Annotated in this window: 49 protein-coding genes, 2 tRNA genes and 1 pseudogene (1 of these 52 running past the window's edge); 31 read left to right on the top strand and 21 right to left on the bottom strand. The window is 59.9% G+C overall.

From position 1 onward, the window contains the following. The 7 genes and pseudogenes from BV034_RS08325 to BV034_RS08355 form a co-directional block, all read left to right on the top strand. A pseudogene (locus tag BV034_RS08325) lies at positions 1-480 on the top strand (hypothetical protein); the annotation flags it as partial. A 152-nt stretch (positions 481-632) separates the two neighbouring features. Next, positions 633-3,188: a DEAD/DEAH box helicase gene (locus BV034_RS08330; RefSeq protein WP_050025961.1), complete on the top strand. Its 2,556-nt coding sequence runs from the start codon at positions 633-635 to the stop codon at positions 3,186-3,188. Between the two features lie 66 nt (positions 3,189-3,254). Continuing rightward, the gene (argH, locus tag BV034_RS08335) at positions 3,255-4,619 is read left to right on the top strand and encodes an argininosuccinate lyase (protein ID WP_050025968.1); all 1,365 of its coding nucleotides are present in this window, start codon (positions 3,255-3,257) and stop codon (positions 4,617-4,619) included. A 335-nt stretch (positions 4,620-4,954) separates the two neighbouring features. Beyond that, positions 4,955-6,001, top strand: a complete 1,047-nt coding sequence (locus BV034_RS08340) for an NUDIX domain-containing protein (RefSeq protein WP_265592778.1) — start codon at positions 4,955-4,957, stop codon at positions 5,999-6,001. Positions 6,002-6,061: 60 nt separating this feature from the next. After that, complete coding sequence (gene tatC / locus BV034_RS08345; RefSeq protein ID WP_050025973.1) at positions 6,062-7,234, top strand: twin-arginine translocase subunit TatC; 1,173 nt, start codon at positions 6,062-6,064, stop codon at positions 7,232-7,234. A gap of 45 nt (positions 7,235-7,279) precedes the next feature. After that, positions 7,280-8,236, top strand: coding sequence for an N-formylglutamate amidohydrolase (locus BV034_RS08350; protein ID WP_050025975.1), 957 nt, complete (start codon positions 7,280-7,282; stop codon positions 8,234-8,236). Positions 8,237-8,302: 66 nt separating this feature from the next. Beyond that, positions 8,303-9,013 (top strand): glycosyltransferase family A protein, encoded by a 711-nt coding sequence (locus BV034_RS08355; protein WP_050025977.1) that lies wholly within the window; start codon positions 8,303-8,305, stop codon positions 9,011-9,013. A 25-nt stretch (positions 9,014-9,038) separates the two neighbouring features. On the opposite strand, the gene BV034_RS34580 is transcribed toward BV034_RS08355, so the two are convergent. From BV034_RS34580 to BV034_RS08380, 4 genes are read right to left on the bottom strand one after another with little or no spacing between them, the layout of a single operon-like run. Next, positions 9,039-10,148 carry a glycosyltransferase family 4 protein gene (locus BV034_RS34580; RefSeq protein ID WP_081887673.1) on the bottom strand — a complete coding sequence of 370 codons (1,110 nt, stop codon included), beginning with the start codon at positions 10,146-10,148 and terminating at the stop codon, positions 9,039-9,041. Next, entirely contained in the window at positions 10,145-11,236 is a 1,092-nt protein-coding gene (locus BV034_RS08370) for a glycosyltransferase family 4 protein (RefSeq protein WP_050025982.1), read from the bottom strand. The genes BV034_RS34580 and BV034_RS08370 overlap by 4 nt, the downstream gene beginning before the upstream one ends. Positions 11,237-11,241: 5 nt before the next feature. Further along, entirely contained in the window at positions 11,242-12,330 is a 1,089-nt protein-coding gene (locus BV034_RS08375; RefSeq protein ID WP_050025985.1) for a hypothetical protein, read from the bottom strand. 8 nt (positions 12,331-12,338) lie between these two features. Further along, positions 12,339-12,770, bottom strand: a complete 432-nt coding sequence (locus BV034_RS08380; RefSeq protein WP_050025986.1) for a PqqD family protein — start codon at positions 12,768-12,770, stop codon at positions 12,339-12,341. Between the two features lie 143 nt (positions 12,771-12,913). Here BV034_RS08380 and BV034_RS08385 point away from each other — a divergent pair, with 143 nt between their 5' ends. The 5 genes from BV034_RS08385 (at position 12,914) to BV034_RS08405 (ending at position 18,620) form a co-directional block, all read left to right on the top strand. Next, on the top strand, positions 12,914-14,566 hold the full coding sequence (locus BV034_RS08385; RefSeq protein ID WP_050025987.1) for a nucleotidyltransferase family protein: 1,653 nt from the start codon (positions 12,914-12,916) through the stop codon (positions 14,564-14,566). A gap of 57 nt (positions 14,567-14,623) precedes the next feature. Then, positions 14,624-15,034, top strand: a complete 411-nt coding sequence (locus tag BV034_RS08390; protein ID WP_050025989.1) for an OsmC family protein — start codon at positions 14,624-14,626, stop codon at positions 15,032-15,034. Between the two features lie 75 nt (positions 15,035-15,109). Beyond that, on the top strand, positions 15,110-16,363 hold the full coding sequence (locus tag BV034_RS08395; RefSeq protein ID WP_050025991.1) for a Gfo/Idh/MocA family oxidoreductase: 1,254 nt from the start codon (positions 15,110-15,112) through the stop codon (positions 16,361-16,363). Positions 16,364-16,428: 65 nt separating this feature from the next. Next, the gene (locus tag BV034_RS08400; protein WP_050025993.1) at positions 16,429-17,757 is read left to right on the top strand and encodes a leucine-rich repeat-containing protein kinase family protein; all 1,329 of its coding nucleotides are present in this window, start codon (positions 16,429-16,431) and stop codon (positions 17,755-17,757) included. A gap of 14 nt (positions 17,758-17,771) precedes the next feature. Next, positions 17,772-18,620, top strand: coding sequence for a class I SAM-dependent methyltransferase (locus tag BV034_RS08405; RefSeq protein ID WP_050025994.1), 849 nt, complete (start codon positions 17,772-17,774; stop codon positions 18,618-18,620). 66 nt (positions 18,621-18,686) lie between these two features. Here the strand turns inward: BV034_RS08405 and BV034_RS08410 are convergent, their stop codons facing one another. From BV034_RS08410 to BV034_RS08450, 9 genes are all read right to left on the bottom strand, one after another. Further along, complete coding sequence (locus BV034_RS08410; RefSeq protein ID WP_050025996.1) at positions 18,687-19,493, bottom strand: thioredoxin family protein; 807 nt, start codon at positions 19,491-19,493, stop codon at positions 18,687-18,689. Positions 19,494-19,624: 131 nt separating this feature from the next. Then, a complete protein-coding gene (locus BV034_RS08415; protein ID WP_050025997.1) occupies positions 19,625-20,395 on the bottom strand; it encodes a LytTR family DNA-binding domain-containing protein in 771 nt (256 codons plus the stop codon). A 29-nt stretch (positions 20,396-20,424) separates the two neighbouring features. Then, entirely contained in the window at positions 20,425-23,466 is a 3,042-nt protein-coding gene (locus BV034_RS08420) for a hypothetical protein (RefSeq protein ID WP_050025999.1), read from the bottom strand. A gap of 12 nt (positions 23,467-23,478) precedes the next feature. Further along, a complete protein-coding gene (locus tag BV034_RS08425; RefSeq protein ID WP_050026001.1) occupies positions 23,479-24,354 on the bottom strand; it encodes a prepilin-type N-terminal cleavage/methylation domain-containing protein in 876 nt (291 codons plus the stop codon). Next, positions 24,351-24,887 carry a hypothetical protein gene (locus tag BV034_RS08430; RefSeq protein WP_050026003.1) on the bottom strand — a complete coding sequence of 179 codons (537 nt, stop codon included), beginning with the start codon at positions 24,885-24,887 and terminating at the stop codon, positions 24,351-24,353. Before BV034_RS08430 ends, BV034_RS08425 begins: the two co-directional genes overlap by 4 nt. Before the next feature lies 1 nt (position 24,888). Next, complete coding sequence (locus BV034_RS08435; RefSeq protein ID WP_050026005.1) at positions 24,889-25,617, bottom strand: prepilin-type N-terminal cleavage/methylation domain-containing protein; 729 nt, start codon at positions 25,615-25,617, stop codon at positions 24,889-24,891. Then, positions 25,614-26,357, bottom strand: coding sequence for a PEP-CTERM sorting domain-containing protein (locus tag BV034_RS08440; RefSeq protein ID WP_050026007.1), 744 nt, complete (start codon positions 26,355-26,357; stop codon positions 25,614-25,616). Before BV034_RS08440 ends, BV034_RS08435 begins: the two co-directional genes overlap by 4 nt. Before the next feature lie 35 nt (positions 26,358-26,392). Beyond that, positions 26,393-28,330 (bottom strand): PEP-CTERM sorting domain-containing protein, encoded by a 1,938-nt coding sequence (locus tag BV034_RS08445; protein WP_050026009.1) that lies wholly within the window; start codon positions 28,328-28,330, stop codon positions 26,393-26,395. Positions 28,331-28,340: 10 nt separating this feature from the next. After that, the gene (locus BV034_RS08450; protein WP_265592779.1) at positions 28,341-29,222 is read right to left on the bottom strand and encodes a hypothetical protein; all 882 of its coding nucleotides are present in this window, start codon (positions 29,220-29,222) and stop codon (positions 28,341-28,343) included. Positions 29,223-29,837: 615 nt separating this feature from the next. Between BV034_RS08450 and BV034_RS08455 the strand changes: the two genes are divergently transcribed. Next, positions 29,838-30,248, top strand: coding sequence for a hypothetical protein (locus tag BV034_RS08455; protein WP_050026012.1), 411 nt, complete (start codon positions 29,838-29,840; stop codon positions 30,246-30,248). 470 nt (positions 30,249-30,718) lie between these two features. Here BV034_RS08455 and BV034_RS08465 read toward each other — a convergent pair. The 3 genes from BV034_RS08465 to BV034_RS08475 all read right to left on the bottom strand — a co-directional run bounded on the left by BV034_RS08465 (position 30,719) and on the right by BV034_RS08475 (position 32,902). Further along, positions 30,719-30,793, bottom strand: a tRNA-Val gene (locus BV034_RS08465). Positions 30,794-30,892: 99 nt separating this feature from the next. Further along, on the bottom strand, positions 30,893-32,185 hold the full coding sequence (locus BV034_RS08470; protein WP_050026016.1) for a 4-hydroxy-3-methylbut-2-enyl diphosphate reductase: 1,293 nt from the start codon (positions 32,183-32,185) through the stop codon (positions 30,893-30,895). A gap of 33 nt (positions 32,186-32,218) precedes the next feature. Continuing rightward, entirely contained in the window at positions 32,219-32,902 is a 684-nt protein-coding gene (locus BV034_RS08475) for a L,D-transpeptidase (protein WP_063768717.1), read from the bottom strand. 54 nt (positions 32,903-32,956) lie between these two features. On the opposite strand from BV034_RS08475, the gene BV034_RS08480 reads away from it, so the two are divergent. After that, on the top strand, positions 32,957-33,631 hold the full coding sequence (locus BV034_RS08480; protein WP_050026018.1) for a DUF1080 domain-containing protein: 675 nt from the start codon (positions 32,957-32,959) through the stop codon (positions 33,629-33,631). Positions 33,632-33,751: 120 nt separating this feature from the next. On the opposite strand, the gene BV034_RS08485 is transcribed toward BV034_RS08480, so the two are convergent. Together BV034_RS08485 and BV034_RS08490 are read right to left on the bottom strand one after the other, a co-directional pair. After that, complete coding sequence (locus BV034_RS08485) at positions 33,752-34,696, bottom strand: endonuclease/exonuclease/phosphatase family protein (protein ID WP_081887675.1); 945 nt, start codon at positions 34,694-34,696, stop codon at positions 33,752-33,754. Positions 34,697-34,715: 19 nt separating this feature from the next. Then, entirely contained in the window at positions 34,716-35,597 is an 882-nt protein-coding gene (locus tag BV034_RS08490) for a LysR family transcriptional regulator (protein WP_050026022.1), read from the bottom strand. Between the two features lie 52 nt (positions 35,598-35,649). Between BV034_RS08490 and BV034_RS08495 the strand changes: the two genes are divergently transcribed. Continuing rightward, positions 35,650-36,327, top strand: a complete 678-nt coding sequence (locus tag BV034_RS08495) for a YggS family pyridoxal phosphate-dependent enzyme (RefSeq protein ID WP_081887676.1) — start codon at positions 35,650-35,652, stop codon at positions 36,325-36,327. Between the two features lie 68 nt (positions 36,328-36,395). Here the strand turns inward: BV034_RS08495 and BV034_RS08500 are convergent, their stop codons facing one another. Beyond that, positions 36,396-37,457 (bottom strand): D-alanyl-D-alanine carboxypeptidase family protein, encoded by a 1,062-nt coding sequence (locus BV034_RS08500; protein WP_050026024.1) that lies wholly within the window; start codon positions 37,455-37,457, stop codon positions 36,396-36,398. Positions 37,458-37,548: 91 nt separating this feature from the next. Here BV034_RS08500 and BV034_RS08505 point away from each other — a divergent pair, with 91 nt between their 5' ends. Then, positions 37,549-38,448 (top strand): peptidylprolyl isomerase, encoded by a 900-nt coding sequence (locus BV034_RS08505; protein WP_050026026.1) that lies wholly within the window; start codon positions 37,549-37,551, stop codon positions 38,446-38,448. Positions 38,449-38,535: 87 nt separating this feature from the next. On the opposite strand, the gene BV034_RS08510 is transcribed toward BV034_RS08505, so the two are convergent. Then, a complete protein-coding gene (locus BV034_RS08510; protein ID WP_063768715.1) occupies positions 38,536-39,591 on the bottom strand; it encodes a DUF3500 domain-containing protein in 1,056 nt (351 codons plus the stop codon). Positions 39,592-39,768: 177 nt separating this feature from the next. Between BV034_RS08510 and BV034_RS08515 the strand changes: the two genes are divergently transcribed. The 10 genes from BV034_RS08515 to BV034_RS08560 all read left to right on the top strand — a co-directional run bounded on the left by BV034_RS08515 (position 39,769) and on the right by BV034_RS08560 (position 50,615). Continuing rightward, positions 39,769-41,424: a GspE/PulE family protein gene (locus tag BV034_RS08515; protein WP_050026027.1), complete on the top strand. Its 1,656-nt coding sequence runs from the start codon at positions 39,769-39,771 to the stop codon at positions 41,422-41,424. Positions 41,425-41,529: 105 nt separating this feature from the next. Then, a complete protein-coding gene (locus BV034_RS08520) occupies positions 41,530-43,200 on the top strand; it encodes a GspE/PulE family protein (protein WP_050026029.1) in 1,671 nt (556 codons plus the stop codon). Positions 43,201-43,324: 124 nt separating this feature from the next. Then, positions 43,325-44,605 carry a type II secretion system F family protein gene (locus BV034_RS08525; protein WP_050026031.1) on the top strand — a complete coding sequence of 427 codons (1,281 nt, stop codon included), beginning with the start codon at positions 43,325-43,327 and terminating at the stop codon, positions 44,603-44,605. 99 nt (positions 44,606-44,704) lie between these two features. Continuing rightward, complete coding sequence (locus BV034_RS08530; RefSeq protein WP_050026033.1) at positions 44,705-45,358, top strand: prepilin-type N-terminal cleavage/methylation domain-containing protein; 654 nt, start codon at positions 44,705-44,707, stop codon at positions 45,356-45,358. 108 nt (positions 45,359-45,466) lie between these two features. After that, positions 45,467-46,114 (top strand): hypothetical protein, encoded by a 648-nt coding sequence (locus BV034_RS08535; RefSeq protein ID WP_265592780.1) that lies wholly within the window; start codon positions 45,467-45,469, stop codon positions 46,112-46,114. A gap of 31 nt (positions 46,115-46,145) precedes the next feature. After that, a complete protein-coding gene (locus tag BV034_RS08540; RefSeq protein ID WP_063768716.1) occupies positions 46,146-46,517 on the top strand; it encodes a hypothetical protein in 372 nt (123 codons plus the stop codon). Between the two features lie 183 nt (positions 46,518-46,700). Further along, entirely contained in the window at positions 46,701-47,783 is a 1,083-nt protein-coding gene (locus tag BV034_RS08545) for an L-dopachrome tautomerase-related protein (RefSeq protein ID WP_265592781.1), read from the top strand. 72 nt (positions 47,784-47,855) lie between these two features. After that, entirely contained in the window at positions 47,856-49,685 is a 1,830-nt protein-coding gene (locus BV034_RS08550; RefSeq protein WP_050026041.1) for an SLC13 family permease, read from the top strand. A gap of 94 nt (positions 49,686-49,779) precedes the next feature. After that, a tRNA-Leu gene (locus BV034_RS08555) sits at positions 49,780-49,864 on the top strand. A 34-nt stretch (positions 49,865-49,898) separates the two neighbouring features. Further along, entirely contained in the window at positions 49,899-50,615 is a 717-nt protein-coding gene (locus BV034_RS08560; protein ID WP_050026043.1) for a ubiquinone/menaquinone biosynthesis methyltransferase, read from the top strand. On the opposite strand, the gene BV034_RS08565 is transcribed toward BV034_RS08560, so the two are convergent. Next, positions 50,612-51,763, bottom strand: coding sequence for an esterase (locus tag BV034_RS08565; protein ID WP_050026045.1), 1,152 nt, complete (start codon positions 51,761-51,763; stop codon positions 50,612-50,614). The genes BV034_RS08560 and BV034_RS08565 overlap by 4 nt on opposite strands. Positions 51,764-51,997: 234 nt before the next feature. On the opposite strand from BV034_RS08565, the gene BV034_RS08570 reads away from it, so the two are divergent. The 5 genes from BV034_RS08570 to BV034_RS08590 form a co-directional block, all read left to right on the top strand. Further along, positions 51,998-52,321 carry a hypothetical protein gene (locus tag BV034_RS08570; protein ID WP_050026047.1) on the top strand — a complete coding sequence of 108 codons (324 nt, stop codon included), beginning with the start codon at positions 51,998-52,000 and terminating at the stop codon, positions 52,319-52,321. 92 nt (positions 52,322-52,413) lie between these two features. Further along, a complete protein-coding gene (locus BV034_RS08575; RefSeq protein WP_038171826.1) occupies positions 52,414-52,875 on the top strand; it encodes a hypothetical protein in 462 nt (153 codons plus the stop codon). Positions 52,876-53,058: 183 nt separating this feature from the next. After that, positions 53,059-54,357 carry a Gfo/Idh/MocA family oxidoreductase gene (locus tag BV034_RS08580; protein WP_050026050.1) on the top strand — a complete coding sequence of 433 codons (1,299 nt, stop codon included), beginning with the start codon at positions 53,059-53,061 and terminating at the stop codon, positions 54,355-54,357. Positions 54,358-54,564: 207 nt separating this feature from the next. After that, the gene (locus BV034_RS08585) at positions 54,565-56,325 is read left to right on the top strand and encodes an SUMF1/EgtB/PvdO family nonheme iron enzyme (RefSeq protein ID WP_265592782.1); all 1,761 of its coding nucleotides are present in this window, start codon (positions 54,565-54,567) and stop codon (positions 56,323-56,325) included. Positions 56,326-56,433: 108 nt separating this feature from the next. Beyond that, positions 56,434-56,915: the beginning of an FAD:protein FMN transferase gene (locus BV034_RS08590; protein WP_265592783.1), read on the top strand. Its footprint extends 577 nt past the window's final position; only the first 482 of its 1,059 coding nucleotides appear in the window; its start codon is at positions 56,434-56,436; its stop codon lies off the right edge, out of view.

Here is a 56,915-nt window from a genome sequence, read left to right on the forward strand (position 1 = left end):
CGTACCGTCTCAAGCAACAGTGGCAGCACGCCGCCCGACAGCGTGGTGAAGCAGGCTCTGGAGACCCACAAAGTGGCCATCACCGCCATCACAGACTTCATGGGAGAGAAAAGTGTGAAGGGCATTTCCCAGGCCTCCTTCCTGGCCGCAGCCGTGCTCTACCACGAGATCAATGCGGAGAAGTGCATGGAGTTCATGGCTGCCATCCGCACCGGTGCTGGCCTCGCCCTGGATCATCCTGCATTGAGGTTGCGCAAACTCCTGATGGGCGAGTCGGTCCTGCATTCCATGCCGCGTGGTGGGGCAAACCAAGCGTACATTTTCCGCCGCTCAGTTTATGCCATGCAGGCGCATCTGGACGGAAGGATGATTGGCGGCCTCCGGGAGGCGGACGACTTTGACCAGGCAACTGCTCCCATCAGGCAGCGCCGGAGACCTGTGGTGAAGAGCACTACAGGGCGCAGCGTGGAGTTGGTTTGAGAAAAGCATTTGGTTTGCTTCGTCACGCCAGGCCATCGTGCAGGTGGATGTGACCGGGTGCTCGTTCCCGTCAGCAATGTGAGAACGCCTCCGCCGGAGATGCACTCTTCCGTTGCCCGCAGGCCGCTTCTGGCGACACTGCGGGCCGTCTCATGTCCGACCACCCTCTGCTGCGCCGCCTCCCTACCACGCCTGACTGCTCCAACGACGAACTGCTGGACCGGTTCCTGGACTATGTGGCAGAAAAGAAGCTGGAATTGTACCCGGCACAGGAGGAGGCGGTTTTGGCACTCTTTGAGGGACAGAATGTCATCCTCAACACGCCGACGGGCTCCGGTAAGTCCTTGGTGGCGACCGCTTTGCACTTCCTGTCCCTGGCTCGCGGTCGCAGGTCGGTTTACACCTGTCCGATCAAGGCGCTGGTGAACGAGAAGTTCCTCGCGCTCTGTCGTGACTTCGGGCCGGACAATGTCGGCATGGCCACCGGAGATGCGACGGTGAACCGCCATGCGCCCATCCTGTGCTGCACGGCGGAGATTCTCTCCAACTATGCGCTGCGGGATGGCGAGGGGGCTCCGTTCCGCGAGGTGATCATGGACGAGTTCCACTACTACGCAGATCGCGAGCGTGGGGTGGCCTGGCAGGTGCCGCTGCTCACCATGGCCAAGTCGCGCTTTCTGCTGATGTCCGCCACCATGGGGGCGACGGATTTCTTCCAAAAGGAACTCATCCGGCTGACTGGGGCGGAGACTTCCATCGTCTCCTCCCAGACGCGCCCGGTGCCGCTGGAGTTCAGCTATGCGGAGACTTCGGTGGATGTGACCCTGCAGGAACTGGTGGGGGCCTGCCGGGCCCCGGTCTATCTGGTGCACTTCACGCAAAACGATGCGGCCCAGGCCGCGCAGGATTTGATGAGCCTGAACTTCTGCACCCAGGCGGAAAAGGCCTCGATCAAGGAGCATCTGGTGGGGGTGAAATTCGCAAGCCCGTATGGCAAGGAGGTCAAAAAGTACCTCAGTCATGGCGTCGGCATCCACCACGCGGGGCTCCTGCCCAAGTATCGGGTGCTGGTGGAGCAGTTGGCGCAGAAGGGGCTGCTCAAGGTGATCTGCGGTACGGACACGCTGGGGGTGGGGGTGAACGTACCGATCCGCACCGTGGTGCTCACCCGGCTCAGCAAGTACGGCGGGCAGAAGGTGGCCACGCTTTCGGCACGGGACTTTCACCAGATCACCGGGCGTGCTGGCCGGCGTGGGTTCGATGACATTGGCTATGTGGTGGCCCAGGCCCCGGAGCACGTGATCGAGAACGCCAAGATGGATGCCAAGGCGGGTGGGGACGCCAAGAAGCTGCGCAAGATGGTGAAGAAAAAGCCGCCCGAGGGCTTTGTGGGCTGGAGTGAAGACACCTTCAAGAAGCTCCAGTCCGCCGCTCCGGAGCCCTTGCAGTCGCGGTTTCAGGTATCACACGGCATGTTGCTGCAGGTGCTGAGCCGCGAAAGCGACGGCTGCCGGGCCATGCAGAAGCTGATACGTGATTCGCATGAAACGGCGGCGGCAAAGAAGCAGCATCGCGACCGGGCCTGGCAGCTCTTTCGCGCTCTGGTGACGCGGAAGATCATCGAAATTCTGCCCAAGGATCAACGGCAGCCCGGCGGACAGAAGCTCCGGGTGAATGTGGCGCTTCAGGATGATTTTTCCTTGAACTACACGCTGTCTCTCTACCTCATAGACACGCTGGCCCTCATTGATCCCAACTCGCCCAACTATGCGGCGGACGTGATGACTCTCTGTGAGTCCATCCTGGAGAATCCCGACACCATTCTGCGGAGACAGCTCAGCAAGGTGAAGGACGAGGCCATGGCGGCGATGAAGGAGGAGGGGGTGCCCTACGAAGAGCGCATCGAGCGTCTGGAGGCACTCGAGTATCCGAAACCCTGCAGGGAGTTTGTGTATAGCACCTTCAACGAGTTTTCCGCCACCCACCCTTGGGTAGGGCAGGAGAACATCCGCCCCAAGAGCATTGCTCGGGAGATGTACGAGAACTTCCGCTCCTTCACGGACTACATCAACGACTATGAACTCCACCGGGCGGAGGGCGTGCTGTTGCGCCATCTGTCCTCTGTGCACAAGGTGCTGGCCCAGACGGTGCCGGACCAGTTCAAGACCGAGCCCGTGCAGGAAATGGAAGCATGGTTGGCCGGGGTGCTGCGTGGGACGGACTCCAGCCTTCTGGATGAATGGGAGCGTCTGCGGGATCCGAACTGGAAACCGGGCGAAGAGGCTGAGGAGGGGAAAGAACCGGAGCAGGCACCAGACATCACCCGCAACAGGCGAGAGTTCACCGCGCTCATTCGCACGGAGATCTTCAAATTTCTGCGACCTCTGGCAACCGAGAGCTACGGCGCAGCGATCAGTGCCCTTGGAGCCCCGGGATCAGAATGGAATGCGGAGAAGCTCGCGGCTGCCATGGACCCCTATTACGACGAGCACGACCGGATTCTCCTGGATGCAGAGGCTCGCAATGGGCGCCACACCTATGTGGAGGCGATCGAGGACGGGCGCACCTGGAGGGTCTGCCAGGTACTGGTGGATGCGGAGGCAATCAACGACTGGCAGGCAGAGTTCCGGGTGGACCTGGCCCTGGCCCGGGAAGAGGGCAAGCCCACGCTCATTCTCGTCTCGGTGGGCCCGGTGGTGGCGGACTGATTCGGCACAAAGTCCCCATTGCCCTCCCTCAACCTTGCATTTAGACATTTCACCCCCTTAAAAGCCATGTGGAAAGGACGCTTCCAACAACCCACCAGTGCGCTCGTGCAGCGCTACGGCGAGTCCGTGTCATTTGACTGGAGACTCTACGCTCACGACATCCGCGGATCCATCGCCCACGCCAAAGGGCTGGAGAAGGCGGGCATCCTGACCACCGCAGAGCGGGAGGCCATCGAGCGCGGACTGTTGCAGATCCGCGACGAGATCGCAGGCGGCGACTTTGCCTGGAGCCAGGAGCTGGAAGACGTGCACATGAACATCGAGTCCACGCTGACGAAGCGGATCGGACCCGCTGGGGCAAAGCTGCACACCGCGCGAAGCCGGAATGACCAGGTGGCTACAGACGTGCGCCTCTATTCCCGGGATGCGATCGATTCCCTGATCGCCCTGACCAGGGAACTCCAACGTGCTCTGGTGGAGTGCGCCGAGCGGGGCGCGGATGCCGTGATGCCGGGGTACACCCACTTGCAACGTGGGCAGCCGGTGCTTTTTGCCCATCACTTGCTGGCCTATGTGGAGATGTTCGCCCGGGATGCCGAGCGTCTGGCTGATGCTCGGAAGCGTGTGAATATCATGCCGCTCGGCTCTGGCGCGCTGGCAGGGTCCACGATCATCCTGGATCGCGAATTCGTGGCCAAGGAACTGGGTTTCGACGGCGTGACGCAGAACTCGATGGACGCCGTGAGTGACCGTGACTTCGTGGCGGAGCTGCTTTTTTCGATTGCCCTCCAGGGGGTGCATTTGTCCCGCTTGAGTGAGGACGTCATCCTCTGGGCCAGTGCGGAGTTTGGCTTCATCAGCCTGAGTGATGCCCACACCACGGGCTCCAGCCTCATGCCGCAGAAGAAAAATCCGGACGTGGCAGAGCTGACGCGTGGCAAGTCCGGTCGTCTGGTGGGGAACCTCATGGCCCTGCTGACCCTCCTCAAGGGCCTGCCCATGACCTACAACCGGGACATGCAGGAGGACAAAGAGCCTCTGTTTGACTCCCTGGAAACGATCACCCTGGCGCTGGAAGTCTTCACCGAGATGGTCCGCGGCATGGATGTGAATCGTGATCGGGCTGCCGCGGCGGCGAGCGATCCGCTCCTGCTAGCCACCGACCTGGCTGACTACTTGGTGCTGAAGGGCGTGCCTTTCCGCCAGGCGCACGAGGTCATTGGCAAGCTGGTGGCCCACTGCCTGAGCACCGGTCGTCCCTTCCCCGAGCTGTCGCTGGAGGACTACCGCCAGTTCAGCGATGCGTTTGGAGACGACGTCTTTGCCGTGCTCAAGATGGATACCGCCCTCGCCGCCCGCAAGGGTATCGGTGCCCCTTCGCCTGCCAATGTGGCCGGGAGGTTGCAGCACTGGCGGGAGAGTTTGGCGTGAGTGACGGTAGGACAGGTTTCCAACCTGTTGGTGAGGCAGGATTTCATCCTGCCTCTGCTACTGCTGTGGATCTATTTGTCCCTCTAGAATGGAACAAAGTCATCACGGTTAAACAGCGCCATCTGCCCCACTGGCGGCAGGAAGGGGCAACGTACTTCGTGACGTTTCGGCTAGGGGATTCGCTCCCAACTCACATCCTGGCCCAATGGCGTGAAGAGTTGGAGATCTGGCTCCATCAGCACCCCGAGCCTTGGAAGGGAAAGACGTTTGCGGAATATCAAGCGAGGTTCGTGGACGGAAGAGAGGAGTGGTTTGACAGGGGGTACGGCGAATGTTTGCTCGCTCAAACCCGACTCCGAAAGGTGGTGGTGGATTCCCTCCTGCACTTTCATGGGGAGCGCTACCTCTTGGATGGCTTCGTGGTCATGCCCAATCACACCCACGTCTTGGTGAAGCCGTTGCCTGGAATGGCTCTCTCCGACATTGTCGGCGGTTGGAAGCGGCACTCGGCCCGGGAGATTCACAAGGTTCTTGGTCGCTCTGGCGCTTTATGGATGGAGGAAAGTCACGACCGGATTGTTCGCGATGCAGTGGAACTTCGGAAATATCGCGATTACATCCTGGAGAATCCACAGAAGGCCGGTTTGCCGGTAGGCGAGTACAGTGTGGAACTTCGAAACGTGATGAAAACCGAGAGCGACGGAAGTGTGATCCAAGGGGCTTGTGCCGATGGTGGCGGCGAGGGGACAGGATGCAATCCTGTCCAGCCGACAGGTTGCAAACCTGTCCTACAGTTTCCCCTCTGCGAAATCCGCGACCATGACGACTGGAAGAAGCTCCCGGGGGAGATGGTGTACCCGGGGAAGTACGTCCAGATCGAGGAGTGTGCCTACCTCACCCCCGCCCGGCCGGAGACCCCCGTGCACTGGACGGTGGCGCACCGGAAATCCGCGATTGCGGTGGCTCCGATCACGGATGACGGAAAATTCATCCTCATCCACCAGGAGCGTCTGCCCGTGCAGCGGACCCTCTGGGAGTTCCCTGCCGGACAGCTGGATGACGGGGAAACCCACGAGGCCATCCTGGATACGGTGCACCGGGAGCTGGATGAGGAGGCGGGGTGCGTGGTCGCCCCAGAGGGCACGCTTACTCCTTTGGGCTGGTTTTTTGGCTCGCAAGGATTTACCAATGAGCACGTTTATTTGTTTGCCGCTCATCCAGTGCGAATCGTCCGGACTCCCCAGCCTGTCGGAGGGGAGCACATTGGCGAAGTGCGGCTTGTGACCGGGGCCGAATTGCGCCAGATGGTCGCCAGCCATGTGATTCAGGATGCGCTTACCCTCGCCCTGTTTGCAAGGATGGCCGCCCATGGCATGGTCTAGCCCCCTGTCACGCGAACCCTAGCGTCCTTATCGTTTTCTCATTCCCGCGAATTCCCACCCATGTTCAACTGGATCTTCAAAAAAGTCGTTACCCTGCGTGAAAAAGTCGCAGTGGATCTCGGCGGTGCCGATGAAGAAAAGCCGTTTCTGGATCACCTGGATGATCTCCGGAAGATGATCGTCAACATGGTCGTCACCTTGCTGGTGGTGACCTTGGGGACGTTTTTCTTCTATGAGTCTCTGCTGAAGATCATCGACTATCCGCTGATGATGGCGGGCATCTACGACAAGGTGGACCTGCAGAATTTCAAGGTCACGGGCGGGTTCATGACCGTGATGAACATCTCCCTGGTGGCTGGGGTCATCTTGGCATTCCCGCTGCTGCTGTACTTCCTGCTCCAGTTCATCCTCCCCGGGCTGAGAACCACCGAGAAAAAGGTGATCTTCCCGGCCATCGGTGTGGGCGGCGGACTCTTCCTGTTGGGGGTGGTGTTTGCCTACTACGTGGTCGCCCCGCGCGCGCTCCTGTTCTTCTACGAGTTCAGCGTGGGGATGAACCAGCTCAGTGCTTCCCATGGAGGGGGAACGGCTACTCCAAGCAAGCTGATCTGGGAGCGGGTGGAGTATGTTAAGTTTGTCTCCCAGTTCGTCCTCATTTTCGGAGCCTGCTTTGAACTGCCAGTGGTGGTGATGGCCTTGGTGAAAATGGACGTGCTGAACTACAAGGTGATGAAAACCTCCCGCGCGTGGGCAGCCATCATCATCTGCGTGGTCGCTGCCGTCATCACTCCCACTCAAGATGCTCTGACTCTGGGGCTGCTCGCAGTGCCCATGTACGTTCTGTACGAGGTCTGCATCTGGTTGGCCTACTACATGGAGAAGAAGGACCGCCAGCTCTATCCTGAGTACTACAAGGAACAGGATGAGGAATCCAAGGCCGTTGAAGTGGCGGACGACTGGGACAACGAGAACTACAATCCCTGGAACACCGGCGACTCCGACGAAGAGGAAGAGGAAGACGATGAAGCCAAGCGGAAGGAAAAGCAGGCGGTAGCTGCGACGGCAGCCTCGCCTGCGCCTGCCAGCAGCATCATTACCGAATCCTCAACGGCAAATGACTTTGCTCCCAAGTCTGACGACACGGTGACCTCTGCGGACCCTTCTCCAGAGGAGTCCAAGCCAGAGACAAAGTCTGAGACCGATCCAACCGCTGACAAGCGGGACACGGACTAGCCAGCGAAGCTTGCGGCTACTCCCGCTCCCTCATCTGATAGACCGATGAAATTTACCCCTGCTGGTCATCCTGCTCCAGCAGGGTTTTTTCTTGTTCTGCTGACTGTGCTGATCGTGAGCACAGCGGCGGTCTGGGCGGACAGCCCATTGCCCGAGAATCCCAAAGTCGGCACGACAGGCTATATCCAATACTGGCCGGGAGACCTGCCGGTCGTACTTGCGGCACCGCATGGGGGGCGGTTGCTTCCCAAGGACATTCCCAACCGGCCCTATGGCAAGCTGCTGCGGGACACTGGTACCCTGGAACTCGCGGTGGAGATGCGGGCTGCCATGCTCAAGCAATATGGCCGGGCTCCGCATCTGGTGGTGTGTCAGCTGGCGAGAGTGAAGCTCGACTGTAATCGTGAGGTGCGCGAGGCAGCGCAGGGTAACTCCAAGGGGCAGACCGCCTGGGAGGAATACCATGGCTTCCTGCGTGATGCGGAGTCGGCCGTGATGAGTCAGTACGGCAAGGGCATTTTCCTCGACATTCATGGGCATGCTCATCCCAAGGCGCGGATTGAGCTGGGCTACCTGCTCAAGTCCAAAGAGCTGCAACAGAGTGACCAACAACTCAACGCGCCGGACCTGGTGACGCGCAGCAGCATCCGGCTGCTCGCTGAGCGGACCGATGTGAGCTTCGCGGCATTGATCCGGGGCTCCACGAGCTTCGGTGCCCTGTTGGAGCAGCGTGGTTTCTCCTGCGTGCCATCACCCTCCAGCCAATTGGAGCCGGATGATCTGTACTTCAACGGTGGATACAGCACGGAAACGCATGGCTCCCGGGACGGAGCCGGCCTGGATGCGATCCAGATGGAGACGCCGGGTGCCTATCGGGACACCGCGGTCAAACGGGTGGAGCTGTCTCGCGCCGTGAGCGATGCGCTCGCCAGTTATTTCAACAGCCATTTTCAGTTGAAGCTCGACGGCAGCCAGACGGTTGAAAAGTCCGCAACGCGATAGTTGATTCCTTGCGCCCGAGGGAGGATGGGTGGTTGCCACTTCCCGAGGCGATCTCACTTTCTGCTCATGACCCTTGCGCAAACAGTATCCGTCATCATTCCGACCCGCAACTATGGCAGATTCCTGAAGGACGCTCTCGACAGCGTCTTTGCCCAGGACTGGCCGGAGATGACGGTGATCGTCGTGGACGATGCTTCAGAAGATGACTCCCCGCAGGTGGTTCAGGCCTACGGCAACAAGCTTCAATACGTGCGCCACGAAAACAGGGGAGGCACGGCCAAGGCGAGGAATACGGGCCTGAATATGGTGAAGGAGGGAGTGGTTTGTTTCCTCGATAGTGATGACGTCTGGCTACCGGGGGCCCTTCAGGCGCTGATGAAAACACTGGCCTTCAGTCCGGATGCAGATGGCGCATGCGCACGGATGGTGAATGTTCCGCATGACGCCATGGCCTGGGCCGGGCAGAATCCCGGTGAGCTGACCGGGAAGGCGGTGCAGGGGTGGCAGGCTGGTGCGGTGGCGTTCCGCTGGACCTGTTTTGAACGGGTGGGTGGGTTTGATGAAACGCTGCCGAATGCGGAGTTCGTAGAATGGATTTCACGAGCCCGGCACGTCGGCTTGAACTTTGCCACCACTGAGGAGTTGGTGGTGCTGCGCAGGGTGCACGGCTCCAACTCGGTGCTCACCAAACCCACGCTGGCACCGGGCTACCTGCAGATGATTCAGCAACACCTGCAGAGAAAGCGCGCTGCCAGCACTGCGTTCGCGAAAGACTGAGGAGTGGAAGTTGGGGGATTCGGGGTCACGCAGAGCGTATCGCTCGGTCAAACAGCTCCTCGTACAGGGTTACATAGCGCTCAAAACTGAAATCTGTGAGCGCTCGTGCCCTGGCTTGATCGCCCATTTCTTGCATGAGAGCGGGACAGCTGAGCAGCTGGTCCAGCGCTTCGGCCAGCCCCGTGAAATCCTTCTTGTCCGCGAGGAGTCCTGTTTTTCCATGAACCACGATTTCCGGCAGGGCTCCGACTCGAGTGCCCACCACCGGCCTTCCCATCTGCGCTGCTTGCAGACTGACCAGTCCGAAGGCCTCCTCCCAACGGGAGGGCATCACCACTACTGACGCGCGATTGAGAAAGTCCGGAACTTCGGCGGGCGGAATCCAGCCGGTGAAATGGACGCAGTCTATCAAACCCAGTTCAGACGTGACAGCCTCCAGCGGTTGGCGTTCAGGACCGTCGCCCGCCACGATCATCTTCGCGGCGGGATGTTTTTCGTGGACTTGCTGCATGGCTCGCAGAGCAAGGTCAAAACCTTTGTCGGCGATCAACCGGCCCAACGTCATGATGATCGGCGGGTCCTGCGGCAGGGGCAGAGGGGGCACGCCTGAGACAGGCAGGCTGTTGAGGAGCGGGATCGTTTTTGGAGCCAGCTCGGGCATTTCCCTGCAAACCGCCTGATGCAGAAAGTGAGACACGGTGACGATGAGCTCGCACGATTTCAGATGCTGGCGAACGGCTCCGCCAGGGGTGGTGTATTCCTCGATCCGCCCTTGCAGGCTCGCGATGGTCGGGCGCGGAGCCTGCCTGCTGGCTATGCGTTGCAGCGCGATCAGTGGCCCAGAGACGAAGACGAGTTCGACATCCGGCTGGAAGGTAGCCTTGACCGCCCGGATGGTGGCAAGAGCCTGTTGGAGCTCCCGCAGATCGCCCGTGGCGATGGCGCGTCGAAATTGCAGCCGATGGACTGGAGCGCTGTGCCATGTGTCTGCAATGGGCAGCGTCTCTGGGATGCGGCTGGTGATGACTGTACACTCGTGTCCTCTCCGGCAGAGCTCTGCCACCAGTTCGCCGCTGCGCACCTCGATCCCGCCGATGTGCGGATGAAATAACTCGGGCCAGACCAGGATTCTCATGAAGCTCTGATGCCGGCGGATGCCGAGGTGTAGAGATTCTCATACGCCGCCGCGCAGGACGCGATGGAGAATGTTTGTTCCGCATGGGATCTGGCATGGCTGCCCATGTGGGTGGCAGATTCTGGATGGTCGCAGAGCGACTGCAGCGCCGCCGCCATGGCGGCAGGATCTTCCGGAGGAACGAGGAATCCCGTGGTCCCGTGAAGAATGATTTCCGGGAGACCGCCTATGCGGCTGGCAATGATGGGGCGGGACACCTGGGCAGCCTGCAGGGCCACCAATCCAAAGGGTTCCTCCCAGCGGGAGGGCATGAGGACTACGTCCGAGCTGGCGATGAGGTCCGAAACGGCGGTCGGATGGACCCAGCCCCGAAAGTCAACCCGGTGATCCAAACCGAGATCAGCAGCCAGCTTCTGCAGATGGGGAAGCTCGATCCCATCTCCCGCCATGATCAACCGGACGCCCGGCACCTGAGCGAGGGCGCGCAGGGCGATGTCGAATCCCTTCTCATTGACCATGCGCCCCAGACACAAGGCCGTCGTGACATCCCTGGGTGGGGCGGGGGGCGGCAGAGGCAGCGCCAGACCGTTGTGAATGACGTGAGAGGGGCCGTTCCGGTTTTTGAGCTGGGGGGCAAACGAGGCCAGCATGCTGGCGGATACTGCAGCGAGGATCTCCACCTCCTCCAGCACGCGACGTTGTACCGCGGCGGGGAGGTGAAGGGGGGCGTGCAGGGTGAGCACGGCCGGGCAGGGGGCTGCGCTGCGGCTCAGCAGGTGCAGCCAGCCGGCCATGTGGCAACCATGGATGTGGATAATGTCGGGCTGGAACCTCTGCTTGTAGTCCGCGCAGGCCTTGATCTGCCGGGTCAGCAACCCCGGTTGATGAATCAGCTCTTCATCCAGCACGGGGCGACGCCAGACAGGGATGCCATCCATGACCTCCTCTGCGGGTGATCCGGGCAGGGCGCGTCCCACCACGGTGACTTGATGCCCTGCTGCCTGCTGCACATGACACAAATCGCGGACCAGTGTCTCGGTGCCACCGATGCGCGGGTAGTAACCGTCGTTCCAGTGGAGGATACGCATGGGTTTCAGGAAATTTCAATGAGGTGGCGCAACACTGCGGAGACCTCGTCGAGCCGGGTGCCCAGTTCGATGCGATAACACGGGAGGGATCGCACGAGCCGGGCCATGTCATGAAAGGCGGCGGGCTCCGGGTTGGCCCGCGGCAGCAGCGTGCTGGGAGCCAGGGCCTTGAGCGCTTCTGCGGGTGGGATGGGCATGAATCGCGTGCCTTCTGTGCCCGCCACCCGGGGGGCGACCAGCACTTTCAGAGGGAGATCAACGGCGACTCTCTCTGGATAGTGCTGATGCATGAAGATGACTGGTTTTCCTTCTACGCCGGGCAGAGGGTCCCGGGAACGCGCGGCCAGTTCTGGAAAACGTGCCAGACTGTCAGGCAACAACTTGCCACTGTTGAAGACGCAGTAGGCGTGTGGAGAGGGCTGGGTTCGCACCATGCACAGATCGTCACTCAGGTAGGAGAAGCCGCTCAGGGCACAGTGCAGTGACGTGGTGGACTTTCCAGAGCCGCTCTTCCCAACGATGAGGGCGGCACCTGAGGAGGTGCCCACACATCCGGCATGCAGCAGGCGCAGCCCTTGTTGTTGGGACCACCAATGCATCAGCGTGGGGAACGGGGCGGAATGCACGTAAGTGGGAAGCTGGGCGGCATCGCGTACCCAGATCACCGCCTGACCTCTTTCGATGGAGTAGAGAATGAACAGGCTGTCCTGCTCGGCAAGATTGATGCGGTAGCCTTCACCCCCCTCCGGCAAGGTGAGCCTGGGAGCCGAGGTGGCGGTGCCCACAGGAGGAGGAGTCCAGGGCGGGGCGGGAAGCTCGACACCGGTGGCTGCCTCGTCCCACGCCAGCACCTCCAATCCACCCGGGCGGTAGGCGGACAAGGCGGGGAGATGAGTGAGCGATGGCGTGAACACCTCCTGAAGGGCCTGCCCGACCGTGCGCACGACGAGGCGTCGTTCGGCCAGGGCTCCGGTGTGGGCATGGCAGGGGGCTCTCCTGGTCGCTTCCTCGTAGGCGGCGAGCAGTGAGTCAAAATAGGTGTCCAGTCTCGTTCGGATCTCCGAAGGTCCGACTGGGGAAGAAGTCACGGCCATGCCTGAATTCAGGATGCGGGTTTCTGAGGCCAGCCGGTGTACACGTCCACTTCGTGGATCGGATCGATGAGGAGCAACTCCTGCATGTCCGTATAGCTCTCAATCAAAGGGCTGACGAAGGGTTTGCCAGCGGGCTCGGCAGGGGGTGCCTCCGCGGAGCTTGTCGTATCCGGCGCCTCGACGACCAGACCTCCCTCCACCAACTGCTTTGCGAAGCTCTCCGTCTCCGTCAGGGCTTGCGCCGCGATTTCCGGATACTTGGTGGCCAACCGGGAGGCGGTTTCCTGGATGGAGAACCCCTGCATCAAAGTCTGCCAGAGGAAAACGGCGGACTCCCGCAGGCTGTGGTAGTGCCCGGTCTTCAGATTGATGGCCAACACCTCTTCATCGAAGACTTCGGCGCTGACATCGGGTTCGTTGAGGCGGTAGCGGGCAGACATCTGGTTCAAGCGGAAGGAGAAAACGCAGGCTTCACCAGTGAATGCAGAATTCCAGCCAAAATTTTTGTCTAGGGACGAAATGTCTGCATGGTTCGTGCCTCTGGAAAGCCCGGTGCGGGAGTCCACCGCACCGTCCCCATCTCATGCCCGCCTCAGTCGCCACTGCCACCACCACCGTGTTGTTGACGGGAGGCTGCTGGCCCACGCCTGGACAAACCTTGCTGCTGCGGGCGGCCCTTCTGGAAGCGGAAGCGGCCTTGCCGGCCTGGGAAGACTGGAAGGCGGGGAATGACCTGGACTATCTGGAGGCTGGCACTTTCCGGCTCCTGGGCCTGCTTTACCGCAACCTCGTGCGCGTGGGGCTGGATCCAGCGGATCCTCTTTTGCCGAGGCTGAAGGGGATTTACCGCAATTTCTGGACAAAAAATCAGATGGTGTTGGGCCGCAAGGCGCCAGTGCTGAAGGCGCTGGCTGCGAGGGGGATCCCCTGCATGTTGCTCAAAGGCGCAGGGCTGACGCTCACGGTCTATCGCGACCACGGCGTGCGTCCCATGGACGATTTCGACCTGTTGGTACCTCTCTCCGAGGTGGGGCGGGCGATGGACGTGTTGGAGGAACTGGGCTGGCGTTCGCAGGTTCATTCCCCACGGGATTTGCCTGCCAGCATCCATGCCTGTTCGTTCAAGGATCCGTCAAACGCCACGATCGATCTCCACTGGCGTCTCTGTCACCTGCCTGCGGGAGAAGATTTTGACCGCACCCTGTGGGAGGGCAGACAGCCTCTGGAACTGCATGGTGAGCCCGCCGGAGTGCCCTGCACCACCGACCAGTTCCTTCACACCTGCGCGCATGGGCCCCAGTACAAGTCCGTGTCGCCAGTGCGCTGGATTGCCGATGCTTATTTCCTCGTGCAACAGGCGGGCGACAAGATTGACTGGCGTCGGGTGGCGAAGCATGCGCCCGCGGTGGGTGCGGTTCAGGGGGTGCAGGGCACCCTGGACTATTTGCAGAAGCATCTGGAGGTTGAGGTTCCGGTTGAGGCGTTTCGTTGCATGGGGGATCTGAAGCCCACTTTTCAGGAGCGATGGGAAACCCGATTGCTGGGCAAGAGTCTCCCTTCGCCCCTGCACAGGATGCCGCTGGATTTCAGTCATCATCTGCGTTGCTCCCGTGGGCAGGGCCTGTGGCGGCAGTTGAGCGGATTTCCCGTGTACTTCCGTCACGCCAACAACCTTCTGCCGGGTCAGTTCACCTCGCACTACCGGGCACGGGCCGCCTATTGGTTCCGGCACTGGCTCCCCTGGCACATGCGTCGGGTGCCGAGAATGCTCCTGTGCCGTGAGATCGGAAGTGTGGGCCGGTTTAGAGATGAAGACCTGAAAGGCTTTTATCCACTGGAGCCTTATGAAGACCGTCTGCTGCGCTGGTCCCGACCCGAGGCAAAAGTCCGGCTCACGTTTCCTGCGGGACTCTCCTTCAAGGTCTGGATCGATGTGGGCAGGCTGCGCGCCTGGGCCTCAGACCTCAGCAAGCACCTCCAGTTTAGTGTGGATGGGGTGCCACTCCCACGGCCGTGCGTGAAAGGAAAACAGGGGATACTAACCCTTTCCATCGACCTGTCCGTAGTGGCTGACCGGAGGGGGCGCCCTGTGGAGCTTTCCTGGACCTGTCTGCCCCACGTGGCGGCTGGCGATTCGCGGGCCCTGGGCCTGCCCGTGGTTTCCATGAATGTGGCAGCGGTCCGGCCGTCCAAACTGGATTCGACAGTGCTGAATGAGGCGTTGTCGGGAGTCTAGCTGAATCCAGCAGATGCCGCTTGAAAGATCCATGACCGGCTCTTGCGTAAGAGCCCTATGGTTGAAGTAAATGTGACGTACGATGGCGGCTTGCGATGCCGCGCCCAACATGGTCCCTCCGGCGTGGTGCTGACGACGGACGCACCGAAGGACAACATGGGCAAGGGCGAGGCCTTTTCTCCCACCGATCTCGTGGCCACCGCTCTCGCGACCTGCATTGCCACCACCATGGCCATCGTTGCCAACCGCAAGGGGTATGATCTGCCGCAAATGACCGTGCATGTGGAGAAGCATATGACTTCGGCACCGCCACGCCGTATTGAGCGCCTGCCCGTGGTGGTCACCATCCCTCTCCCGCAGGATCACGCAGACCGGGAACTGCTCGAGAGCGCGGCACGCGGCTGTCCGGTGCATCGCAGCCTTCATCCTGACGTGCAGTCACCCATTGAGTTTGTCTGGAACGGCTGATCGGCTCCCATGACCCGTCTTCAGGGCCGTGAAGACTGAAGCAGCCGGCAGAATGTGTTTTCTAGTTTATTTTCTATGAACCGACGCTCCCTTCTCAAGCATACATCGGCCCTCGGGGCCGGTCTCGCCATCTCCGCAGTCCATGCCCAGGAGGTGCGGGATGCTCGAAAGCTTAAGGTGGCCGTCGTCGCCCTGGGGCGCGGCATGGGGCACGTGCAGGCGCTTCTGCAGATCCCCAATGTGGAGATCAAGTACCTGGCTGAGGTGGACCCAGTCCGCCTCGACCGGGGGCTGAAGGTGGTGGCCGAGAAACAGCAGGTCTCATGCGTGGGGGTGAAGGACTTCCGCACCTTCCTCGATGACAAGGAACTGGATGCCGTCTTCATCGCCACCCCCAACTTCTGGCACACGCCTGCGGCCGTGCTGGCCATGAAAGCGGGCAAGCACGTTTACGTGGAGAAGCCTGGCAGCCAGAACATGCAGGAGGCGGAATTGATCGTCGAAGCGGCGAAGAAGTATGACCGGGTCGTGCAAATGGGCAATCAGCGCCGCACCTGGCTCAAAGAGCCCATCGCCATGCTCCATGAGGGAAAGATCGGCAAGGTGCACTACGCCCGCGCCTTCTACAATGCCAACCGCAAGGCGATTGGCCAGAAGGCGAATCCGGCGTCACCAGAGATCGACATGGATCTCTGGCAGGGGCCGATGACAGCCGAGCGGGACATGGAGTCGTATGTGCACTACGACTGGCACTGGCTGTGGCACTGGGGCAACGGGGAACTGGGAAATAACGGAATCCATCACCTGGATGTCCTGCGCTGGGGTTTGCAGGTGGATTATCCCCTGCGTGTGACCTACAATGGCGGACGGTACTGGTACGATGACAAGCAGGAAACGCCCGATACGGGATCCGCAGTATTTGACTTCGGCAATGTGGGCATGAGCTGGGAGCAGAGCAGCTGCCATCCCCGTCCTGTGGAAAAGACGGGCGAATGCATCTTCTACGCAGAAGGGGGCTCGCTGCACACCACCAGTGCTGCGTACACCTTCTATGATCTCAAGGGCTCAGAGATCGCCAAGGGCAAGGGCAAAGGGGGCGACGTGGAACACATTGGCAATTTCCTTGAAGCCATCCGTGGCAACGAGAAGCTCAATTCGCCCATCGATGAAGGGCAGAAGAGCACCCTGCTTTGCCACCTGGGCAACATCGCCTATCGCACGGGCAGCATGGTGCACTTCGACCCGAAGACGAAAAAGATCACCGGCAATCCAGAGGCGGAGAAGTATCTGGGGCGCAAGTATCGCAAGGGTTGGGAAGTGGGCATCTAGGGGATGGTTGCCACGTTGCGCTGGTAGGGGTTATGGCGTAGGGAAGGCGTTCTCACGCTCTCCCGATGTCTGAAAAGGTCCCTGCCAGCCTCACTGCCCTGCCCATTACGCGAATCGACCTTGCCGTGGGCCTGACCGAGTTCCCGCGGGAGGTGTTCGATCACGCGGACACGCTGGAGGTACTGAACCTTTCGAACAACCGGCTTTCCTCCCTGCCGGATGATTTAGGACGCCTGAAGAAGCTACGCATCCTCTTCTGCTCCAACAATGAGTTCACCCGGTTGCCGGCGGTGCTGGGCACCTGCCCAAGCCTGACCATGGTGGGCTTTCGCGCGAACCAGATCGAGGAGATCGAGGAAGGGGCATTGCCCCAGAATCTGCAGTGGCTCATTCTGACAGAGAACCGGCTGCATGCGCTGCCCGCTGCGCTGGGGAAATGTGGACGGCTCCAGAAGCTGATGCTCTCCGGCAACCAGCTGGAGACCTTGCCGGAGGAAATGGCTGCTTGTGAAAACCTCGAACTGCTCCGGCTTGCAGCGAACCGCTTTGCAGCGTTGCCAGACTGGTTGCTCCGTCTGCCGCGCCTGGCGTGGCTGGCCCTGGCCGGCAACCTGATGACGGAAGATGGCCTGGACCGTGGGCGGAACGAGATCACGACAATCCCTTGGACGGAACTGACGCTGAATCAGCAGCTCGGGGAAGGTGCTTCCGGGGTGATTCATCGTGCAGAGTGGCGACATGCTGACTCAGGTGGGGGCGGCATGGATGTGGCGGTGAAGATTTTCAAAGGGGCAATGACCTCGGATGGTCTTCCTGCCAGTGAAATGGCCGCCAGTTTGGGCGTGGGAGATCATCCTCATCTCACCCAGGTACTGGGACGGATTGCCGGCCACCCCCAGGGTGCGGACGGTCTTGTGATGAGCCTCATTGATCCCGCCTACGCCAATCTCGCTGGGCCCCCCAGTTTTGACACGTGCACCCGGGATGTGTATGTGGATGACATCCAGTTGTCAGTTGAGGCTGGGATACGTCTGGCCCATGGCATCGCTTCTGCAGCAGTGCAGTTGCATGAGAAGGGAATTCTTCACGGGGATCTCTACGCGCATAACATCCTCTACCAGCCCCACGGCCAGTGTCTCTTGAGTGACTTCGGTGCGGCAGCTTTCTACGACCGTCAGGACACGGCGTTGGCTCGCCAGTTGGAGCGTGTTGAAGTTCGGGCCTTTGGGTATTTGCTGGAGGAACTGGTGGCGTTGATTGCCGAACCTGTGGCGCATGTCGATGCCGTCGCTGAACTCGTGCGACTAAGGGACGTGTGTTGCCATCCAGAGGTGAATGCCCGGCCTTCATTCGTTGAAATCGAAGCCAGGCTGGTTTCTCTGGTTTCCCGTTAAGCCTTCTTTTCCCCATGCAACCGCACTTTCACGAAGCCAACCGCCTTTCCTGGAACGCTGCGACGGTGGCGCACAACAGCCACAAGGGCGACCAGACCGCCTGCTTCCGCGATGGAGGCAGTACGTTGTTTCCTGAAGAGAAGGAGTTGCTTGGAGATTTGACGGGGCTGGAGGTGCTTCATCTGCAGTGCAACTCCGGCCAGGACACCCTCGGCCTGGTGCAACTGGGAGGGACGGTCACAGGGGTTGACATCTCCGACGAGGCAATTCACTTCGCCACAAAGTTGTCGGCTGACTCCGGGCTGGCGGCCACCTTTCACCGGATGGATGTTTACGACTACTTCACCTCCACGGTGGAGGCTGGCGTTCAGTATGATGTGATCTTTGCCTCCTACGGCACCATCTGCTGGCTGTCAGACATCGGGGCTTGGGGCCGGGGCATTCAGGCGCTTCTTCGTCCTGGCGGTCGCTTCGTGTTTGTCGAGTTTCATCCCTTCTCGATGATCTTTGACGACAACTGGAAGTTTCACTATGACTACTTTCCGAACGGAGCGGTCTCTTCCCCGGGAGTGTCAGACTACGTGGCGCTGTCCGGAAATGGTCTGGCTCTAGGAGAGTATCAAACCGGGGTCGAGAACTTTGTGAACCCTCACCCGGCTCATGAGTTTGCCTGGGGCTTGGGGGATGTCGTTACCTCCCTGGCACAGGCGGGGCTGACCATTGTCCGGCTGCACGAGTATCCGTACGCGAACGGCTGCGCGTTGTTTGAGGGCATGTGGGACTCCGGTGGACGGCGGATGGTGCCACCGAAGGGGATGCCCACGATGCCCCTGATGTACAGCATCCTGGCGAGGAAGGCGTGAGCCGGAACTCGCAGGCAGCGCCGCAGAATTCCTGCGGGCTGCCAGCATCATGCGGGAATAGGGCGGTCAGCAACTGCCACAGCAAGTTGTCTTGGCCGCGGGCGCTTCATCGTACTCGTCGTGCCGCTTCACCCAGTCTCCAAGGTTGAAGTTGGGCCCGTTTTCATTGCGTCCCTTTGGGGTGAGGTCGAGGAAGTGGTAAGCACCCAGCAACGACTCTGTCTCGCGGGCAAAATCGGAATAGGTGTGGAAAACGTTGCCGTGATCGTCCTTGTAGAAGACGCTCACACCGGGCAGTTCGTCGATCTCCAGATCCGTTTCCTCGAAGTTGTACTCCATTTTTCCTCGTGCCTTGTCCTCCTCGGTGGCGGAGACATGGTAGTCCTGATTGAAATCCGTATCATGTGCGGACACCCAGGGAAACTTCCATCCCATGCGGGCCTTGTATTTATCGAGCTCAGGCAGCGTTGCTCGGGATACGGCGATGAGAGTCACGTCATGATGGAAGAGATGGATGTGCGGTCCATCGAAGTGATCCACCATGAAGGAGCAGCCGGGGCACCCTTCCTTCCAGCCGGGGCCGAACATGAAGTGGTACACAATGAGCTGGCTGTTGCCTGCGAAGAGGTCGGCCAATGATTTTTTTCCTGTTGGGGTGTCGAAGACATAGTTCTTCTCCACTTTCACCCATGGGAGTTTGCGGCGTTCCTCCGCCACTTCGTCCTGCACTTTCAAGGCCGCTTTTTCCTTCTTGATCAACTCCTTGCGGGCTTCGATCCAGGCGGCGCGGGAAACGACTTGATGACTCGATAGCGGCGATTCGGCTGTCGTTGGAGGCTGAGGGGTGGGGCTTTCGATGGTGTTGGTGCTCATGGTCTTATCTCCTATTCGTGGAGCTGGCAGGAGACTTCCTGGCAGCAGGCTTCAGACCCATGACGAATCGCGCCCAGTCGGCTGGACACCCGTTTCCCATTTATTTAGCGTTCCATGGTGGAGCGTACCTGTCAGGTTGAGATGCGCTTGGGCAGAGAGGCCAGATCGGCGGCCCCAAGGTAGTCACGAAGACGGCTGATGGCTGTCCTTCCGATTTTTAGGGGATCTGCCAATCCGACAAGAGCCATGCTGGCGGACTCCCGGTTGGTGATTTCCAGATCTTTGATATGAGCCGGGGCCACGATCAAGGATCGGTCGAGGCGCAGAAAGCCTTCCTGCGGCAGATGGTGCTCCCACTCTCCCAGAGCGCGGTACACGTAGAGTTCCCTGCCATCCACGAGGTGGAGAATGGAATAGCAAGCGTCTGCTTTGAGACAGACGATCTGGTTGGTGGGGACGACGCGGTAGCTGCGGTGCACCGGGACAATCATGAGGTCCACCATGTACAATGGTTGCGGATTGGCGGAGGCATCCGGGATGCGTCCCCGCAACCGGCTGAGGGCGAGGGTAAGGCGGTCTGCAGTGAGGGGTTTCAGCAAATAATCGATGGCGCCCACCTCAATGGCCTGGACGGCAAATTCCTCCTGGGAGCTCAGAAAGATGATGCCAGGCAGTTTCTGAAGATGGGGCAGCAGATCAAAGCCGAGCCCGTCTGGCAACTGGGGGTCGAGGATCAAAAGGTCTGGAGTGAGTGACGTGGACAAGTCCGCCGCCCCCTCAATGGAGCCTGCCTCGCCGATGACCTCCACCGCAGCATGAGCGGCGAGGAGTTTCCGCAAATGCGTCCGGGATGCTGGATCGTGGTCCACGATCAGCGTTCGCCAGATTGCTTCACGTTGCATCGGATTGGTGGAGAGGGCGGGACGGGCGGTCAGTCCTGGAACTGTTCCATGTGCGAAGCGATGACCTTGCCGGTGAAACGGTCGATGGCGATATGCACCCAGAGCCGGGTTTCTCCCTGGGGAATGAAATTCAGGGCGAGATCCGTGGAGCCGGGGGGCGACATGCGGCCCGTCTGGGAAATGATATCGATGAAATAGTTCCACGTGCGGGTCTGGCCCGCGGTGCCCAGGGCCCTCACGAGGACTTCCTGCCTTTGCTTGCTGCCGGCCATCTCTGCCGTGAGCCGGTTGACGGGGAGGATGCCCACGAGATCCGCCAGGCTGCGCAAGGGAGTCAGACCCACCTCGCGACTATAGAGCGTCTGGATGGTGTAGGCATGATCGTTGCTGGTGCGTTCCAACCGGTGGGGGCGACCGCCGGTGATGTACTCCTGAGCCTGGCCGATCAGGTAGGAGGTGTCCATGAGCTGCGAAAAGATGCTGTCCTTTGGCGACTGGGTGTTGATGTTGATGCGCCCCGCCACCACGCCGTCTTGCGGGATCTCATTGATGTCAAAGTACTCCAGCAGAGCGGAGTCTCCGCTGTCTGGGCTGGCAAAGTTGAGCGTGCGCCAGGGGTCGTCTCGGAAGACGCAGCCCAGTTCTCCGGTGGTGTAGTAGGGGCGGTGCAGGATCACGTTGCGGTCTTCTGACACCTTCGCCTTGAAGTTTGAGTTGAGGCGGTTTGCCAGGACATCCTGCAAAACCCGCTTCGGGGACGTGGCCGTGCGTCGGCCGACGGCCACATCATCGAGACGTGAGACGCCATCCTGATCCACCACCAAAGGAGGAATGCCGCCGGGTGTCAGGGGATCGGCCCCTGCGATGGTGGCATAGTCGTTGGCAGCGGTCATGGTGATGACTGCCGCGGGATCTGTCGCAAGGAGCGGTGCATCCGTCTCCCCCCGGGCCACGCCCCAGCGATTGGTGCGGGGATCGGGTTTGATGAAATAGGGGGTGTGACTGTCGTTGAAGACGGTGTCATCCGGTGTTTGGGCTGCCTTGTTGGCGGACTGGATGGTGACCGCCACCGAGGCTCCGAGGCCCGCGGTCGGCTCTGTGGAGCCGTCTCCCACCAGCGCATCGTAGGGCACCCAGACCCCTGCGTCGTTGCAATACTCGAGGACGAGGTTGAAGTGATGAAGCTGGGTCTCCACATTGGGCTTGGTGGCGCTGGTGGTGATCCAGAAGGCCAGTGCTTTGCCGGTGAAGTAGTCTGGCATGGGAGGGAAGCCGTGCTCACCTTCCGAAGACGTCGAAGGTGTCCAGTCATTCAGCGGAGGATGCGGGGTCCGATGGGCGTCAGGATTGATGGCGATGATGCGATCTCCGGAGCTATCTGTATCATGCCTGGAGGTCATCTTGGCATTCGCAAAGCTGCCAACCATCCTGAGTCGAACGGGGGGACGACTCACCGTCTGCAATGGGGCCGCATGCGGATTCACCAGGATGGGAATCGCAAACTGGTCCACCTGTTGAATGTTGCTCCCCGCGTCGGTCTTGGTGATTTGTCGGAACCGTACTCCATAGAGGTAGGGCAGGTCCTTCACGCCATAGACCTGCCGGGTGATGCTGGCGGCATTGGTGTAAACAATGGTGGTGGGGAGATTGTTGGGGCGGGCAGCATCAATGATGTTTGCTCCGATCCGGAGAATCTGGAGGTCCTTGTCGGCATCCCGCTCCGCTGTCAGAGATGCGGTGGTGCCCGTGAAGCTGCGTCCCACCGAGTCGTTGACGATGGCCGCTTTCAGCATCTCAAAAAAGTTGGGCTCCCGGGTGGCGGCCCTTAACTCGGTGAGAGTCTTGATGTGGGTGTCTTCGTACACCCAGCGTCCCTGGGCATCATTCACAAGACCGAAGTACTGCTTGATGGCGTCGTCCTTCTGAGTGGAGGTGGACTCGAACCAGGCAATCCGGTTCAGAGCGAAGCGCCGACTGGCAACAGCCGTGCCGGGGAGGAGGGTGTACTTTCTTTGGGTGCCATCCACGAGATAATCTGTTGCGGCGGCCTTATGGGTACGCAGGATCGCCGGGGCAAAGACGTTGGCGGCATTCGGGGTGGAAGGGTCCCAGGAAGGTGCGTCCACTGTGCGGGACCAAGGTGTCATGTAGGACTGGGGGTTGAAGTTGATTTGGTTGTTCTTGCCAAAACGGAGAAGGTCAAGACGACTGATGAACTGCGTGTCTCCCTCCGGCGGATCGATGAACCCGTTGTTATTGGAAAGAACCCGGTGGAGGTAGCTTCCATCCCGCGCACTGCGCCTGCTGCGAACGTCCACGAAACGGTTCTGCGGATCCCGGGCGAGGTCACGGCTGACCGTCATGACCTGGGTGAGATCTGCCCCGGCCAGAGTGGCTTTGAGGGCGTTGATCTTGAGAATGTCACCTGCCATCGCTGCGGGATAGCCAGCCACGCTGTAGTCGATGAGACAGTCGGTCTGATGAATGGTGAAGGCCGTCCGGCCCACCAACGTGGGGCTGGCTGTACGGGTGGGGCCGCTTTCGTCAAAGTAGATCCAGAAGGGCGCGTCGTTCTTGCCCCAAGGTTTGAGTGCCAGAAAGAGACTGGGCTCGTTCCATTGCTCTGAATGGATGTAGCGCCCGTCCTTGTTGGGAGTAGAGCTGCGTACATCCGATGTCATGGGGTCGAACAAGGGATGGCTGAATTTGGTGATGCTGGGATAGTGGGCGCTCTTGTCGCCCTTCATGGCCGTGGGGATCTTCACGACTGGCAGCATGTTGTCCCGGGTCTTGGGCTTGAAAATGCGGGTTCCCGCCACCTGGATCACTTCGCTCTGCGAGGGGGCGGTCACCTCTTGGGTCAGGAGCCCGATGGTGTAGTTCAAAGCCGACTGGGCAAAGATCTCGCTGCGCACACGGGCAGATGCGCTGGCTTCAATGGCGTGATAGTTTTGTGCCCGGGTGAAGAATGCCAGCAAGATGGCAGTAAAGAGGGCCACCAATGCGAGGGTCACCACAATGGACGAACCTCGACGTTGAAACTTGAAGTGGAAACCGGGGAGGGATTTCATTATCTGGCGGCTCTATTGAGGAAGGTAGTAGGTGCGCTGAAGGACGCGGGTGTGCTGTCGTGCTGGTGGAGGAAGCTCTGCGATGGCTTGCTGCCAGAAGCTTGCGGGTGTGGATTCAAGGGCGGTGCTTGTGCTCATCGTCACCAGTTTCATTTGAAGAGGGCCGAAACCTTCCGCTTCCGCGATGTCCCTCTGGGCGGGGCCGTCCAGAACGGCAATGCTGGCGATGAAGGCCCGCACTTCTTTCAGATCCACTTTGATGAATCCATTGGGATCGGGCTGCTGATCGGCAGTGTAGGGGGGCAATCCACGGGGATCCCGTGTGATCGTGCCGTCACGACGCATCCAGACAAGCTCAAAACGGAAGGCATGCTCTCCCGTCACATCAGAGTCCCCGAGCGCACGGGTGCTGAGACATTCACTGAGAAGATAGTCTTCGGCCTGGATGTCGTTGTCTGTGGGCCAGAGCAGCGGGGCGCTGCCTCGCACCAGCATGGGCAGATCGCACTTCAGCAGGGGGTGTGGCCGTGTCTCCATGGTGTAGGAAACAATCGTCATTCGTGCGCGGGGATGCTGGCTGCTGTTTCGGGAGATGGCGACGAACTTGAGTGTGTCATTGGTGGTGGCATCGCCCGGCTTGAACAACACGCCAGTGCCGCCCCGGGTCACCAAGGTACTGATGTCTTCAGTGAGGTTGTCCAGCGCCATCCGGGCCGAGGTGATGGCATCCATCTGGCGGAGTTGATGGGAGGTTGCCGTCTGGGCCGTGGTGGTGGCTTGAACCAGCAAGAACGTGAGCACCAAAAAGACCACCATCACCACGAGCAGTTCAACCAGGGTGAAACCCTGCCGCAGATGATGGAGGTGTCTATCCGTGTGAGTTTTCATTGGGGGCGGAAAATCAGAAGGGCCCGGACGCTGCCTTGATGGTTGTGCCAGGCGGAGTTTTCCCAGATGGAAGTAGCAGGCCAGGCAATGCGGATCACGGCTCTTCCGCTCGTCCAGTCATCTGGGGGAGGGGTGATTTCAATGCGATAGGCAAAATCAGCCTTGTCTGCCGTAACATGGGAACTTCCAGAGGCGTCCATGAGACCTTCCGCAGGTGGATGCGAAAGGTCGCCGGGAGTCCAGGTGATCTCACCGATATCCTGAAGGCCCAGCACCTGGTAGCTCCCACCATCCTGCCGGGGGGCTGCTTGAATGCCGGTCGCGATTTGCTTGAGCAGGCGGCTGGCTTCAGCCTGTCGCGAAGCATTGGCCGTCAAACTCATGCCTGCGGGAAGCAGCCCCATGAGAAGGCTCAGGCTCAGTGCAGAGATGCCCAGAGCGACAGTGGTCTCCACCAAGCTGAAGCCCCGCGTCCAGCGGGAGCGGACGGTGGATGCCTCGTGGGAGGAAGCCGCGGTGGATCGGATTCGCATGCTAAGGACGGAGTATTTGGATATGGCCGCTGGCGCCATTCAGCACGAGAGCCGCCTGATCGGGGTTGTTGGAGTCAACATTTCCACCGCGGGTCGGGAGCAAAACCAGGTCAATAAACCGGTCGTAGGGCGTGTTCAGATCGATATCCGGTGTGTAAGTGTTCTTGCCGTCGGTGGTGGTGAAGCTGGAATAGATCATGGCCTTGCCCTGGGGGCTGAACATGATGGTGAAGAGCCACGCGGGTTCTGGTACCAGGTTGCCAATGGAGACATTGAGCCCCGGGGCTGATGCGAGGGATTTGGAGTCCGCCCCGGCAAAGCGGAGCTTTTTTAACTCGGCATCCAACTTGTCCCACTCTGCCAGCTTTACTCCCGTCCAGCGGTGAATGTTGCTCAGCACCTGAATGTCGTTCAGTTGCTTGGTGGATGGGCTGATGCTGGGCCGGGTGACCAGACTGCTGAAGGCAAAGGCGGTCAGCGCATCTTCACCATCCAGGGTTTTGGTGTTTTGGAAGGCAACGAAGGTGGGTTGGGAGGAGGTGAGTGCGTGATTCCGGGAGAGTTCGAGGAGATTCCAGGTCTCTGTGACCGCCTTGCTCATGCCCCGGTTGCCCAAAAGAGAGGGCAAGGCGGGCACGGTCGCAAAGATGAGCGCGGCAGTGATGCCGATAACGACCAGAAGCTCCACCAGGGTGAAGGCTCTGGCTCGATGGTGCGGAAACCTGGTCATGGCTGGCTGGGCGAATGGGGTTTACGGTGGCGACGCAGGAGCGATGCAGAGAGACCGAGCATGGCCAGGAGGGACAGTGATGGCTCTGGCACCGCCGATCCAAACGACACCTGCATGTCGTAGGTGTCCCAGTTGGTGCCGGACCGCAGGAAGGTGAGGGTAAAGTCTGAGATGCTCTGCCCCGCGAATTCCAGAGCATTCAGGTCCCACGTGTAGGTGTAGAGCACCGGCGCGAGACCGCTGGTGTACAGCCCTTCATAGCGGGCGATGTTGTCGCCTGTGGTGGCGATGGAGGTGTCGGTGGAAAGGACCGCCTGTGCGATGGAATAGGTGGTGGAGCCGATGGCCAGATTGAGCGTGGTGGGCGGTGCTATGGCCACCATCTGAATGGTCAACAGGTCTGGCACAGGTGCCGTGATGCCGGAGGCAGCGATGGTGAAGGTGGTGTTTCGCCCTGGCTTCAGGAACTCCGGTACGTAGCTCGCATTGGCGTTGACATTGGAACTGAGGAGGAAGGTGCCTGCTGTGGCTGAAGGCGTCTCACTTCTGGCATTGCGCACGCCAGCAATGGCCGCGCCGCCGGGACCTGGATTGCTCCAGAACTCCCGGTTGCCGCCCCATTCCGCGACCGCTTCATGTCCGGAGGGTAGCGGGATGGCGGTGGTCGCGGCCGCCAAGGGCAGGGAGGCTAGAAGGGAGAGACTGAGGATGAGTGTTTTCAACTGAGCGGGGGGCTTCATGAGAGGGCACACACGGGGATGGGTGACGGTGTTTTTTACAGGAGTGATGGTCTGGAGCTGCCTTCACGACGACGACGGCGCAGGAGGATTGTGGCCAGCGAAGTGGCGAGCAGAAGGAGGCGCCCTGGCTCTGGCACGGCGGCGTAGGAGAGGACGAGATCGTTGCCGATGGCGGAGATGGACCAGCCTTCCAGATTGATGCTCACATTGTCTGGATCGAAGCCATTGAGGCCGGCCGTGGTGGTGAGAAAGGTCCAGTCATAGGTGGAAGCGAAGTCGAAAGTGTCAGGGAAATGCAACACCAGGTTCCAAGGGTTCGAGGAGGAACCCGATTCCAGGCTGAAGGAGCCGGTGATCTCGATGCGTGGCGCCGCAAGGGAGTCCGCTCCGACGGTGAACTCCAGGGTACTGCCGCCTTCCACCAACAGGTTGCCGGCGAAATGGATGTCGATGGTCTCGGGCAGGGGATGGGTCTGGGTGGTGGGATAGGTGAGGGTGACGACGTTGCCCAGTTTCAGCGTGGTGACTCCCGGAGCGACCAGCAATCTGCTGCCGCTGGCAACATTCACCGTGCCCCAGCCGAGAGCCCGGTCGCTTCCGGCGATGAGCGTGCCGTTGTCGATGAAAGTTCCTCCGGAGTAGGTGCTGGCACCCGTCAGGTGGGTTGTGCCCCCTGATCGGACATACACGGCGGTCTTGCCGGGTTCTTTGAACTCCGGGTCATAGAAGTCCCGATACGGCCGGACTGGGGCCTTCTCCGTGATGTTGGCGGAGAAGGTGTAGTTGGATTCGTTGTGATTGAAGATGACCTCGCCACTGCCATAGCCAGTGGTCACCTCTGGGGCGAGGAAAGCACCTGCTGTGCCTCCTTCACCGATCTGGATCACTCCCTTGCTGTCGTAGGAATAGGGATCGCCGAAGTAAATCTGGCCCTTCTCGGCACCCAGAGTGACTGCGCCGCCCTGGGTGGAGAAGGAGGCTCCGTCGGCGATGATGAGGGTCAGGTCTCCGGTCACGCCCAGCATGGTGGTGCCCTTGATGAGGGTGTCTCCATTGACGAGGTAACTGGTGACATTGAGTTCTGTGCCCGCGCCCGCGATCCTGATGACCCCGGTGCCGCCGCCCGCATTGAACTCGCTCTCGTAGTAACCGCCGGAGAGGTTGCTGGTCACCGTCACCTTCGCGCCCTGCTCGATGGTGAGAGATCCTTCATTATTGCCGCTGGACATGTACAGAGTCTCCAGGAGCGCAGTTGTGCCAGCTCCAGTGATAAGGACTTGTCCCTGACCTACTGTTTCGGATGAGTAGATCGAGTTCATGTAGCCGATGGCCAGGCTGCCTGAGATGGTGGCACCACCCCGCACCTCCAGAGTGCCAGTGCCTCCGATGCTGCCGACGGTGAACGTGGCTTGCACGTCCGAGAGACCTTCGATGATGGCCTTCCCCTTGGTATCGAGGATTCCCACTTGAAAGTTGAAGAGTCGGGACTGCTCCGTGGCAGTACCGAAGCGGGGATCATTGATGTAGCTCCGGTAGTAGCCCCTGAGGGTAGCGCCGTTGATCCTCACGAGACCTGCTGCACCCGATGCTGCGGAGCCGACGACAAGGTCGGCAGATCCACCTGCGCCACTCACGCCACCATAGGCATAGGAGCCGCGCAGATTGAGGCTGACGTCGTTGATCTCCAGGGTACTGGAAACAACCTTAATGGCAGTGGCCTCCACCGTCACACCTCCTGCCAGGGTGACCACGCTGCCATCATCGATCTGTGCCGTGCTGTTGGGGTCGGCTGCGGCGGCGTAGGCAGCAGGCAACGCGCCGTTGCTCCAGTTGCCCGGTGTGAACCAGTTGCCAGAGGTGCCACCGATCCATCGGTTGGCGGTCTGGGCCTGGGCGGTGGCCGGCAGCAGAGACGTGAACAGAAGTGTGGCGGCCAGCGCCGCCACACCCGGGAGGGTTTTAAGGGATGACATCAGCGCTCCACTAGAGGGCTTCCACGTCTGCCTGGATGGTGTCGACAGAGAAGGCGTGACCCAACTGCGGATCTCCGGCCCCGCTGACGAAGTTGATGGTGAACGGCGAGGAGCTGAGGCTTAAACCCGTCCAGACATACTGGAAGGTGAAGTAGAAGGTCCCCGTGCCACCAGGATAGGTGGTGTCTCCGTCGGAGGGATCCCAGCTGCCCTGGGCGAACGTGTTGGGGGAACTGATGGTGGCGGAGTTCGTATAGCGTGCCACGGAAGTGGTGGCGATGGGACTGCCGCCTTGCACGATGCTGGCCGTGAAGGGCGCGTCTCCATAGCCGCTGGCACCGCCGAGCCCGACGAGGGTGCTGCCAGTGAGCCGGAGATAGTTCGAGGTTTTTACCTGAAGAACCACCTTCTGCACAGCGTACCCGGCAGAGATGTCCAGGGAGAAGTCAAACTGCTGGGAAATGTCATCGTCATTGGTGAGACGACCGGGGCGGGCATAGCTGGGAGCTCCGCTGGAGGTTGCGGGTGAGGGATAGATGGCGGTCTCACTCTGGGCAAGTTCCGCACCCACCAGGCCGGAGAGATCCCCGCTGTCGGGTTCCAGGCCGGTGAAGTAGCCCAGGCCGGTTGCATCGGGGTCAAACCACTCATAGCGGGCAAGACCATCGCTCCCTGCAATGGTCTGGATGCCCGTGTAGGCGGATGGGGCGGAGAGGAGGCTGACGCCGCCAGCTTTGCGAGCGGCACTGATGTGTTCCAGGGCACCCGGAGGGATGACGATCTTGGGGCCACCAGCCGCCTGGAGCTTGGTCAGCATGGAACCTGCTGCGAACGCGGACGTGGCAGCGAGGAAGGAACGGCGCGAGGTTTTGCGTGGGTCTTGGGGGGACATGTTAGTTTTGTAGGTTTGCGTTTTCAGTTGGGTTTGGGTCACTGAAAAAGGGGCTTGGCCGCTCTGGGCGATGTCCGGCAAAAGGGTCTCTTATATGATATTGAGACGCAGTAGCAATGTGTGATGGCTAGAATGCGAAGCGGATCATGGCAATTGCTTTTATTTGTCCCTTGTTGCCGGGGTTTCAGGAAACATCAGAAAGCCTGGTCTTCCAGGGCAGGGAAGGCCACTGACAGATGATGGAGGGGAGTTCTTTCATATCTGGCTGCACGGAACAAACGGTGCTTCTACCAGATTGAAAACTGCCTATTTTTGAATCCGCCAGCCAACACGATGAATCCGCCAGATCGTGCGGAAAAGTTGCAGCTACCCGCGATGAATTCGCACGCCAGTTGCCCGGTGTTGCCGGGATGATTCGTGATTGCTTTGTATCGAAAAACTAATTATGGGGGCGCGGTGGTCTTTCGTGGAAAGGTAGTTTCATGAACTTGCATGGCGGTTCCGCGTTCCCGGCATGTGGCATGCCGTCCGTCACCGCTTCAGGGCATTCGGGATGTTCCGAAGTGGGGTTATCTTGCCTGTGGATTGGAAACATTTCTCTGCTTATGCTCCGGCATGAGCAATTCCGGTGAGTTCTTCATCCAGCTGGAAGGTGGCGACGATTGGTCGGTTGAGTTCCCGGAAGACAATATCACGATGTCATTGGATCTTGAGCCGGTTGGGCCTACGCTCTACCGGATTGTGACTGTGCCTTTGATGATCGAATCTCCCCGCTTTGGAGATGTTATAGAAGCAGAGCAGAAAGGAGACAGGGAGTTGCGCTTTTTGCGCGTCGTCGAGCAGGGGGACTGGCGGATCTTCGACTTTCTTATCTCTGAGGAAATGGCCGGGTCAGAAAGGGTCAAAAGAGTTTGTGAAAAGGTGATTCTGCTTGGCGGGCACTGCGAGCGGGTGTTTGGAGGAATCCTGCTGCTTTGCTTGCCTCCGGCTTCCGACTATGATCCGACTGCTGATCTAATGACGTAGCTTGACCGGATGCCACAGTTGTTTCGAACTGCAGCCACGCTACCCCGGGTTCGGGCATACGTCTCAAACTGTCACTCCTTGGACCAAGCCTCCAATTGGCTCCAGCATGGCCATGATGTCGTCGCCAAGATTCGCCTCACCGAGTCTGGGTATAGAATCAGGACAGGGCCATCTGGACAGTGGTCGCCCCAAGCGCTGCCGCAGCTTCTTCCATCCTGGCGACCAACCGCAGGCAGGCCCAGGTGGAAAGTGCCCTCGCGTTCTTGCGCGACCAATTCAAATGGATTGAGGCGGGCAAACCGGCGGATACCCCGCATCTGAACGACTCCTGCTGCTGAAGGGTTCGATCCATCAACGAGGAGCCCGGCGCTGACCTGAGACATCACAGCCAGTGAATGCAATCTTGCATCAACTGCGACGACGCGCGCCGAAGGATGGCAATGAGAATCCATTTTGCCAGAGGCTAAAAATGGTGCGCGATACAGGGTTCGAACCTGTGACCCCCTCCGTGTCAGGGAGGTGCTCTACCACTGAGCTAACCGCGCAAACGGTGCTTCCTCTTTTTGGAAGCGGCCTGCTTGATACAATGGAGCCGGCCGTTGCGCAAATGTTTTTTTGTCTTCTGCCGCAGACGGCAAAGGGTGCTATTCCGTGCGTTGTTGCGCCTCTGCCGCCCGGGCGACTTCCTGCTTCACCAAATCGGGCGCAACGCCCCGAAGCTCAAACACCCGAAGGATTGTGTCCTCGATCAAATTGTTGGGACAAGAGGCACCGGCGGTGACTCCCACCACGATGGGTTCCTCGCTGGCCAGCTTCGCGGAGTAGCTGGTCTTTTCCGCCTTAAGGTGAAGATCAAAGTGAACGATCTCGGTGAAGCTCTTCAGCAGCTCGGCGGTACGGATGAAGAAGGTGGGCAGCTCTTTTTCTCCGATTTCCACGAGGTGAGTCGTGTTGGAGCTGTTGTAGCCGCCGACGACCAGGAGGATGTCGAGCGGTTTGCGGAGCATCTCGAACAGTGAGTCTTGACGCTCCTGGGTGGCTCCGCAGATGGTGTCAAAGACCTGGAAGTTCTGTTGGGCGGGTTCTGGACCATCCCGATCGATCACGGCCTGTTGCACCCGGCGCTGAAGTTCCTCGGTTTCCGACTTCAGCATGGTCGTCTGGTTGGCCACGCCGACCCGCTTGAGATGCTGGTCAGGATCGAAGCCGGGCGACATCGCCCCTTCGAAGCGCTTCAGGAACTCCTCGCGATTGCCGCCATGGCGGATGTAGTCGCAGACGTAGTCCACATCGCCGAGAGTGAGCACGACCACAAAATTTCCCTTCCCGTCATCCCCCTGGGCCCGCGAAGAGGTGGCCCGGGTCTCCTCGTGGGAGGCCTTGCCGTGGATGATGGAGGTGAAGCCTTGCTTGGCATAGCCTCGCACGCGCTTCCAGACGCTCATGACGTCGCCGCAGGTGGTGTCCACCACCAGGCAGCCGCGTTCGCTGATGATGTTCATCAGCTGGGTCTCCGCGCCGAAGGCGGGCACGATCACGACATCCTCCGGCCCGAGCTTGGAAACGGCCTCGAGATGCTGGCTGATGGGAATGCTGACGATCCCCATTTCCGTGAGCTGGCGGTTGACCTCGGGATTGTGAATGATCTCACCCAAAAGGAACACCCGCCGGTCGGCGAACACCCGCCGGGCTGCATAGGCGAGGTCGATGGCCCGTTCCACCCCGTAGCAAAAGCCGAAGTCCCGCGCCAGGCGGATGGTGGTGTTGCCCACCGTCATGAACCCGCCAGCCTTCCGCAGGTTTTCCACCAAGACACTGCGGTAGTGTGTTTCCACCTCCGCTTGGACCCGCTCCATCACCTCCGGGGTGCGGACGTTGACGCGGCGGGATTTGGCGGCGGGAGCGGGGGCAGACACAGGGGTGGAGGCAGCGGACATGAATCGGAGTCAGAATACGGACCTCAGGCCGGATCAGTTGGCAAAGAGAGGTTTGTCAGGGGCCTTGAAGGCGGCCTCAGTGATAAGTTCGCTGTTCGGCGGGTCAGGCGCAAGGTAATGTTCCGCACCCGGGCGGGTGGCGCTGGCTCCAATCGTGCTGTCTTCCGGCTGGGTGTTGGCAATGTTCACCGGGGTGCCCAGGCGGGTGAGGGCGAAGAATTTGGGGGCCACATTCTTGTGCAGGCGCAGGCAACCGTGGGAGCGAGGGACGTTCCACACATACCCCTGATGGAAGCCGTACGCCGGGGAGAACTCCACCCAGTAGGGCATGGGGTACCCCACATAACGTCCACCCCGCATGTTGGTGGCCTTGATGGGGGTGATGGCGTTCCCCTGGACGGCAAAGCCGTAGCTCATGGAGCGCTTCTTCTCGATCTTGTTGTAGACCTTGAAGTTGCCCTTCGGGGTGGGGTTGCTCGGGGTGCCCACGCAGGTCGCGGTGACCAGGAGAGGCTTGTCGCCCTCCATCACATAGACCATCTGCTTGTTCAGGCTCACCTTGACCCGCACATTGGACAGGCTCTGCGGCCGATAGGCGGGCGAGTCATAGTCGTCCTGCTTGGCCACTTTAAGGGTTTTGCAACTGGAGAGACCCAGGGCGGACAGTCCCGCGAGGGCCAGGATGACGAATTTGGGGAGTTGACTCGGAAGACTCATGGCGATTGTTTCGTAGCACACAACCACGCCACTCTCCACCGTTTTCCTCCGTCCATGAAGGTCCTGCTTGCTCCAATTCTCTCCGCCGTTGCCATGCTCGCACCCATGACGGGAAAGGCGGAGCCTGCGCCGGTGCCCAGTACGGCACCGGCGACCGACAAGGGCGTGGTGCTCTTTGACGGCAAGAACCTGGACAACTGGAAGGCCTATGACGCGGGTGGCAGCGGTGAGATTGCCGTTAAAGACGGTCAGATGATCATCGGCTCCGGGGAATCCATCACCGGTACCATCTATCAGAAGACCAAGGACCTCCCTCTGACCAACTATGAGATCACCCTGGAGGCGCAAAGGGTGGAGGGGATCGACTTCTTCTGCGGGCTCACGTTTCCCGTAGGAAGCCTGAAGACCTGCGCCACGCTGGTCGTCGGCGGGTGGAGCGGCAGTGTCACGGGCATCTCCAGCATCGACGGGCTCGACGCCTCGGAAAACTCCACCGGGCACTTTCGCAAACTGGAGGACAAGAAGTGGTACCGGATCAAGCTGCGGGTCACGCCTGAGTCGCTCACGGCGTGGATCAACGACGAGAAGATGATCGATGTCGATATCGCAGGCAAGAAGATCGGGGTGCGTCCGGGGCCGATTGAGGATTACCAGCCGCTTTCGTTCACCACGTACCAGACCACGGCCGCCATCAAGAACGTGGTGTTGACGCCGATCGCGCCAAAGTAGGTCCGCTGGATTCGTGTACCCAACGTAGAATCGCTGGAAGCCCGCCAATGTTGGGCTTGTGGCCGAATCCTCTTCGAGGAAGAGCTGCGACTGACGCACTTCATGCCATGGGAGGTGGATTCACGGTGCATTCACCCGGAGCGTCGTCAGCAGGGCGGCGTGATCAGACTCAGGTGACCACAATTTTTGCGCCGTCAAGGGCAGGAGGTCCTTGGAACTCCAGATGTGGTCGATGCTGAGCAATGGCAGGGGTGACTGGCGGGGCCAGGTTTCGCTCCAGCCATGGCCGGCTTCATCGAAGGCGTGATGGAAGGCCTCCCGCCATGGGGTGAGCCAGACGGATTCCCGCGGGGTGTTAAAGTCCCCGACAATGAGGGTTCGAGGTTTGTCCCGGGCCTGTGCCAGCACCTGCTCCAGCACGTCCTGCCGGGAACGGATGGGGGAGGAGACCCCGTCCACAATGAAAAGCCGCCAGCTCTGGCCGTCCACGGTCAGCTCCAGTTCGAGGTATTTGCTTCTCGATGGGAGGACGTGGGCACCCAGCACGCGGGCGCTGCCCCGGACCAGCACCGCGGTCCCGTGGGCGGTTTTCAGCATCTGGTAGCCGTCTGGAAGATCGGTCACCAACGGATTGGGGTCTCCGGAAATGCGGCCTGTTTCAACGAACCCTGCGATGTCAGGGCGGTGTACAGCCAGCAGACGGGCGACGCCATCGTGCGGCAGGCGGCGATGGGCGAGGTTCCAATACAAGACCTTCAGTTCACGCTGGCCGGGGAGGGGATCCAAGGAGACATGATTTTGGTACGAGGAGCCATGCCACCAGAGTCCACAGGCGACGCCAAGGCTGAGTTTGACGGCGCGGCTGATGAGTCCCTGCTTTCCCGCGAGAGCCGCTCCCAACCAGCCCAGTGTGAGGATGGGAAGCGGCAGGCCGTAGAACACGGTGGCCAGAACGGGGTATCGGTCGCGCACCGTCAAGTGCAGCACCACCCCCAAAAGAAGAACCGCCACGGCCGGGCGGCGCATCCAGCGCAGCGCTCGATCCATGGCGGTCCGGGAAACCATCCTGGTCGCGTGGGTGGGGCTACTTGGTGCCCAGCAGCACGTTCATGAACTCCCGCATGGCAGGTGTGGTGATGCGGGCCTGCTTGCGAAGGATGCCCAGCGGGCGGTTGAGCGATGCATCCTCCACCTTCACGGCGGCGAGACGGCCTTCAGCGACCTCTTTGTCCACGGTGCGGCGGGGGACAATGGAAACAACGCCTGCCACCTCGACGGCGCGTTTCACGGTCTCGATGTTGTCGAACTCATGCTGCTGCAAGAAGGTGATGGCGTGCCCCTTCAAAGCGCGATCAATGGCTTTGCGGGTGGGGGTGTCTGGGTCGAAGGCCACGAAGCTCTCGCCCTGCAGTTCCTTCAGCTTCACCTTGCGCTTCTTGGCGAGGCGGTGGGTGGGGGCGCAGATGACCACCATCTCGTCTTCATCAAAGACGTCGCTGATAATGCCTTTGCCTCGAACCGGAAACGCCACCAGGCCAATGTCGGCACGGCCATCCGCCACGTCGTCATAGATCATGGGGGAGCGCTTGTACTCGATCTGAACGTCCACCTCAGGATGGGATTCACGGAATTTCTTTAGCTTGGCGGGCAGTTCATGCAGGCCGATGCTGTAAACGGTGCTCACCTTGAGCGGTCCCGCCACCACATCCCGCAGTTCATTCAGGCGGGAATTGATGCTGTCATACACGCTCAGGATCTCCCGGGCTGCTCTGTCAAAGATCTCGCCTTCAGGAGTGATCGAGAACTTTTTGCCGCCACGCTCGAAGAACGTCACGCCGTACTTCTCTTCCAAAACCCGGATCTGCTGGCTCACCGCACTTTGAGTGATATTGTTCTTGGCGGCGGCGAGACTGAAGCTGCCGGTCTCAACGAGATCGCAGAAGATTTTGAAGATTTGCAGCTGCATGTAAGTAGGGTATTAATTATACTTTGAAAATAAATTAGCAACTTGATTAAGCATGCTTATCCGTGACAAACTTTGCGTTGTAAAATCAAAAATTGTCGCAGCCGCGACAAGATCTGGACGGAATTCAGACCAAATTGAGCTGATTGCCGTAACAAAGACATTTTCTCCTGAGACTATTCACGAAGCTGTCGAGGCTGGACAAAATTTGTTCGGTGAGAACAGGGTTCAGGAATTAATGGCGAAAGTGCCGGTGCTGCCCCCTGATGTGCGCTGGCATCTCATCGGCCACTTGCAGTCAAACAAGGTTCGCAAGGTGCTTCCCGTGGTGGAAGCCATTCATAGTGTGGACAGTCTGGATCTTGCGGGGAACATCCACCGGATCGCGGGGGAGCTTGGAGTTGTTTCCCAAATCTATCTTGAAGTCAACGTCTCCGGAGAGGCTAGCAAGTATGGCTTTGAGCCTGCGCGTCTGGAGGCGGACTTGGAGGAGTTGCTGGCGCTCGACAGGCTGAATGTGGTGGGCCTGATGACCGTGCCCCCGATCGGGGAGTCAGGTGAGGAAAGCCGGCGTTACTTTGCGGCGCTTCGGGAACTGAGGGATCGCCTGGAAACCCGGAGTGGCAAACGTTTGCCGGGCCTGAGTATGGGCATGAGTGGCGATTATGAGACCGCCGTGGAGGAGGGGGCGACCATCGTCAGGGTGGGCAGCGCCATCTTCGGTGGACGCTGACGCTGCTGCGCACCCTTGTTCCCCATTCTGCCGCTTCTCTATATATAGCTGGGAGTGCAGGCGGGGAATCAGGAGCGCTGGAGGCCCCATCGCATCATGACCATGCCATCGTCCCAGATGTACTTGGTCCTGGTGCCCAGCTGCACCAGGATCACATCCTTGCGACCGGAGTGGGCCGTGGAGATGAGGCAGCGGCCTGCGGCGACGGTGTAGCCGGTTTTCATGCCGTTGCACTCGGCCATCTTGCCGAGGATCTCGTTGGTGTTCTCCAGCGTGACCCGGCGGCCGTTGTTGAAGGTGAAGGTGTAGTACTTCCGCCGGACGGCATCACGGACCACCGGATTGTTGTAGGCTGCCCAGGCGATGCGGGAGAGATCGCGAGCTGTGGAGTGCTGGCCGCCCCCGGTCAGTCCATGGGGATTGGTGAAGTAGGAATTGACCGCACCGAGGGAACGGGCGCGGGCATTCATCTTTCTGGCGAAAGCTTCCACGCTGCCAGCGTTGTCCCGCGCCAGCACGTTGGCCACGTCGTTGGAGCTCTTCACCAGGAAGGCGACCAGAAGGTCCCGCCGGGTGTAAACCTCACCGGGTCTCACGCCCAGCTTGGAGGGCTCCACCGCCACGTCGCTGGCGGCGATCCTGACTCTTTGATCGAGATTCCCGGCCTCGGCCACGATCAGGGCGGTGAGGATCTTCTGGGTGCTGGCGGCGCCTCGCTGGGTGTCGGCATTCCTGGCGGCGATGACGGCTCCCGTATCCGCATTCACGAGGATGAAGGATTCAGCCCGGATCGGAGGGGCGCTGCCCACGTTCGACCCGCTGGAAAACAACATCGACTGCGGGGTGCCGTAGTCCGGTGCTCCGTAAGGCGAGGGGTAGCCGGGCCCCTGCTGGGGGACTGAAAGCGAGATGGGATTGGGCGGCGGCATCTGGGGCGGCCGCGCCGTTGGCTGGGAGTAGGTGGCCAGCTGGTAGGAGGGGGCTGCCGGAGCGGCATAACCTGCCGCAGGGTTCGTCAGACCCGTGCCAGCGCGGTACCCGTAGGCGGGCATCGGAGCCGGCTTGTCGGCGCACTGAACGAGGAAAATGGAGGCTAGGACGGCCAGGTTCACCTTGATCGGGGTTTTCATGAGGGAAGCTTGATCACGATGGCGGGAGCGGAGCGTATTCACAACCGGGATTTCCATTGCTCTTTATCACCAGACACGCACACTTCATGCCATGGCTTTGATCATCAACGGCGAGACAATTGACGACGAGATTATTGAAGAAGAATTCCGTCACATCAAGGGACACTATGAGCGGGCTCTTCAAGTTTCGTGCTGCGAGCGCGATCCAGAATTCCGTGGGATGGCCAAGGACAATCTCGCCTCCCGGGCGCTCCTCCAGCAGGAGTCGCGGCGTCGATTCCCTGAGGTGAGCGAGGGGGAGACCAAGGCGCGTTTGGAGAAGCTCATTGAGCAGTCGGGAGGTGAGGAGCAGTTCTACATGAGCATCGGCATGCCGTTCAAGGATGAGAGCCTGCTCCAGGACAATCTGGCAAACGGGGTGAGGATGGACAAGATGCTCAACCATGTGTACTCACCCGAGCCCGAGCCGGCCGAGGCGGATATTCAGGCCTATTACGAGGCCAATGTGAAGCATTTTCTCACTGAGGAGCAGATCCGTGTCTCTCACATTTCCTTGAACCTCAGCGGTGCCCGGAGCCGGGCGGAAGTGTATCAGACCATGCGGGACCTGCGAGATCAGGTGCTGGGCGGGGCCGATTTCGACGCCCTGGCGGCCGAGCACAACTCCAACAAGGATATGTCACCCGATCTTGGCTGGTTCAAGAAAGGGGAGTTCATGGAGGAGTTTGAGGCCATCGCCTTCTCCATGCGGGACGGCGAGATCAGCCCGGTGTTCATCACCCAGTTGGGTTTCCACATCTGCCGCCTCACCGACCGAAAAGCCGCAGTACCCAAGCCCCTGGACGAGGTGCGGGAGGCCGTGCGCGCCCGCATCCTGGAGGAGTTCCGGGATGGCAAGTTCAACGAATTCCTCGATACCCTCAAGGACGGAGCCAAGATCGAGGACACCGAGCCGGAAGAAGACTGCGACTGCGGTGGCGGGCACTGCTGAGGCGGAGGTTGCCAATTTCCCAAAAAAAGAGCCCTCTATGGAGAGGGCTCTTTTTGTTGGAAGGCGAAACAGGGGCTGTGGCCGGTCTTACTTGGCGGGTTGGTGGGCCGTCTTGACGTGCTCACCGAGGAGGTCCAGCCCGAAGTCTGAGTCAAAGTCGCGCCACGCGGTGTGGACGTGGTTGGCGTTGTTCTGGGTGTTGTCGTACTCCACAACGAAGCTTTTGCCTTGAATCCGGTAGTAGTGCCCCTGGTTGGGCTCGCGGCTGCCTGCCCAGGCAAAGTGGATCGGTCCGCTGGCGAGGATCTCCTGCCAGGCGGCCTCAGCCACTTCGGGACGGATCCGGAACAGGTGCTCCTTGAGCAGTGTTTGGAGCTGGGCTTTCTGGTCGGCGTTCAAATCGGCATCACTGAGGCCATCCGGGGAGAGGGGGCTGACCTGGCGTTTGGCTTCGGTAAGGATGTCTTTGAAGGCGGTTTCCTGAATCAATGCCTTCTTCCACTGGTCGTCATTGAGGGACTTGGCGAGCTGACGCCCCAGATCTTCCTCAGCGGAGAGGGGGCGGACTCCGGTGCGCGGGCCCTGGCGGATTTCACCCGGGTTAGATCCGAAGAAGCATGGGGTGCTGCGGAACAGGGAGCCATCTTTAACCGTGAAGTTCAAGGCCAAGTGGTGCCCCTCCAGTCTCCAACCCCAGGTGCCCTTCATGGAAGGCTCGCCGAAAATGCTAATAAAATACTTCTCGGGGTCACGACGGGCGCGGGCAGCGTCGCGTTTGGCGGGGTCTGCCCCTTCAATGCCAAAAAGGACCTCCTCCAGACTCATGATGGTGGTTGCCTTCACGTAGCCGCGATAGCTCAAGCCGGTGGTCAGCAGGGCATGTCCAAGGAGCCGGGCCTCGGGAGGCATCTCCTTGAAGGAGAGGCCGTTGCGTTCCTTGGGGACGAAGTGCCAGTTGAACCGTTCTTCCGACTCGAAGGGGTACTGGGCTTTCGTGCGGGCTTCAGCCGACAGGGCCTTGAGGAGGGCGGTGGCGGTATCCACCATCTGCTGGCCTGCCTCGTGGGCTTGCAGGCGGGATGGCTGGAGAGCCGACAGGCAGCCCAAGGCGAGAAGGGTGGTCAGGAAGCGGCGGAGTGACATAGGGGAGCGGAGGATGCGTGCGGTGCTTGCGGCTGACTCGAACGGCTTCGTAGCACGTTATTTCTCAAGATTTTGTCAAAAAAACCTGAGAGTGTTGACACGAAAACTCGCGGCGGGGTAATCTGGCGCGCCTTAGGGCCAATTTTCGAATTATTCACTGCCACCGCCTCGTCATACATGTATTCCAACGAAGACTTTTTGCTCGAACTTCTCCGGGAATCCGGGATGGTGAACGAGCAGGATCTCCACCACGCCCGCACCACCAAGAAACCTTCCGAGACCCTCATGGAGGGACTGATCAAAGGAGGGGTGCTCTCTGAAGAAGACGTGGCGCAGACGATGGCGGTGAACTCCGGAATGGAGTTCATCGACCTCACGGGGTATGCCGTGTCACCCGACCTGAAAAACGTGGTGCCCGAGGACGTGGCAAGACGCTATAAGGTGGTGCCCATCGGCTTCGAGCATGGTCGTCTCCAGATTGCCATCAGCGATCCCAACAACTTTGAGACTCTGGACGCGCTGCCGCACGTCCTCTCCACGGAGATTGAGTTCATCTGCAGCACGCCAGGATCCATCCGTACGCTGACCAGCAGCATCTATGGAAATGAGGGCGACATGGCGGGCACCGTCGTGAAGGGCATGGAGGGGAGTTCGGAAACGGACGCGCCTATCATCCGCCTGGTGACGAACACCCTCATGGAGGCCTTCAAGAACCGCGGCTCGGACATTCACATCGAGCCGATGGAGAAGGATCTCCGGATCCGCTACCGCATCGATGGCGTGATGCATGATGTGGAGCACCATCCCAAGAAGCTGCACTCCTCGATCATCGCCCGTCTGAAGATCATGACGGGGACGATGAGCATCGATGAGAAGCGCGTCCCGCAGGACGGCCGTATCCAGATGAAGTTCCAGGACAAAGAGCTGGATCTGCGCGTCAGCATCATCCCCACGAGCAACGGGGAGAGCGTGGTCATGCGTATTCTCGACAAGTCCTCACTCCGACTGGGGCTGAGTGACCTGGGCTTCCTTTCCGATGACCAGGAGACGTTTGAAAAGCTGATCACGCTGCCCGATGGCATCATCCTGGTGACCGGCCCGACCGGTTCAGGAAAAACGACGACGCTGTACGCGTGCCTGAACTTCATCAACCGGCCGGACCGCAAGATCATCACCGTGGAAGACCCGGTCGAGTATGAGCTGCCCGGGATCAACCAGGTGATGGTGAAGGAGGACATTGGCATGACCTTCGCCGCCGCCCTCCGCGCCATGCTCCGTCAGGCACCCAACATCATCATGCTGGGAGAAATTCGAGACATGGAGACGGCGAGCATCGCCATCAACGCCTCCCTGACGGGTCACTTGGTTTTCAGCACCCTGCACACGAATGATGCTCCGAGCGCCGTTTCCCGTCTCGTGGACATCGGCATCAAGCCGTTCTTGATTGCATCCTCCGTGCGGGCCATCGAAGCTCAGCGTCTGGTGCGCAAGCTCTGCCCGGAGTGCAAGACGCCGGGAGCTTTGACGGAGAAGGAACTGCGTTCCCTTCAGTTGGATGCGTCCCAGGCCTACGGTGCGACCATCATGGACGCCGTTGGCTGCCCGAAATGCCGCGGCAACGGTTTCCGTGGTCGTCTTTCGATCGTGGAAATCTTCAAGATGGATGACGAGGTTCGCGGAATGATCAACCAGTCGCTGCCGGCTCCGGTGCTGCGTCGCAAGGCCCGCGAACTGGGCATGCGCACGTTGCGTGAAGACGGGGTGCGCAAGGTGCTGGCGGGCATGACCACTGCGGAGGAAGTCATCGAGGCCACCATGTCCGACGCGAATTGACGATCTGATGACAACAGGGGACCGGGCGATGCCGGACTGCAAAACGGCCGCCCCCAGACCCTGCCACGAGCACAACGACCGAGACTAGACTTACTTTTACTTACAATGACAGCGCAAAGCGTGGTGGAACTGCTGACGAACCGGGGCCTGCTCGATGAAGGGCAAGCTGCGGACATCCTGTCGGACCACAAGACGACGGGGAAAGACCCGGTGGACCTTCTGGTGGAGTACGGCATCTTCAACAACGAGGACGAGTTTTGGGCTCTCGTGGCGGAAGAAATTGGAGCCGAACACTATGACCTGACAACCTTCGAGCCAGGTCGCGATACGCTGGAGTTGATTCCCGCCGGCATGGCGCGTCTCTGCGGCGCTCTTCCTATCCAGCTTGGGCCGGATGGCCTGTACGTGGCGCTGACTGACCCGCTCAATCCCCAGTTGCTGGAAGATCTCCGGTTCGGTCTGGGCAAGAGCATCGTTCCGGTGGTCGCGCGGAAAGAGCAAATCCAGGCCCTGATCGACAAGCATTACGGCAGCGGTACTCAGAGCATCGAAGACATTTTTGGCCAGTTGGGGATCAGCTCCAAGCCGGGAGACCGGGCGAGCGTTGAGGCCGAGGCCAACAGCGCTCCGATCGTCCGCTTTGTGGATCTGGTTCTAGAGCAGGCCATCAAGGAGAAGGCGTCCGACATTCACTTCGAGCCGTTCGAGCACGAGTTCAAGATCCGCTACCGGGTGGACGGCTCGCTCTACGAAATGGCTCCGCCGCCGGTGCACCTGGCGATGTCGGTCATCTCCCGTATCAAGGTGATGTCCAACATGAACATCGCCGAGCGCCGAGTGCCGCAGGATGGTCGTATCATGACTGTCGTGGACGGGCGTCCGGTGGACATGCGTGTCTCCACCCTGCCGACCCAGTACGGCGAGAGCGTGGTGCTTCGCGTGCTGGATCGTTCTTCGGTGAACCTGACGCTTTCCGCCCTGGGGATGCCGCCGTATCTGTACGACTACATTCAGGACACGATCCACAAGCCCAACGGCATTTTCATTGTGACGGGTCCCACGGGCGCGGGTAAGACGACGACGCTGTATGCCGCTCTTAAGGAGATCAACACCATTGATGCGAAGCTGCTGACGGCAGAGGATCCGGTGGAGTACGACATCGAGGGCATCATGCAGGTGCCGATCAATGAGGCGGTGGGCTTGACCTTCGGGAAAGCACTGCGTTCCTTCCTGCGTCAGGACCCAGACCGCATCATGGTAGGGGAAATGCGTGACGTGGAAACGGCGCAGATCGCCATTCAGGCGTCTCTGACGGGCCACTTGGTGCTGAGCACGCTGCACACGAACGATGCCGCTGGTGCCGTGACCCGTCTCATTGACATGGGCGTGGAGCCCTTCCTGGTGGCGGCAACGCTGGAAGGCATCTTGGCGCAACGTCTCCTGCGGACCATCTGCAAGGAATGCGTCACCCCCTACACACCCAGCCCGATTGTGCTCAACCAACTGGGCCTGTCCCAGAGCGACATTGGGGACAAGAAATTCTTCACAGGTGCCGGTTGTGGCGTCTGTGGCACCAGTGGCTACAAAGGCCGTAAGGGTATCTATGAGCTGATGGACATCAACGACCCGCTCCGGGAGTTGATCACCCAGAAGGCCCCCACCTTGGTGCTCCGCCAAAAGGCTGTCGAATTGGGGATGCAAACCCTGCGCGAAGACGGTCTGCGCAACATTTATGACGGCGTCACGACCATTGAAGAAGTGCTGAAATACACCTAAGCGCGCCTCATTCTCACGGACCCCGGCGAAAAACCGTCTTTTTCAGAGTGGACAAATTGACGCCGGAACCAGTAAGCTTTTCCCCAGAGTTAATACAATCCTGATTTACTGACGAACCCCAGCCATGCCGAAGTTTCACTACATCGCCCTCGACCAGAACGGTCAGGAGACTGCCGGAGACATAGACGCCCCGAATGAGGCGGAAGCCATCGGGCAGTTGCGCCGGAGCCAGCTCTACCCGACCCAGGTCGTGGAAGAAGGCAAGGGGGACTCCGCCGCGATCAAGCGCCGTGCGCGCGGTACATCCGCCAAGGGCAAGACGAAAATCGGAGGCAAAGCCTCTGCATCCGCCAAGGTGGCGGGCAAGACGCTCATGATTTTCACCCGCCAGCTCGCGACGCTGATTGACTCCGGTCTTCCGCTGTTGCGTGGTTTGACGGTGTTGGGTCGGCAGGAGCCGAATCCGATCATGAAGCGCACGATCAACACGCTAGCCGACTCGGTGCAGACCGGCAGCACGTTCTCGGAAAGCCTTCAGCAGTTCCCGCGCATCTACAACAAGCTTTACATCAACATGGTGAAGGCTGGGGAACTGGGCGGGGTGCTGGAACTGGTGTTGAACCGTCTGGCCGAGTATCAGGAAAAGGCCCAAAAGCTGAAGAACAAGATCGTGGCCGCCATGGTGTACCCGATGATCGTGATGATCATCGCCGTGGGTATCATGATCTTCCTCATGACCGTCATCGTCCCGAAGTTCGAGAAGATCTTCGAGGACATGCTCGGTTCCCGTGACAAGCTTCCTGAGCTGACGAAGTGGGTGATCAACACCAGCCGCTGGATCCAGGGCAACCTGCTGATCCTCGCCGCCATCACCGCGGCCATTATTGTCATGTGGCAGATCGTGAAGACCACCAAGGGTGGTCGCCGGGTGATTGACCAGCTCAAGCTGAAAATGCCGCTCTTTGGCGATGTACAGCGCAAGAGTGCCATCTCGCGGTTTACGCGCACTTTGGGTACCCTGGTCACCAGCGGTGTGCCGATTCTGCAGGCGCTTAACATCACCCGTGAAACAGCCGGTAACGTGGTGGTGTCCGACGCCATCAACAAGGTGCATGACGCGGTGAAGGAAGGGGAAAGCATGGTGGCACCGCTGGAAGCCAGCAAGGTCTTCCCGCCGATGGTCATCAGCATGGTGGACGTGGGTGAGGAAACCGGTCAGCTTCCGGAGATGCTGCTCAAGGTGGCAGATGTGTATGAAGATGAAGTGGACAACTCGGTGTCTGCCCTCACCTCCATGCTCGAGCCGCTGATGATCGTGATTCTCGCTGTGGTGGTCGGTGTGATCGTGTTGGCGCTGTTCATGCCGCTGATTCAGATCATCCAGGGCATCAACCAGAACACCTAGTTCTACAACCTTCGAAGACGAATTCATGCCCTGGTCGGTGCCGTCTGATGTGCACTGGCCGGGGCTTGCTTCAAACCCCCAACTGCCTCGTAAATCGTCATGAAAATCCGCACCGTTTCCCGTCACCTGAACCGCCGTTTGGCAGGTGGCTTCACGCTTATTGAACTTTTGGTGGTGATTGCCATCATTGCGCTGCTGGCAGCGCTGACGCTGGGCGGCTTCCAGTACGCCCAGCAGGCGGCAGGCCGCAACAAAACGACCGCCTCTCTCGCAGCAATCAAATCCGGCCTTGAGCAGTATAAGGAGAAGTTCGGTGAGTATCCCGCTGTACCTGCTGCACAGGCTTCGGATACTGGTACCTACGGTGGCTTGACGGTGAAGCGGGCCGCCGCTGCCATGCTTTATCAGGCCCTCAGTGGCGACGGCAACACCTACATCCAGCTGAGTGGAGCAGCGGGGGTGGAGTCCGACGGTGAAGTGTCGGTCGAAGAAGTGCCGAATTCGATCAACAGCAACCTGCCTCCCCAGATGATCTTTTCTGGCGGAGTGGCGAGGGGAACCCCGGGCACGCGCTATTTGATTGATGGTTTTGGCCGGCCTTTCCAGTACACCAAGGGTGGAGAAGCCACTGCGGTTAACCCCACCTATGACATCTGGTCCTATGGACACTCCGATAAAGCCGGCACCCCCAATGACGATCTGAATACCAAGAAGAGCGCCACGGAAACGGCTACTTGGATCAAGAACTGGTAGTCTTAGTTGTTGGTATTGATTGCAGGCCTCGTGTCAGATTTCTGGCGCGAGGCCTTTTTGTTTTTTTAATAGTGGAGGAGCTCTCCGAGATTCAGCTGAGATGATTTTATGAAACAACGATCCAGCAATCGATGCCGAATGGTCCAACGGAACGACGGAGGCGCGCTGAAAGCCCTCCTCTGGATCATCGGCCTTGTGGGGTTTCTGGTATATCTAACAATGGGAGGGGGCCCCAGCAACTATCCATCAGGAGAGCGCAACAAGACCGTTGCGTCCCTAGCGGCGATCAAATCCGGTCTGGAACAGTATCATGAAAAGTTTGGGTACTACCCTGAGCCTGCGGGTGAGGCTCAGAGCGACAGGGGGACTTTTGACGAGGTAACGATGAATTGCGGGGGTGCTGCGATGCTCTACCAGGTAATCAGTGGGGATGGCTCGGACTATGTCAAAGCTGACTCAAAAGGAGTGCCTTCAGATGGAATGCTGGATGAGCAGGAGGTGGCCAACTCGATCAACCCAAACCTTCCGCCTCATGTGATCTTCACTGCCAGCAAATCCAAAGGAACACCAGGTCCGCGCTATTTGGTAGATGGCTATGGGCGTCCATTTCAATACACGAAAGGCGGGCATGTTGAGGCGGTGAATTCGACGTACGACGTCTGGTCATATGGGGATGTGAAAACGGCGACGGTGAGCTGGGATGTAGCAACGAAGAAGGACACCCAGAAAACGGCAACCTGGATCAAAAACTGGTAAACAGTGAGGATCTGGTTATCGTGCCGACACTATGGCACGATACTCGATTCTCTTTGGTATTCTGATGGTTCTTCTGGGTGTGGCAGGCTGGGTGGCCGCAGGTGCCACCGCCGCGGCGAAAACGGCATTGATCATCCCTTCTGCTTTTGGCGGCGTCCTGATCCTCTGTGGATTGATTGGGGCAAAGTTCCCTGGAGCGAACAAGCACGTCATGCATGTCGCGGCGCTGGTGGCGCTGCTCGGTACGGTGGGTGGCTTCATGATGGCCATCAAGGGTCTGCTGGGTGAACCGCATTGGCTCAAGATTGTTACGCAGGGAAGTTTGGGCGTTCTTTGCCTTGTTTTTCTGGTGCTCTGTGTACGTTCTTTTATCCAGGCCCGTGTGGCACGGAAGCAGGTTTGAGACTGAAGCATGCGCACCATGAACTCCCCCGACATTATCAGCCAGTATGAAGGTACGGCGAGGGGGAGCGGGAAAGACAGCGTCCCCACAATGGGGGGGCAACAACAGTCGTTCATCAGAGGTGCTCGTTTGCGTCAGTGGGTCTCAAGGGGGGCTCATGGGGCAGTTTGGGGGTGTTGCTTGTTGGCGGCTCTGTCCCTTCCCGCAGCATCCGAGGCCCCGCCATTGGAAGTGGTCTTCCAGCTTCCTCTGGCCCCTGCCGGATTGACAGTGGCTCCAGATGGAGCCTTCCTGCTCAGCATCAATTTCCAGGAAAAGCCGCAGAACCGGGTGGTGGCGGTCAACAAGAAGGGAGAGTCCCGGCCCTTCCCGACCCTGCCGATCAGTCAGGCCTCCAAAGATGAGCCGCTGTTGTTAGACGCGGTGGAGGGCCTGCATACTGACAAAAATGGGACGGTATGGATGGTGGACAACGGTCGGCGCAGCGAGCTGCCGCCCAAGCTGGTGGCTTGGGACTTTGATCACAACAAGCTCCAACGCGTCATCCATCTTGCTCCTCCGTCGGTGCTTCCGGATTCTCTGCTGCATGATCTGGCGGTCGATCCTGAGTACCCTTTTGTGTACCTCAGTGATCCTGCCAACGGTTCGGACGCAGCCTTGATCGTGGTGGATATCGGTACTGGACTGGGACGGCGGATCCTCCAAGGCCATCCCTCGGTGGTGCCTGAGGAGGGTACCCAGCTTGAGATCGACGGGCAGCGGCATCAGACCCTGCGATTGGATGGCAGTGTGGCCAATACCCAAGGCGGGGTGAGCGCGCTGGCTCTGGATCGAAAAGGGGAATGGCTCTATTTCGGACCCATGCGGTCGCGTCGGCTCTATCGGATTCGCACGGAACATCTGCGCAACACGGCCCTGGCCCAGGACAAGCTGGCCGGGCTGGTGGAAGAATACGCGAGCAAGCCTGTTTGCAACGGCATCAGCCTCGATTCCAAGGGCAACATCTACGTTTCAGATGTCGGGGCCAAAGGGGTGGGGATGATCGCGGCTGGCACCAAGCAATACCGCGTGCTTGCGACCGATTCCCGGGTGTTCTGGCCGGATGGCCTCTGCTTTGGCACGGATGGCAAGCTCTACTTCTTTACCAACTCGCGGAAGGGACGGGCTGGTGAGGCAGTGACGGCATCGCTTTCGGCACCGGAGGCCCCGATGACGAATTATCTCTTCAGGCTCTCGACAGTGGGCACCGGCAAGGTTGGAGATTAGCGTGGGGGCGGCTCAAAGTTGCGGCCTGAAGGTTGCCGAACGCCCTTGGGCTCCGGATAGTCGGGCGACCCTATGAATGCTGATCTGATCAAGGTGCTGCTCGCGCTGGCTGCGTGCGTGGTGATGCTGGTGCGCGACAAGCCCCGGATGGATGTCGTAGCCCTGCTGGCTATGATGGCCTTGCCCCTGATGGGGCTGATGACGGTGCCGGAGGCGTTCGCTGGCTTTGGAGATCCCAGCGTTATCTTGATTGCGGCTCTCTTTGTGGTCGGGGAAGGCCTGGTGAGAACTGGCGTGACCTACCAGGTGGGGGAGTGGTTGTTGAAGAAGGCGGACAGCAGCGAGACGCGCCTGTTGATCCTTCTGATGCTGGTCGTGGCAGGGCTGGGGGCTGTGATGAGCTCCACCGGCGTGGTGGCAGTCTTCATTCCCGTGGTGTTGGGTGTGAGCAGGAAACTCAAGATACACCCGGGACGTTTGATGATGCCGCTGTGTTTTGCGGGGCTGACGAGTGGGATGATGACTCTGGTGGGCACGCCGCCCAACCTCGTGGTGGATGCGGCCTTGAAACAGCGGGGGCACGCTGGATTTTCATTCTTCGCATTCACTCCTCTGGGGCTCTCGGTATTGGGGTTGGGACTGGGGTACATGCTTCTAGTCCGGCGCTGGCTGGTGAGTGACCCCAGAGCTTCGGCGGCAACGATGAGCCGCCGGGGGCTGTCTCACTTCATTGAGGAGTACCAACTTCAGAAACGCGGGTGCCGCTTTCGGGTGTCTGTCGGATCTCCGTTGATCGGGGCGAAACTGGAGACGCTGAATCTCCGGCAGGCGCACGGGGCCAACTTGATTTCGGTAGAGCGTCCGGGCCGCCTGCGATCGGAGCTGCTCCAGCCGGTGGGCAAGACGGTGCTGATGGAAGGGGATGTGCTGCTCGTGGATTTCTTCGCTGCGGACAATGCGATGGAGTTTGGTGAAAAGATGGGCCTCAAGCGGCTGCCGTTGCGAGGTCACTATTTCATGGAGCGGCTCAACGAGGTGGGGATGGCGGAGGTCGCGGTGCCGCCAGAGTCGGCGCTGATTGGAAAGACGGTGCTGGAACAACGTTTCCGAACGCGGCATGGGGTAAGTGTGGTAGGTCTGCGACGGAATGGTTCGGCGCTGAGGACCGGAGTGCTGGAGGAGAAGCTGAAGATGGGGGATGTGCTGCTGGTCGCGGGCCCATGGAAGGCGATCCGAAAGCTTCGGGGGCAGATCCAGGATTTCCTGGTGCTCAGCCTCCCGGCAGAGATGGATGAAGTGGCGCCGGCGGCCAACCGGGCTCCGTATGCGTTGGCGGCGCTGGGGATCATGATGGCGTTGATGATTACCGGAGCCGTGCCGAACGTGACGGCGGCATTGATCGCCTGTCTTCTCATGGGGGCGTTCCGTTGTGTCGATTTCAAGAGTGCCTACCGATCCATCCACTGGCAAAGCCTTGTGCTCATCGCGGGCATGATGCCCTTTGCCCGGGCCTTGGAGACCACGGGCGGGGTGGAGATGGCCGTGAATGGATTGACGGCCGCGCTGGGAGACGCCGGTCCCCGGGCGATCTTGGCGGGGGTATTCGCCCTTACGGCGATGATTGGGCTCTTTATCTCCAACACCGCTACTGCAGTGCTGATGACGCCCATTGCGCTGGGCCTGGCAGAGAGGCTGCAGGTGGCGCCCCATGCCTTCGGGATGACGGTGGCGATTGCGGCTTCGGCGGCCTTCATGACGCCGGTTTCTTCCCCGGTGAATACGCTGGTCATGGCACCCGGGCGCTATCGCTTTGGGGACTTCGTACGAGTTGGGGTGCCGTTCACTCTGCTGGTGCTGGTTGTGACGGTAGTGGTCGTGCCCTGGCTGTTTCCAGTGAGGTGAAAGGCGATGGGTCGAAGAACATGTGAAAAGTACAAAATTCTAGTTGAGAAGTTTGGTGCCCCGTCCATGTTCACGACCCGGCCGCAATGAAAATGCTCACGTGGCGGAATTGGTAGACGCGCAAGATTCAGGATCTTGTAGGGAGACCTGTGGAGGTTCGAGTCCTCTCGTGAGCACCATCACTATTCTATTTTTTAAATCGAAAGCGGTGGCATGCAGCCAGTAGTCAGCGACAGCGCCCCAAAGAATGGGCAGGATGCCAGCTTCGTCCGGAAGGCCTTCGCCTCCATCGCCAGTCGTTATGTGCTGACGAATCACGTTTTGAGTCTGGGCATTGATGTGCTCTGGCGCTGGCGTACAGGCCGGGAAGTCGCCGCGTGCCAGCCGCGACAGGTGGTGGATCTGGCCACGGGCAGTGGAGACCTTGCAGCGGAGATTCAAAGTCGCTGTCCCGATGCTGCGGTGTTGGGCGTGGATTTCTCCCAGCCCATGCTGATGGAGGCCCGGAAACGTGGGCTGACGCAGCTGGTCGTCGGGGACGGCATGAACCTGCCTCTCCAGGATGCCTGTGCTGATGTGGTGACCGTGGCCTTCGGCCTGCGCAACATGGCGTCATGGCCCGACGCTCTGAAGGAGATGTCGCGCATCCTTCGTCCTGGTGGCCATTTGTTCGTGCTGGATTTCTCCCTGCCGCAATCAGGGCTGATCCGAACGGGACATCTTTTCTATCTCCGTCACGTGATGCCTCGTGTGGCGGGCTGGCTTACCGGGGAGCGGGCGGCCTATGAATACCTGTGTGGCACGATTGAGGCCTTCCCCAGTGGTGAGAAGATGAATGCCATGATCTGTGAGAATGGCTTTGTGAAGAGCGATGCCTCCGCGCTCAGCTTCGGCATCGCTTCCCTGTACCACGCGCGGAAAGCGGGCTAGGGAGACTCCTGGAAAAGTCTGGGTAGAAAATCGGCGAGGTAAGTACGCCAAATCGGCCAGGTATGGGCTCCCGGGGTGGCGTGCCATTCATGCTGGATGCCGCCCGTTTTCAGTTGGGCGATAAAGGCTTCGTTTCTTTGCAGGGCTCTGTCATCGACGCCGCAACCAATCCAGAGCAGGCGCAATTTCGCGTTGGTGGAGGCGACGTCCGCCAGGAGCGGGGCGGTCACTTTTTCATCCGCTGGGCCAGCGCTGAACGCTCCGATCCACGCGAAGCGGTCCAGATGGCTCAAGCCAATGCTCAAGGCTTGGCCTCCGCCCATGCTCAGCCCGGCGATGGCGCGTTTGGAGGCTTCCTTCGCCACGGGATACTGGGTCTCTACGAGCGGGAGAGCGTCTTCAAAAAGCTCGCGGCGAAAAGCTTCAAGAGCGGCGGCCCGGCGGTTGGGGTCCTGCGGACTGGTTTTCCCCAGCGGGTGGCCGTCGAGCATGAGCACAATCATAGGACGGGCTTTTCCGGTGGCGATGAGATGGTCGAGAATCCAGTGGGCTTTCCCGTGGGTGACCCAAGTCTGCTGGTTGTCACCTGAACCGTGCTGGAGCACCAGCAGGGGAAGCGGGTCGGTCGAACCGCGGACGAGTGTTGGCGGAGTGTAGACGACGAGTTCGCGTGGGCGGCCCAGTGCCTTTGAGAAATAGGTGTGCTGATGCACGGTGCCGTGCGGCACGTCTTGAAAATCCCATGCGGCAGGTGGGCTGGAAGGGATGTGCAGGATGCTGGAGCGGGGCTCCCGAGAGGGCTTGATGGCGGGATTGCCAGGATCCAGGAGAGAAAGCCCGTCGGCCTCGAAGCTGTATTCCCAGACACCTGGGGGCACGCTGGGAAAGCTGCCGGACCAGATGCCGTCCTCGGCGCGAGTGAGAGGAAGCGGGCTTTTGTCCCACTGGCCACGCAGAGTGACGGACTTGGCGTTGGGGGCCTTCAGGCGAAAGGTGACGCTGTGGTCGTCCTTGTTGATCTCCGGGGAAATGATCGGTGCGGGTGCCGATCTTGTTTCTGGCGCGGAGGGTGTCTGCGCTCTAGCGGTCAGCGATATCGCGAAGAGAAGGAAGAGGGGGGCGCAGCAGAGCTTCATGAGGGAGGGCATACGTGAGTTGAGGTCTCGATCCGTCAATCATCTCTGGGGTGGCGTTTTTGTGTCTTGGAGCTCGTAAAACGCAGAGAAAGTCGCCCGCGTGGGGAAGGGGAGATTCGATGTCCGAATACGCATTCTAAAATCCAGCAACCTGCTCACTTTCTGTCCCCTCCAGTGCTTTGTTCTTGCCTCGGGGGGGCCTTTTTTTGAGAGGAAAGAGGATAGCAACAAATTACATCTGCCATCATGTACGACTCCTCTCCTGCGACGGCGCCCTCACTGCGGGTTTTAGAGATTCAGAATGGCCTGGTGATCAGTGAATCCGGCCAGCAGGATGCGGATGACTTTGCCGCTGACTACCAAGGGTTGCGCCATTTCGCGGACCGTGTCGGTGGGGCTCTGGAGCTGGGCGGTTCTTTGTACGCTGCGATCCATGAGCCGGAGTTTTCCATGATGTTCCTGCTGCCTGTGGGCACAGACAAGCCCGCCACACAAGCCGTGGGAGCCATGGTGGACGCCAATGTCTCCAACAATGAGCTGCTGGTGACCCTGCGGCAGCAGGGAGTGTGACCCTCTTTCTCCCACCCAGATGACTGAAAGGTCGGCAGGCTATCCGATGCCTCCCGGCGCTGATCACAACTTCCTCCCGCAATCATACACCCATGGCCAATCCCATCACTCCCTCCCTCCGCGCGAGCCTTGAGCGCCTCAAGCACGCGGGTTCTGTCAACGGGCTCTGTCTTTCATGGCGTCGCCAGATCTTGGTGAGCCTCATGCCGTATGAGGACTTCCGGGTGGAGCAGCTCGTGCAGGTGCTCAATGACGGGCGGGACCATTTTCAAAGTGGCGGAACGCGTCTGGTGGACTCCCTGTGGTTGGGATTCCCAGATGTGCATGCTCTAGTCGTCTTTGCAGGCGATATCAGCGTGGTATTGCTGCACACCCGCCAGGAGGAGGCGGATTTCCTGACGGGAGTGGTGAAGACTTTCCTGAACGATGCCCAGCTGCTTGTCGCGGCGGCGCTCAGCCCAAGCAATGGTGAAACGGTCGGGGGAGATGACGAGGAGAACTGGCTGCCGCAGCCCCCTCGCCTGGATCCCAATTTGACGAACGTGGTGTCCTGAGGGGCACGTTAACAGGGATTCCGGAGGAAAGGGAGGCCGGGGTGTCGCCTCGAAGTCGGCCCCCCCTTGAGAGCGTGCGATTTTTGCAGGAAGCGTGTCACACCTTTTAAGGCGTGGCCATTTGACGGAAAGAAGTAGCGCCGATGGCGCGAACTTCGTTGTGCATCGTCAAACTTCCTTCGTATGAATCCCACTACACTGCAAGCGCTCAACCGCCGTTCGTTCCTGGGCCGCTCCGCCGCCCTCACCCCGGTGTTGTTTCCTTTTGTCCTGAAGGGGGCGACGGGCGCTGACGCGAAGAACGCTGATACATTGAAGATCGGCCTGGTAGGTTGCGGCGGTCGTGGCACGGGCGCGGCCCAGCAGGCGCTGAGTGCGGACTACAACACCAGCCTCTACGCGGTGGCGGATGCCTTTGCTGACAAGGCCGAAGCGAGCGTGAAGATGCTGGGGGACAGCTTTGCCAACCGGGTGGACGTGCCTAAAGAGCGCCAGTTTATCGGGCTGGATGCGTACCAGAAGCTCATCGACATCTGTGATGTAGTGATCCTCGCCAGCCCTCCCGGATTCCGCCCGGCGCATCTGGCGGCCGCAGTGGAGGCCGGCAAGCATATCTTCTGCGAGAAGCCCATGGCGGTGGATCCAGCCGGCTATCGTGTAGCCCTGGACGCCATCAAGAAGTCCCAGGAGAAGAAGCTCAGTGTGGTGGCTGGCTACTGCTGGCGTCGCAGTGCGTCCCGCGTGGAGGCTTTCAAGCGCCTGCACGATGGCCAGGTCGGTGACCTGACCTCCGTCTTTTCCACCTACTACACCGGCCCGGTGAAGCCCATGCCAGAAGCCTCTGCCCGCAAGCCAGAGTGGAGCGATGTGGAGTGGCAGGTGCGCAACTGGTATAATTTCGCATGGCTGAGTGGCGATGGTCTGGTGGAGCAGGCGATCCACAGCGTGGACAAGCTCTGCTGGGCACTCAAGGACGCGGACCCGATCTCCTGCGTGGCGACGGGGGGCCGTCAGCTGCCGAACGAGGGAGGTAACATCTTTGACCACTTCCACGTGGCCTACGAATTCCCGAACAATGTGATGGCCCACCTCGGTTGCCGCCAGATCAAAGGCTGCTACAACGAGAATGCGGATTACATCCGGGGTACCAAGGGTGCCCTGATCATCGGCCGTGGGGACAAGCCCTTCATCGACGGTGAGGACCGCTGGCGTTTCCGTGGTGAGGAGAAAAACATGTACCAGGTGGAGCACGACGAGCTCTTCGCCGCGATCCGCAAGGGCGAGATGCTCAATGACGGCACCTGGATGCTGCACAGCACGATGGTGGGTATCATGGGTCGCATGTCCGCCTACTCGGGCAAAAAAATCACCTGGCAGGAAGCCATTGCCAGCGAGGAAGATCTGGCTCCTGAGGCCACGCTGAAGTGGGGCGACAAGTTTGATCCAGGCCCGATCGCGCGCCCAGGTCTGATCAAGGCCTGAGGCCGTGTGCTGTTCTCTCCTGCTGAGGACAACCTCATGGGGAGTCGGGAGGTGGTGTGAACTGCCTCTCGGCACCCGTCATCTGAACATCATTCTTTCAACACTCATCGTAAAAACTGACGGTGGGGGAGAAGGTCCGTAGTTGAGACTCGATCTCTGAACTTTCGGGTTTCCTCCCTCCCGCCCTGTGCTAAGCCATTGGTTCCCATGCGACCGACATCCCTACTTGCCATCGCTTCCATCCTTCCTTTTGGGGGGGCTTCAGTGTTCGCTGAAGCGGCCGCCAAGATTGAGAAACCTGATTTCAAGCAACATGTGAAGCCGATCCTTGAGGCGGCTTGTGTGCACTGTCACAACGACAAGTCCGACAAGGGCGGACTGAATGTGACAACGCTGGAATTGACCGTGAAAGGTGGCGACAATGGAACGGCCCTGGTGCCGGGCGATCCTGCCAAGAGCCCGCTGTACACCACGACGGTGCTGGCGGCGGATGAAGACGCAGTCATGCCACCCAAAAAGGAAGGACTGCTGGCTCCTGAGCAGGCGGAGATCCTGAAGCTCTGGGTGCAGCAGGGGGCTGCCTGGCCCAAGGACGTGAAGCTGGAGCAGACGGTGCGCGTCAGCTTCGAGAAGCACATCCAGCCCATCCTGGAGGAGAACTGTCTCTCCTGCCACAATGCGGACAAGGCCAAGGGGGATCTCAACCTGGCAACGAAGAAGGACGCCTTCACCACGGGTGAGAATGCGCCGACGATCATTGCTTTCAACTCTGCCAAGAGCTCCGTGTACTCCCTGGCCTCTCTGCCGGCGGATCACGATGACCTGATGCCACCTGCCAAGAGTGGTGGCCCTCTGAAGAAGGAGCAGCTCGATCTACTGCGAGGCTGGATCGACCAAGGGGCAGTGTGGCCTGAAGGGGTGACGTTGAAGGCCAAGGAAAAGAAAGGCCCGACCACCGAGAGTCTCGACAACATGGAGCTGGCGAAGAAGATCCACGATTTCATCGTGCAGACTTCCAAGGAGAAGGCCGAAGGGGAGATGAAAGCCTATGACAGCAAGGTGCCCAAGACCGGCATCGGCTACAAGATGGCTGCGATCAAGGGCGGTGAATTCCTCATGGGCAGCCCGGATTCCGAACAGGGGCGCAAGGATGACGAAGGGCCGCAGGTGAAGGTGAAAGTGAAGCCCTTCTGGATGGGCGTTCATGAAGTCACTTGGGACGAGTACCTGCCCTTCATGATCACCGATGTGGGCCGCAACAAGAACGGCTCCAAACAGAAGCCGAACCCGGCGGACGGGATTGCGGATGTTATTTCCCAGCCCACGACTCCCTATACCGAGATGAGCTTCGGCATGGGCACGGATGGCTATCCTGCGATCTGCATGACGCAGCACGCGGCCAACAAATACTGCCAGTGGCTGAGCGCCCAGACGGGCCACTTCTACCGCCTGCCGACAGAGCAGGAGTGGGAGTACGCCGCCCGCGCAGGCACGACGACCGCCTTTTACTGGGGCAATGAAGCCGGCCAGGCCAAGGAGTACGAGTGGTGCTACGACAATGCCCCGAACTTCCAATACTCCCAGGTGGGTAAGAAGAAGGCCAACCCTTGGGGTCTGTATGACATCCTCGGCAACGTGTGCGAGTGGACGATCGACCAGTACGAGCCCGACTACTACAAGAACCTCGCTGCTCTGGGTGACAAGTCCGTGGGCTTCTACGTGAAGTCCAAGAAGCCCTATCCCCAGACGGCTCGTGGTGGTTCCTATGACGATGACGCGATTGGCCTCCGCGCCGCGGTGCGTCGTGGTTCCAACCCCGACTGGAAGCAGCAGGATCCGCAGCTCCCCAAGAGCATCTGGTACCTCACGGACGCCAAGTTCCTCGGCTTCCGCATTGTGCGCCCTCTGGAAATCCCCAGTGCCGAAGAAATGTTCCACTACTGGAACAACGGCGTGGAAAAGGAGTAAGGGGTAGTCTGGATCTTGGATTGCTGATTTAAGATTTGTGATTTGATGAAGGCGGCGGCGTTTCCTGCGGAAGCGTCGCCGCTTTTGCTTTGTCTCAAGATGACTCGCATGTGCAGGTGGATTTTCGTGGTGGTGGCAGGGCTCCTGGCATGGGGCTTGGGCTGCAAGGCGCCTGCTGAAGAAGATGCTGCATTGAAGCGGTACCAGTACTCGCGCCCCCAGATGGGCTCTGTCTTCTACATCACGCTGTACGCTGAAGAGGAGGCAAAAGCTAAAGTGGCGGTGGAGGCTGCCTATAAGAGGGTGGAGGAGATCAATGCGGCGGCTTCGGACTATCTACCGGAAAGCGAACTGAGCCGTCTGAATCGGGCCCCTGCAGGGCAGGCGGTGAAGGTGAGTGATGATCTGTTTACCCTGCTGGCCAGATCAGCGGAGGCTTCGAGGCTGACCGAAGGAGCCTTCGACGTGACGGCGGCGTACGCGGTGCAGCAGTGGCGCCGGGCGAAGCGGAGGAAACAACTGCCGGATGAGGCGGACACGCGGAAGGCGGTGGCCATGGCGGACTGGCACAAGGTGCAGCTGAATGAGGA

The sequence above is a fragment of the Verrucomicrobium sp. BvORR034 genome, from assembly GCF_000739635.1.
Lineage (GTDB): Bacteria > Verrucomicrobiota > Verrucomicrobiia > Verrucomicrobiales > Verrucomicrobiaceae > Verrucomicrobium.

Excerpts from the sequence above, each read along its gene's own strand:
- BV034_RS08370 (WP_050025982.1), bottom strand. The coding sequence starts at position 11,236 with ATGCGTATCCTCCACTGGAACGACGGTTACTACCCGCGCATCGGTGGC.
- BV034_RS08410 (WP_050025996.1), bottom strand. The coding sequence starts at position 19,493 with ATGAGCACCAACACCATCGAAAGCCCCACCCCTCAGCCTCCAACGACA.
- BV034_RS08475 (WP_063768717.1), bottom strand. The coding sequence starts at position 32,902 with ATGAGTCTTCCGAGTCAACTCCCCAAATTCGTCATCCTGGCCCTCGCG.
- BV034_RS34580 (WP_081887673.1), bottom strand. The coding sequence starts at position 10,148 with ATGAGAATCCTGGTCTGGCCCGAGTTATTTCATCCGCACATCGGCGGG.
- tatC (WP_050025973.1), top strand. The coding sequence starts at position 6,062 with ATGTTCAACTGGATCTTCAAAAAAGTCGTTACCCTGCGTGAAAAAGTC.
- BV034_RS08505 (WP_050026026.1), top strand. The coding sequence starts at position 37,549 with ATGGCTTTGATCATCAACGGCGAGACAATTGACGACGAGATTATTGAA.
- BV034_RS08355 (WP_050025977.1), top strand. The coding sequence starts at position 8,303 with ATGACCCTTGCGCAAACAGTATCCGTCATCATTCCGACCCGCAACTAT.
- BV034_RS08350 (WP_050025975.1), top strand. The coding sequence starts at position 7,280 with ATGAAATTTACCCCTGCTGGTCATCCTGCTCCAGCAGGGTTTTTTCTT.
- BV034_RS08565 (WP_050026045.1), bottom strand. The coding sequence starts at position 51,763 with ATGCCCTCCCTCATGAAGCTCTGCTGCGCCCCCCTCTTCCTTCTCTTC.
- BV034_RS08425 (WP_050026001.1), bottom strand. The coding sequence starts at position 24,354 with ATGAAAACTCACACGGATAGACACCTCCATCATCTGCGGCAGGGTTTC.
- BV034_RS08480 (WP_050026018.1), top strand. The coding sequence starts at position 32,957 with ATGAAGGTCCTGCTTGCTCCAATTCTCTCCGCCGTTGCCATGCTCGCA.
- BV034_RS08420 (WP_050025999.1), bottom strand. The coding sequence starts at position 23,466 with ATGAAATCCCTCCCCGGTTTCCACTTCAAGTTTCAACGTCGAGGTTCG.
- BV034_RS08500 (WP_050026024.1), bottom strand. The coding sequence starts at position 37,457 with ATGAAAACCCCGATCAAGGTGAACCTGGCCGTCCTAGCCTCCATTTTC.
- BV034_RS08530 (WP_050026033.1), top strand. The coding sequence starts at position 44,705 with ATGAAAATCCGCACCGTTTCCCGTCACCTGAACCGCCGTTTGGCAGGT.
- BV034_RS08455 (WP_050026012.1), top strand. The coding sequence starts at position 29,838 with ATGAGCAATTCCGGTGAGTTCTTCATCCAGCTGGAAGGTGGCGACGAT.
- BV034_RS08470 (WP_050026016.1), bottom strand. The coding sequence starts at position 32,185 with ATGTCCGCTGCCTCCACCCCTGTGTCTGCCCCCGCTCCCGCCGCCAAA.
- BV034_RS08550 (WP_050026041.1), top strand. The coding sequence starts at position 47,856 with ATGAATGCTGATCTGATCAAGGTGCTGCTCGCGCTGGCTGCGTGCGTG.
- BV034_RS08395 (WP_050025991.1), top strand. The coding sequence starts at position 15,110 with ATGAACCGACGCTCCCTTCTCAAGCATACATCGGCCCTCGGGGCCGGT.
- BV034_RS08580 (WP_050026050.1), top strand. The coding sequence starts at position 53,059 with ATGAATCCCACTACACTGCAAGCGCTCAACCGCCGTTCGTTCCTGGGC.
- BV034_RS08405 (WP_050025994.1), top strand. The coding sequence starts at position 17,772 with ATGCAACCGCACTTTCACGAAGCCAACCGCCTTTCCTGGAACGCTGCG.
- BV034_RS08415 (WP_050025997.1), bottom strand. The coding sequence starts at position 20,395 with ATGCAACGTGAAGCAATCTGGCGAACGCTGATCGTGGACCACGATCCA.
- BV034_RS08490 (WP_050026022.1), bottom strand. The coding sequence starts at position 35,597 with ATGCAGCTGCAAATCTTCAAAATCTTCTGCGATCTCGTTGAGACCGGC.
- BV034_RS08485 (WP_081887675.1), bottom strand. The coding sequence starts at position 34,696 with ATGGTTTCCCGGACCGCCATGGATCGAGCGCTGCGCTGGATGCGCCGC.
- BV034_RS08540 (WP_063768716.1), top strand. The coding sequence starts at position 46,146 with ATGGCACGATACTCGATTCTCTTTGGTATTCTGATGGTTCTTCTGGGT.
- BV034_RS08560 (WP_050026043.1), top strand. The coding sequence starts at position 49,899 with ATGCAGCCAGTAGTCAGCGACAGCGCCCCAAAGAATGGGCAGGATGCC.
- BV034_RS08515 (WP_050026027.1), top strand. The coding sequence starts at position 39,769 with ATGTATTCCAACGAAGACTTTTTGCTCGAACTTCTCCGGGAATCCGGG.
- BV034_RS08585 (WP_265592782.1), top strand. The coding sequence starts at position 54,565 with ATGCGACCGACATCCCTACTTGCCATCGCTTCCATCCTTCCTTTTGGG.
- BV034_RS08400 (WP_050025993.1), top strand. The coding sequence starts at position 16,429 with ATGTCTGAAAAGGTCCCTGCCAGCCTCACTGCCCTGCCCATTACGCGA.
- BV034_RS08440 (WP_050026007.1), bottom strand. The coding sequence starts at position 26,357 with ATGAAGCCCCCCGCTCAGTTGAAAACACTCATCCTCAGTCTCTCCCTT.
- BV034_RS08390 (WP_050025989.1), top strand. The coding sequence starts at position 14,624 with ATGGTTGAAGTAAATGTGACGTACGATGGCGGCTTGCGATGCCGCGCC.
- BV034_RS08445 (WP_050026009.1), bottom strand. The coding sequence starts at position 28,330 with ATGTCATCCCTTAAAACCCTCCCGGGTGTGGCGGCGCTGGCCGCCACA.
- BV034_RS08430 (WP_050026003.1), bottom strand. The coding sequence starts at position 24,887 with ATGCGAATCCGATCCACCGCGGCTTCCTCCCACGAGGCATCCACCGTC.
- BV034_RS08385 (WP_050025987.1), top strand. The coding sequence starts at position 12,914 with ATGCCCGCCTCAGTCGCCACTGCCACCACCACCGTGTTGTTGACGGGA.
- BV034_RS08525 (WP_050026031.1), top strand. The coding sequence starts at position 43,325 with ATGCCGAAGTTTCACTACATCGCCCTCGACCAGAACGGTCAGGAGACT.
- BV034_RS08435 (WP_050026005.1), bottom strand. The coding sequence starts at position 25,617 with ATGACCAGGTTTCCGCACCATCGAGCCAGAGCCTTCACCCTGGTGGAG.
- BV034_RS08510 (WP_063768715.1), bottom strand. The coding sequence starts at position 39,591 with ATGTCACTCCGCCGCTTCCTGACCACCCTTCTCGCCTTGGGCTGCCTG.
- BV034_RS08330 (WP_050025961.1), top strand. The coding sequence starts at position 633 with ATGTCCGACCACCCTCTGCTGCGCCGCCTCCCTACCACGCCTGACTGC.
- BV034_RS08495 (WP_081887676.1), top strand. The coding sequence starts at position 35,650 with ATGCTTATCCGTGACAAACTTTGCGTTGTAAAATCAAAAATTGTCGCA.
- BV034_RS08575 (WP_038171826.1), top strand. The coding sequence starts at position 52,414 with ATGGCCAATCCCATCACTCCCTCCCTCCGCGCGAGCCTTGAGCGCCTC.
- BV034_RS08535 (WP_265592780.1), top strand. The coding sequence starts at position 45,467 with ATGAAACAACGATCCAGCAATCGATGCCGAATGGTCCAACGGAACGAC.
- argH (WP_050025968.1), top strand. The coding sequence starts at position 3,255 with ATGTGGAAAGGACGCTTCCAACAACCCACCAGTGCGCTCGTGCAGCGC.
- BV034_RS08380 (WP_050025986.1), bottom strand. The coding sequence starts at position 12,770 with ATGTCTGCCCGCTACCGCCTCAACGAACCCGATGTCAGCGCCGAAGTC.
- BV034_RS08520 (WP_050026029.1), top strand. The coding sequence starts at position 41,530 with ATGACAGCGCAAAGCGTGGTGGAACTGCTGACGAACCGGGGCCTGCTC.
- BV034_RS08450 (WP_265592779.1), bottom strand. The coding sequence starts at position 29,222 with ATGTCCCCCCAAGACCCACGCAAAACCTCGCGCCGTTCCTTCCTCGCT.
- BV034_RS08375 (WP_050025985.1), bottom strand. The coding sequence starts at position 12,330 with ATGGCCGTGACTTCTTCCCCAGTCGGACCTTCGGAGATCCGAACGAGA.
- BV034_RS08570 (WP_050026047.1), top strand. The coding sequence starts at position 51,998 with ATGTACGACTCCTCTCCTGCGACGGCGCCCTCACTGCGGGTTTTAGAG.